This window comes from Corynebacterium jeddahense (assembly GCF_028609865.1).
Lineage (GTDB): Bacteria > Actinomycetota > Actinomycetes > Mycobacteriales > Mycobacteriaceae > Corynebacterium > Corynebacterium jeddahense.
This window is the reverse complement of sequence record NZ_CP063194.1, coordinates 341,213-398,095: the sequence shown is the minus strand read 5'-3', so window position 1 is coordinate 398,095 and position 56,883 is coordinate 341,213. Positions and strand designations below refer to the sequence as shown.

Here is a 56,883-nt window from a genome sequence, read left to right as displayed (position 1 = left end):
ATTGGCCCGACCACTACCGCGCACGGAGTGTGCAGGCTGCAATGGTTGAGGCCGCGAAGACGGTCACCGAACCCACACTAATCATCCTCGAAGCCGAGACAGGCGTAGGAAAAACGGAAGCCGCGCTCGCTGCGGCACATGTCATCGCGAACGCCACGGATGCACAGGGCATTTATTTCGCAGCACCGACGATGGCCACCGCTAACGGGTTGCTCGAGCGGACGATCGCATGGACGAAGAACACGACCGAGGCGGAAGCTGTGGCGTCTCTTTACCTCGCACATTCGAAGAACCAGCTCTCCCAGCCGTACCAACGACTGCGGTTCAAGGGTATTGGCGAGGACTACCCCACCGGCGACAATGTGGTGGCAAGCTCGTGGATGAGCGGGCGCCGCCGGGGGCTGCTTTCAAACGTGGTCGTGGGCACCGTCGACCAAGTGCTCATGATGGCGCTGCGGCAGCGGTATTCCATGCTGAGGCATGTCGCGCTTGCTGGAAAAATCATCATCTTCGATGAGGTGCACGCCTACGACACATACACCTCCGACTACCTCGAAACCACCCTCGAGTGGCTGGCGCATTACGGAGCGACCGTCATAATGATGTCAGCGACACTGCCCCCAGATCGCAGAAACGCTCTGGTAAAAGCGTACACCGGACAGGAAGTCGCGACCCCTTCCCACTCCTACCCACTCATCACTGTGGCCTCGGGGTCGAGTCAACACAGCATTGCGCCAGAGCCCAGTCCCACGAACCTAGAGGCCACGCTCGAGGTCATTGAAGATTCTGATGAAGTCCTCCTGCGTGAGATGGAAGCTTTGCTTAACGACGGCGGCGTGGCCCTCATCATCTGCAACACCATCGCCCGAGCACAAGAGGCCTACACGGCTCTCCTGCAGTCCTTCCCCGACGAGGTTGAACTCCACCACGCAGGATTCATGGCGTGGGAGCGTTCAGAGAAAGAGGACCGCTTACGCACCGAGCTCGGCCCCGGGGCACATCGGGGCGAAAGCAGGCCGCACCTCAAGATTGTGGTTGCCACCCAGGTCGCAGAGCAGAGCCTGGATATCGATGCTGATGTTCTCATCACCGACATTGCCCCGATGGATCTGCTGATTCAGCGCATCGGGCGCCTGCACCGCCACGACCGCCCGTTGACGGACAGGCCGGCGGCCCTGCGGGAGCCGCGAGTGTTTGTCCGAAGCATCGATTCCCTCACCCCGCACCCGGTACTGAATTCCGGCGCCGAAGCGATCTATGGGGCCAAGGTCCTGCTTTCAACCATTCTCCACCTACCGGATACGTTCAAGCGCCCCGACGATGTCGCCCCGCTTGTCCGAGCGGTCTACGCGCCTGAGCAAGAGGTGCCGGCCGAATGGGTCGAAGAATGGGAGAAAGCAGAAGTTCTGAATCAGGCGCGCCAAGAAGCGGCGCACAGCCGCTCTAAGAGCTTCCGAATCAAATCACCGAATGAGTGCTCGAGGTTGAGTGATCTCTTTGGGGATCTTCAGCGAGCCGCCGTTCGCCTGGGTGATGAAGAAATCGGTGCAGCACAAGTGCGCGATGCGGAACCGGCCGTGGAGGTTATCCCCATCCTCGGCAGCGAAGAGGAGTATGCACCTCTTGGAACCGATTGGGTGATTACCGGAAACCCCGAACTGAACTACCGCCAGGCGCTTCACCTCGCTTCGAGCACAGTGCGCCTTCCTGCGCGAATGACCAGGTACGACCATGATTTCAACGACGTGGTCGGGTCTCTCGAGCAGCTAACGCCAACGGCTTGGAACAAGCACTACCTCCTCAAAGGTCAGCTCGCGCTCCCACTCAACGAGGACGGCGAAGCAGAGCTAGGCCGGTTCAGGGTTCGTTACTCCTCGGAACTCGGAATCGAAATTCTTAGCGACGGGCAAGGGGACAATGTCAGCTAAACCCGTACCGTATTCCCCGACCCCACCTGCTACCCGTGACAGAAAGGAGAAAGCGAAGTGACAACGTCAGACAATCAGCCGTCGTTCGATCTCCTAGAGCAACCTTGGATCGTCTGCGAGACCACTGACGGCATTGAAACATTGAGTATCCGCCAAGTTTTCGACGGCACATCATCCCCCATTCGGATCCTCGGCGACTCCCCCACCCAGGACTATGCGGTACTCCGCGTACTGCTGGCCATTTTCTGGCGTGCCCACCTCGGCGAGCCCGCAAAAGCTCGGCGGTGGGAAGAATGGTTCATCAACACACGCAAGCAGCTTCTCGACGACGGCCGCGATGACGCCGTCCTGGAGTACCTCAACACGCACCGGGATCGATTCAATCTCTTCGACACCACTGCTCCCTTCATGCAGGTGGCGGCTCTGGACACGACCAAGTCCACGCGGCAACCCGTCTCACGCATCTTGCCTGATGCGGAGCAAGACTATTTCACGATGCGCACGCACGAAGGCCGCTCAAGTTTGACGTTTGCCGAAGCTGCGCGCTGGCTCATTCACACCCAAGCCTATGACTACTCCGGTATCAAATCCGGCGCAATCGGCGATCCTCGTGTGAAGGGTGGAAAAGGTTACCCGATCGGCACAGGCTGGGCCGGGATGACCGGCGGCACCGTCATCCAAGGCCGCACCCTGCTGGAGACGCTGCTACTGAACAGCACTGAGGACATCCTTTCTCCAAGCGCCGCTGACGATCTGCCGGCCTGGGAACGCGAACCTGATTCAGCAGCTCAGCGCAACGATCGCGCAGGCAAACTCGCCGATCCTCCAGCGCCGGCGCCTAAAGGTGCAGCCGATTTGGCAACTTGGCAGTGTAGGAGGATCCGCCTGTTCCCGGAGGGAGACCAGGTTGTCGCCGTGCTAGTGAGCAATGGTGACCGCATCCCCGATGCGGGGAAGAACGCGTTTGGGGATCCGATGACCCCATACCGCTTCAGCAAGAACCAATCCAAGAAGGGACAGTTGGCCTTCTATCCGAAACCGTACGATGCGGAGCGCACAATGTGGCGGTCACTGGACGCACTGATTGCTGCTCAGTCGGATCCCGGTTTTTCAGATACAGACCGAGCACCTCAGCGGCCAAGTAACTTGATCAATTTTGCCTCGATCGCCCGGCACCAGCGCTCCAACGAAGTCGCGGATGTCCACATCGTGTCGATGGGATACGGGCCACAGAGTTCGTCGATAGGCACTGTGGTGACGGGAAACATTGGATTGCCTCTTTCCCTGCTGCAGGATGACCGCCTGTCCCGAGTACACCGCCAATACGTCCGAGACGCCGCTGAAGCGACCAAGAATGCCGCCATCTCGCTCGGCTGGTTCGCAGGTCAACTCGAGGTTGCGGCAGGCGGCGAGTACGTCTTTGACGCTGACGCAGCCGACAGCCTGTACACCCTCTTGGAACCACTCTTCCTCGACTGGCTGCGGAACCTCAACCTGGAGGAAATTGAGGAAGAAGGTATCGGTTGGCAGCGCCGGATCCGCGAGCATCTCTTCCGCATTGCGGATGAGAAAGTGCGCGGAGCGGGACAAAAGGCGCTGGTCGGGCGAGTGGTCGATGCCGGAGAGGACGGCGAGGGGCGCGTGGTCAGCGCGGGGTCCCTATACCGCAGTCTGCAGTATCGAATCAGCAAAGACCTCCCCCTTTTGCGGGAGCACGAGAAAGAACAGCGCGAATTGCGCCAGAAAGGAGACCAAGCATGAGCAGTCCAAATCTGCGATTCAGTGTGGCCAACACCGCAGCCCGCCTGCAAACCAGTTACTTGGAACGACCCGACTCAATCGAAGGAACGGAAGCGCGCCGAATCCTCGCAGAGCTGCGCAAAAGTGCGGCGCGCGAATTCGGAACTGATCCCCTCGCACTTCAACTGGTGCTAAGTGTGCTCACCCCTACATTGAGCGAAGGTGAGATCGGGCGTGGGGACGCCCCTTCCCCGTCCGAATCCGCGGCATACTACGCCCTCACACTCTTTGCCGCACACATGCAAAGCGCAACCACCCCGGCGCACACCGAGGACCGTTCATTTGCACGAGCCTGTGGCCGCCTGCACAGCATCAGTGACTCGGCATCTCTCAAACCCCGATTCGACGCGATGCAAACCGCACGCGACGAAACGTCGCGGCTCCTTCACCTTCGCACTTTGGTTTCATTGCTGAGGAACAAAAAACTCGCTTTCGATTACGGCGCGTTTGCCCACGACTTGCGCAGCCTGCAAAACCCCACGCGTCGCGATGGCGTTCTCCTGCGCTGGGGCCGCGACTACGCGGTCGGCATGCTCCGCCCGTCCCAGCAGGACGAGCAACTCTCCGACAACGAACCCACTGACCTCCCCGCCGCTTCCTCCTAGAAAGGCATTCACCATGTCCCTCATCATCGACATCCACGCTCTACAGACCATTCCCCCGTCCCTGATCAACCGCGACGACACCGGAGCACCCAAGACCGCAGTCTTCGGCGGCGTACCGCGCCAGCGAGTTTCCTCCCAGTCTTGGAAGCGGGCGATTCGCCGTTACTTCGAGGACCAGTTTGATAGCGGTTTGGTCGGGGACCGCTCGAAGCGCCTTCCAGAAAAGATCGCCCGCCTTCTCGAAAAGGAGGGGCTCGATCAGGCCGAAGCGATCGCTCGGGCTGAAAAACTGTTCAAGGCAGCTGGAATCAAGACCGAGGTGGACAAGAAGCCAAAGAAGGCTGACCCCGAGGCTCCGGAGCCAAGCCCCTACCCCCGCACGAGCTACCTCATTTTCCTGAGCCAGCAGCAAGTGGATCGCGCGGTGCAGACGCTTCTTGAGCGCGGGGATGAGAAGATCTCCAGCGCTGACGCTAAAGCAATCCTGGACACCAACCATTCGGTGGATATGGCGATGTTCGGCCGCATGGTTGCAGATGATGCCGCGTACAACGTTGACGCAGCCGTGCAGGTTGCGCACGCCATCGGCATTCACGGATCCACCCCGGACTTCGATTACTTCACTGCGGTGGATGACCTCGCCGAGGAAGGCCAGGAGACCGGCGCGGGCATGATCGGCACCATTCAGATGATGTCCTCCACTTTGTACCGCTACGCGACAGTCAATCTCGATGGGCTGGAGAAGAACCTCGGCTCTGCTGAGGTCGCGCGCCAGGCAGCGGGACAATTCATCGAGGCGTTCATCGCGTCGATGCCCACGGGCAAAATCAACACTTTTGCCAACCAGACGCTTCCTGAGCTGGTGTACGTGGCCATTCGGGACACGCGACCTGTCTCCTTGGTTAACGCGTTTGAAACGCCCGTACTCGAGGAAACCCACGGCAGCTTCCAGTTCGAAACTGGGGCGAAGGGTGAATCCAAGTCGCGCCGAACCGTCGCAGCTGAGCGACTTGCGCAAGAGGCGCGGGTCGTCCAGGAGGTCTACGGTTTCGCACCGCGCGCAGCTTTCGTAATGGGCATGGGCGACCTCGCCGCTCCGTTCGAGGGGATTGCTGAAAGCACCACGCTCGCTGGTCTCACGGAACGTGTGGACGATGAGCTGAACCGTCTCGCAGGTGATAGCTAGTGTCCCACTCACTATTGCTCCTTTTGAAGGGGCCGATGCAATCATGGGGCGACGAGTCTCGGTTCAAGATTCGGGCTACGGCCACCACTCCAACCAAATCCGGCATCGTGGGTCTCATCGCTGCGGCGCAGGGACGACGGCGCACGGACGAGATCGAGGATCTCGCAGCACTGAACATGGCGGTTCGCGTTGACCAATCCGGCAGTCTATTGCGCGATTATCAGACAGCGCAGGAATGGCAGACCAAGCCGAATGAACCAGCTCAGTTGGTTACTCGCTACTTCCTGTCCGACGCGGCATTCCTCGCCGCAGTTGAGTCAGATGACCGGGCACTGCTCGAGAACATCGCCGAAGCACTAAGATCACCCGCGTTTCCGCTCTTCATGGGCCGCCGATCGTGCCCGGTGCACCCGGGGCTGGTCGTTGGCGTAACCGATAGTGGTGGTGAGCAGTCGTTGCGTGACCACCAACATTGGTACGCATCCGCGCAGCACAAGAGGCAGTCACCGCAACAGGTCTCGCTCGCGTTGTACCGCGACGCTTTAGCTGGCGAGTCGGGCGGCGTTCCGCGTCAGGATGTTCCTCTCTCCTTCGACCCGCAACATCGTCGCTACGGATGGCGTGACGTGATTCGGTGCGAGGACGTCGTGCTCCACAATCCTGAAGGAAAGGAACGATCGTCTTCGCGGGATATCTACTTTGAAACGGTGATGCAAGCATGAGCACACTGACAAGGATTTCCATCAATCCAGCTCGCAGAAACGGCCGCAAACTGCTCACTAACCCGCAGGCGATGCACGCTGCAGTTCGCGCTTCCTTCCCACCGGATATCTCTGAAGACGAAGCCCGTGTGCTCTGGCGAGTTGATCCGCACGACCACGAATCCGTCCTGTATGTCGTCGGGCCCGAGAAACCCACGGGCGCCGTGATCGTCGAGCAAGCTGGGTGGGAAAGCCGTCCGGCGCAAACCGCCGACTACGGCCGGTTCTTAGATTCCCTGATGAAGGGGCAGCGCTGGCACTTCGAGATCGTCGCCAACCCCACCTACTCCGAACCAAACGGAAAACGGGGAAAGGTCAAGGCACACGTGTCCGCGAGGCATCAGCTGGACTGGCTGTACAAACAGGCACCCAAGGCGGGTTTCGCGCTCGCTCCGCGTGACGACGACCCGTGCACCGATGAAGAGCGCTCCCGCTGGGCCGTCAGCGATGCTCCTATGGTGATGGAGCGGTGGACCGACACTTTCGGGAAGGGGAATGAATCTCGCGGGTCGCGCAATCAGGTGCGCATCGCGAAAGCGCGATTCTCCGGCACCCTTGAGATCACCGATGCGGACGCAATCCGTCATGCTCTCACCCACGGCATCGGCCGCGCACGCGCTTACGGTTGTGGCCTGCTCACTCTGGCACCGGTGAAGTAAGTTGGCAACACCCCAAGAGCTGCCGATCACCCGGCACGCTTTGGCGCAGATGGGAGACCGAATTTCTTTCCTCTACGTTGAGCGCGCAACGGTGAATCGAGACGGGAACGCGCTCACCATCACTGATCAGCGTGGCGTGGCACATGTCCCAGCCACTCAGCTGGCGGTACTCCTCCTTGGCCCTGGAACCCGAATCACGTATGCGGCAATGGCTTTACTTGGAGATGCTGGCACTTCTACGGTTTGGGTAGGTGAGCGTGGTGTTAGGTATTACGCCAGCGGCCGGCCACCTGCTAAGTCCTCGCGCATGGCTGAGCTTCAAGCTGAGATTGTTTCCCACCAGAGAAAGCGTTTGGACTGCGCAAAACGGATGTACGATCTCCGTTTTCCGGGCGAAGATCTCACCGGTCTCTCGATGGCCAAGCTTCGGGGCCGCGAAGGAGCTCGTATGAAGAAGGTGTACGCCGCCGAGGCTGCGCGCACCGGAGTGTACTGGGACCGCAGGAGCTACGACCCGAATGACTTTGACTCCTCCTCACCGATCAACCAGGCACTCACCGCAGCGAGCGCTGCCCTCTACGGCATAGCCCATGCCGTTGTTGCGGGGATGGGCTTCGTTCCGGCGCTTGGGATCATTCACACCGGCACTGACCGCTCATTCGTGTACGACATCGCGGATCTGTACAAGGCAGAAATCGCTATACCGGCTGCCTTCGATGCCGTCGCTCGTAATGAAGGTCAGCCCGCGATTGTTGTCCGAAGAATTATGCGAGACGCGGTTGTCGAAAGGCGACTCATGCAGCGCATGGTCCGCGACCTCAAATTTGTCATGAGCGTGCCTGAAGACGAACCCTTCAGCGACGCCGAGTTGATGCTGTGGAGCGAGCTCGAAGTCATCGCCTCAGGCGTGAACTGGGCAGACGACGAGGTCCGTACGTGATTGTCCTTGTGGTGACCGCGTGCCCCGCCGGTTTACGGGCTCTTCGTGTTTTAGAGTGCGTTGATCTTGGGTTGGAGGCCGCCGGAGTGAATCAGGCAACGCAAGATGTAGTGGTTGATGTTGCGGAACCCTAGCGCGATGCCGCGGAGGTGTTCGAGACGGCCGTTGATGGCTTCGACCGGCCCGTTGGAGGCGCCGATATCGAAGAACGCGAGGATGTCGGTGCGGCGTTTGTGCAGGCTTCGCCCGAGTTGGGTCAGCTCTTGAAGCCCGGCCTGACGAAGCCCGCGGAGCCGGTTGATCAGCCTGCGCATCTTCGTTTTCGCACGGCGCTTGTTGGGGTCTTCGTAGCAGTCGATGATCTCCTGGTACACCAGCCATGTCTCTTGCAGCACCGCGTAGTCATCGTCGTAGTTGAACAACACATCCAAGCGGTGCTGCTGCTCGCCATTAAGCAGACCGGTGCGGGTGAGCATGGTGCGACGGTTTTTATATAACGGGTCGTTGGTCCTGCCGCGCCTGCCGTAGGTTTCACGCTGCAGCCTCTGACGGCACGCGGTGACTTTGTCGGCTCTTCGTGTTTGGGAGTGCGTGGGTCGTTTTTCGGGGTGCTTGGGTGTGGCACAAGATGTGGGGGTCCTTGCTGGGTTAAGGATTTAGGTGTTCAAGCCAATCCGAACTCAACAAGGACCCTGTAATGCAGCCTAGTTCCAACATTGTCGCCGATACCATTTGCCGCACCGCGGAGCTTGGGTTGGCGATTACGAATGCCGCCCACAACGACACGCTCACCGTCATCGACTGTGAAGCGCTCGACCCGATCAACTCCTGCCCATCGTGTGGACAGCCAGGTGTGCTGCGTGACCACGTCTGCCGGGAGTTGGTGGATCTTCCTGTTGTCGGGTTTCCCACCCGGTTACGGGTGCGTCTGCCGCGCTTTCGGTGTGTGAACCGCCTCTGTTCGCAGAAGATCTTCCGGGCTGGCCTGGCATGTGCTGACGATCGCTCGAAGGTCACGCATCGGGTGGTGCGCTGGATCTTGCAGCGTTTAGCGATTGACCGGATGAGTATCGCCGCCACCGCCAAAGCACTCGGGATCAGCTGGCAGCTGACATGCGATCTCGCATTGTCCATGGCCAGGGAACTCGTCGCCGACCCCGACCACTTGGCCGGGGTGCGCATTATCGGGGTTGATGAGCACAAATGGGCCCACGATCGACGTGCGGCCGGCGGCGGGTTCGTCACCGTGATCGTGGATATGACCCGCCACCACACAGGCCAACCAGCGAGGTTGCTCGATGTCATTCCGGGAAGAAGCGCGAACGTGCTCACATGCTGGATCAACCAACAGCCGAAAGCATTTCGCGACGAGGTGGAAGTGGTCACCATGGATGGGTTCCAGGGCTACGCCACCGCAGCTGACGAGGCGCTTCCTCACGCAACCCGGGTGATGGACCCGTTTCACGTGGTGCGTCTTGCCGGCGACAAAGTCACCGCGTGCCGTCAGAGGCTGCAGCGTGAAACCTACGGCAGGCGCGGCAGGACCAACGACCCGTTATATAAAAACCGTCGCACCATGCTCACCCGCACCGGTCTGCTTAATGGCGAGCAGCAGCACCGCTTGGATGTGTTGTTCAACTACGACGATGACTACGCGGTGCTGCAAGAGACATGGCTGGTGTACCAGGAGATCATCGACTGCTACGAAGACCCCAACAAGCGCCGTGCGAAAACGAAGATGCGCAGGCTGATCAACCGGCTCCGCGGGCTTCGTCAGGCCGGGCTTCAAGAGCTGACCCAACTCGGGCGAAGCCTGCACAAACGCCGCACCGACATCCTCGCGTTCTTCGATATCGGCGCCTCCAACGGGCCGGTCGAAGCCATCAACGGCCGTCTCGAACACCTCCGCGGCATCGCGCTAGGGTTCCGCAACATCAACCACTACATCTTGCGTTGCCTGATTCACTCCGGCGGCCTCCAACCCAAGATCAACGCACTCTAAAACACGAAGAGCCGGTTTACGCGGCGACCTGACGAAATGGCTTACGGAACTTACACCGGGCACCTTCGTTGGCACGCCCTCTGCGCGTGTTCGGGATTTGCTTTGGGACAGGACCGTGGAACTGGTGAAGGACGGCCGGGCTCTGCTGGTGTATTCGTCGAACAACGAGCAGGGGATGGAGTTCCGGACGCACCGCCACGACTGGGCGCCAACGGACTTCGACGGTCTCACGCTTATGGTGAGACCCGAGTCGCCGAAATCACAAGCTCGCCGAACAGGCTGGAGCAGAGCACGCCAGCAACGGCGTCGTCGATACTAGGCGCCCAGCAGGGCCAAGGGCACGACGGCGACGCCGTCGGCTCGGCGGTAAGCCTGTGAGCCGGTGGTGAGGATGACGAGGTCGGAGACGTCGCCACGCATCTGCTCCTTGAGCCAGTGAAGGTGGCGGACATCCCGGTCGTCGATACCCGCAGCGAGCTTGACTTCGATAGCCAGCAACGCGCCGCCCTGCCCTTCGACTATGAGATCCACCTCATGATCACCACCGTGGGTGCGCAGGTGGAACGTTCGCGCTTGCGCGGCTTGCGCCAGGATCCTCACACCAAGCGCTGCAAGCGACTCGAGCAGCGGGCCGAACATATGCACCCCACGGCCATTCAGCAGGTCATTGGCGGTGAAATTCAGCAAACGAAGTGCGAGCGCGGGATCCGCGAGTTGATGTTTCGGAGCTTGGCTCACACGCTTGAGCGGGTTGTGGAATGATGTCCAGCCTGGAACCGGATCCAACAGCCAGAGTTGCTGCAGGTGGTCCCTATAACGCAATGTGGTGTCTTTCGACGGCTGGTAACCATCACCCCCTGTGGTGGCGTCCAAAATGCTGCTGTAGGTCGCAGTCGTAGAGGAGGCCGCGGCGTACGCAGCAAGCCAGCGCCGCAGGGTTTCGGGCCGGCGCACCTCGATGTCTCGGTCCGGCAGGTCCCGGTCAATGATTCTCAGTAGATAGGAGTCCAACTGGACCTGTTGCAACCTGGCCGGTAAAGATGCGATCCCGGGGAATCCGCTCGACGCGATCGCCTGCGCGTAGTCGACGATTGAAAAATCGCTGGTGCCGCCGATTTTCGCCTGCGGTCCAGCGTAACCGGTGTCTGGTCCGCCTTCACTGCCGTAGAGGAGTTCGCTAAAACTCACGGTTGGTTGCACCACGCCGCGCTCGTGCAGCCCCATCGGGCGCATGCGCAGCGACAGGATCCGGCCCGCTCCCGAGTGTGTCCCGGCAGCATCGACTGGTGTCGCGGAGCCTGTGAGAAGAAAGCGCCCGGGCGGTGCCCCCGCGTCAACCTGGCGGCGCACCGAGTCCCAGACCTGGGGAAGATGCTGCCATTCGTCGAAAAGCACGCCGCCCTCGGGGATGGACTGCAAGCCGAAATCAGCTGCGACGATCTTCCGCTGATCTGGGTCATCCAGGCTGTACGTATGGGCGACGCGCCGCCCCGCCGTCTCTGTTTTCCCTACGCCCTTGGGCCCGTCCAACGCCACCGCCGCCAGGAATGGCATCATCTCGTCGAGCTCTGCATCGATAGTCCTCACTAAGTACGACACATGTGGGACTCTAGCAGCAATTTTGCCGTGCTCGTCCATTTGCGGGTCTCCTACTCGTCCATTTGCGGGTCTCCTACTCGTCCATTTGCGGAAGAGTAGGAAGCACTAGAGCTCAACGAAAATCAGGGTGTCACGCGGGCGCGTTTCCCCACGCCGAATGTCTATACACCGAATTATGCTCTAGTTGCGGCGAGGAGAGGGCAGCGGTGGCGGGGAGAGGGCAGGGTGTGGGGAGTAAGGCGAGGCAGAGCAGCCCGGAGCGGGCATGAAAAGGGCCCGGCCCCGAAAAACGGGGCCGGGCCTGCTAGCAGACCGTGCTACGCCAGAAGCGCGGGCTGTTTAGAGCTCCTCGAAGCCGAACTCGTCCATCGGGACGGAGGCGCCGGTGAACTCGCCGTACCCCTCGTCGCCGTAGATGGAATCGCCGAACGTCGGGATGGCGTACGCCGCGGAGCGCGCCGCCTCGGTCGGCTTGACCTGGATGTTGCGGTAGCGGGAGATGCCGGTACCGGCCGGGATGAGCTTGCCGATGATCACGTTCTCCTTCAGACCGATGAGCTTGTCGGAGCGCTTGTTGATCGCGGCGTCGGTGAGCACGCGCGTCGTCTCCTGGAAGGAGGCGGCGGAGAGCCAGGACTCCGTGGCCAGCGAGGCCTTGGTGATGCCCATGATCTCCGAGCGCATCTCCGCCGGCTCGCCGCCGTCGGCAACCGCGGCCGCGTTGACCTGGCGCGCCTCGGAGAGGTCGACCAGCGTACCCGGCAGGAACTCCGTCGAGCCGGAGTCGATGACGGTGCCGCGGCGCAGCATCTGGCGGATGATGATCTCGATGTGCTTGTCGTGAATCGACACACCCTGGGTGCGGTAGACCGCCTGCACCTCGTCGATGAGGTGCTTCTCCACGCCACGGCGGCCGAGGACCTCGAGCACGTCGTGCGGGTCGGCCGCGCCGCGCAGCAGGCGCTCGCCCACCGACACGTGGTCGCCCTCGCGCAGGCCGCGCTCGATGAACGCGTCCGGGTTGGACTCCATCGGGCGGCGCACCTGAGCGAGACCCTGGCGCTTCGACAGCTTCTCGTAGACCACGTCGTCGGAGCCGTCGTCCGGGTGAATGGTCAGCGTCCAGAAGTTGCCCTCGTCCTCGAGCGTGATCGTGCCGGCCACCGACGCGATCGGGGCGCGGTTCTTCGGCACGCGGGCCTCGAACAGCTCCTGCACGCGCGGGAGGCCGCCGGTGATGTCGCCGCCGACGCCGCCCTGGTGGAACGTACGCATGGTCAGCTGCGTGCCCGGCTCGCCGATGGACTGGGCGGCCACGATGCCGACGGCCTCGCCGATGTCGACGAGCTGGCCCGACGCCATGGACTTGCCGTAGCACTTCGCGCAGACACCGGTCGGCGTCTGGCAGGTGAGCACGGAGCGGACCTTGACCTCGGTGACACCGGCGGCCACGAGGTCGTCGATACGCTCCTCGCTCAGCTCGGTGCCCGCCTCGAGGACGACGTTGCCCTCGGCGTCCTTCGCGTCGGCCGCGACGACGCGGCCCGACACGGAGGTCTCCACGAGGTCGTGGCGCACGAACTTGCCGCCGACCTCCTCGGCCACCGGCACCTTGACGCCCTGGTGGGTGCCGCAGTCCTCTTCACGGACGATGACGTCCTGCGCCACGTCCACGAGACGGCGGGTGAGGTAGCCGGAGTCCGCGGTACGCAGCGCGGTATCCGCTAGGCCCTTGCGGGAGCCGTGCGAGTTGTTGAAGTACTCCATCACGGAGAGGCCTTCGCGGAAGGACGTCTTGATCGGGCGGGTGATGTACTCGCCGCGCGAGTTCACGACCATGCCCTTCATGCCTGCCAGCGTCCAGATCTGGCGCATGTTACCGGCGGCGCCCGACTTCACGATCATCGGGATCGGGTTGTCGTCCGGGTAGAGATCCTCCACGGCCTGGCCGACCTTGTTCGTGGCGTCCTGCCACAGCTCGACGAGGCGGTCGTAGCGGTTCTCCTCGGTGAGCGCGCCCTTCTCCCAGAACTTGCGCTCGATGGCCTCGGCTTCCTTCTCGTACTGCTCGAGAACCTCGGTCTTGTTCGGGAGGATGAGCACGTCGGACATGGAGATGGTCACGCCGGAACGCGTTGCCCAGTAGAAGCCGGCGTCCTTCATCTTGTCCAGTACCTGGGCGACGGTGATCATCGGGTACTTCTCCACCATCGACTGGATGATGTCGCCGAGCAGCACCTTGCCGGAGCCGCCGCCCTTGCGCACCATCGCGCCTTCCTGGTACGGGAAGTTGAACGGCAGCAGCTCGTTGAACATGATGCGGCCGAGGGTCGTCTCGGTCATCCACGCCTGGCCCTTGGTCCAGCCGTCGGGGAACTGCTCTTGCTCGATCTCCGGGGTCGGGCGCAGGTGGTCGATGCGGACCTTGATCGGTGCCTGCAGGCCTAGCACGCCGCGGTCGTAGGCCATGATCGCCTCGCGGTACGACGAGTACACGCCGCGCTCCGGGCCGTTCTCGTCGGCAGGCTGGTACGCACCCTCGCCGCCGATCTCCTGCGGGCCCTTAAGCATGGTGAGGAAGTACAGGCCGGTGACCATGTCCAGGCGCGGCATCGCCAGCGGCTTGCCGGACGCCGGGGACAGAATGTTGTTCGAGGACAGCATGAGGATGCGGGCCTCGGCCTGCGCCTCAGCGGACAGCGGCAGGTGCACAGCCATCTGGTCGCCGTCGAAGTCGGCGTTGAACGCCTCGCAGGCGAGCGGGTGCAGCTGGATGGCCTTGCCCTCGACGAGCTTCGGCTCGAAGGCCTGGATGCCCAGGCGGTGCAGCGTCGGGGCGCGGTTAAGCAGCACCGGGTGCTCGGAGATGGCCTCCTCGAGCACGTCCCACACCTCGGGGCGCTGGCGCTCGACCATGCGCTTCGCGGACTTGATGTTCTGCGCATAGTCGTTGTCCACCAGGCGCTTCATCACGAACGGCTTGAACAGCTCGAGCGCCATGCGCTTCGGCAGGCCGCACTCGTGCAGCTTGAGCTGCGGGCCGACGATAATCACGGAACGGCCGGAGTAGTCCACGCGCTTGCCCAGCAGGTTCTGGCGGAAGCGGCCCTGCTTGCCCTTGAGCAGGTCGGACAGGGACTTCAGCGGGCGGGTGCCCGGGCCGGTGACGGGGCGGCCGCGGCGGCCGTTGTCGAACAGCGCGTCGACGGACTCCTGCAGCATGCGCTTCTCGTTGTTCACGATGATCTCGGGCGCGCCGAGGTCGATCATGCGCTTGAGGCGGTTGTTGCGGTTGATCACGCGGCGGTACAGATCGTTAAGGTCCGAGGTGGCGAAGCGGCCGCCGTCGAGCTGGACCATCGGCCGCAGCTCCGGCGGGATCACCGGGATCGCGTCGAGAATCATGCCGGCCGGATCGTTGCCGGAGCGCTGGAACGCCGCGACGACGCGCAGGCGCTTGAGCGCGCGGACCTTCTTCTGGCCCTTGCCCTCGGCGATGATGGTGCGCAGCTCCTCTGCCTCGGCGTCGAGGTCGAAGTTGCGGATGAGGGTCTGGATCGCCTCGGCGCCCATGCCGCCGGTGAAGTAGTCCTCGTAACGGTCGACGAGCTCCTCGTAGAGGTTCTCATCGATGATCATCTGCTTCGGCGCGAGCTTCTGGAACGTGGTCCAGATCTCGTCGAGGCGCTCCACCTCGCGCTCGCCCGCCTCGCGGATGTGCTGCATCTCCTTGTCGGCCGCGTTCTGCACCTTCTTGCGGGCAGCCGCGGTCGCGCCGGAAGCCTCGAGCTCGGCAAGGTCCTCCTCGAGCTTCTGCGCGCGGTCGGCGATCTCGGAGTTGGTGTCGTCCTCGACCTCCTTTTTCTCCATGAGCATCTCCGCCTCGAGGGTGGACATGTCGTTGTGGCGCGCCTCCTCGTCGACGGAGGTGATGATGTTCGCCGCGAAGTAGATGATGCGCTCGAGGTCCTTCGGCGCCAGGTCAAGCAGGTAGCCGAGGCGCGACGGGACGCCCTTGAAGTACCAGATGTGGGTGACCGGGGCGGCGAGCTCGATGTGGCCCATGCGCTCGCGGCGCACCTTGGACTTGGTCACCTCGACGCCGCAGCGCTCGCAGATGATGCCCTTGTAGCGCACGCGCTTGTACTTGCCGCAGGCGCACTCCCAGTCGCGGGTCGGGCCGAAGATGCGCTCGCAGAAGAGGCCGTCCTTCTCCGGCTTCAGGGTGCGGTAGTTGATGGTCTCGGGCTTCTTCACCTCGCCGTGGGACCAACGGCGGATGTCGTCGGCGGTGGCCAGGCCGATGCGAAGCTCGTCGAAGAGGTTTACGTCAAACACGTAAAAGTTCCTTTTCAGTAGTTTTTGCTAATGCGTTCGTTTGGTCGTCGATACGCAATTGCTTCTCGACGACCACCTGGCGCCTACGCCGTATCGGCAGCAGCACCCTCGTCGCGGGACAGGTTGATGCCAAGCGAGGAGCCGGCCTGATCGAACTCGTCGTCGTCGCCGTCGAGCTCCATCGGGGTGCCGTCGGTGGAGAGAACCTCCACGTTGAGGCACAGCGACTGCAGCTCCTTGAGCAGCACCTTGAAGGACTCCGGAATGCCCGGATCCGGGATGTTGTCGCCCTTGACAATCGCCTCGTAGACCTTCACGCGGCCCACGACGTCGTCCGACTTGATGGTGAGCAGCTCCTGCAGGGTGTAGGCGGCGCCGTACGCCTGCATCGCCCACACCTCCATCTCGCCGAAGCGCTGGCCACCGAACTGGGCCTTACCGCCGAGTGGCTGCTGCGTAATCATCGAGTACGGGCCGGTGGAGCGGGCGTGGATCTTCTCGTCCACGAGGTGGTGCAGCTTGAGCATGTACATGTAGCCGACCGAAACCGGGTACTTGTACGGCTCGCCGGAGCGGCCGTCGAAGAGGCGGGTCTTGCCAAACTCGTCGACCATGACGTCGCCGTCGCGGTTCGGCTTCGAGTTCGCGAGCAGGCCCGCGATCTCGTCGTTGGTCGCGCCGTCGAACACCGGGGTCGCGGTAAGCGAGTTGGCCGGCACGTCGTAGAGGTGCTCCGGCAGCGTCTCCAGCAGCTTCGCGTTCTTCGGGTCGTCCGGGTCCACGGTCCAGCCGGCCTTGGCCAGCCAGCCGAGGTGGATCTCCAGCACCTGGCCGATGTTCATACGGCGCGGCACGCCGTGGGTGTTCAGGATGATGTCCACCGGGGTGCCGTCCTCCATGAACGGCATGTCCTCCTGCGGCAGGATCTTGCCCACAACGCCCTTGTTGCCGTGGCGCCCGGCCATCTTGTCGCCGTCCTGGATCTTGCGCTTCTGCGCCACGTAGACGCGGATCATCTCGTTCACGCCCGGCGACAGATCGTCGTCGTCCTCACGAGAGAAGCGGCGCACGGCAATGACCTTGCCCTGCTCGCCGTGCGGCACCTTGAGGGAGGTGTCGCGCACCTCGCGAGCCTTCTCGCCGAAGATGGCGCGCAGCAGGCGCTCCTCCGGGGTGAGCTCGGTCTCGCCCTTCGGGGTGACCTTGCCCACGAGGATGTCGCCGTCGCGCACGTCCGCGCCGATGCGGATGATGCCGCGCTCGTCGAGGTCCTTGAGCACCTCCTCGGAGACGTTTGGGATCTCGCGGGTGATCTCCTCGGCGCCGAGCTTCGTATCGCGGGCGTCGATCTCGTGCTCCTCGATGTGCACGGAGGTGAGGATGTCCTCCTCCACCACGCGCTGGTTGAGGATGATGGCGTCCTCGTAGTTGTGGCCTTCCCACGGCATGAAGGCGACGAGCAGGTTGCGGCCGAGGGCCATCTCGCCGTTCTTCGTGCCCGGGCCGTCTGCGATGACCTCGCCGGCCTCGACGCGCTGCCCCGCGGACACGATCGGGGTCTGGTTGTAGCAGGTGCCCTGGTTCGTGCGCTCGAAGGTGCGCAGCATGTAGGTGTCGCGGCCGCCCTCGTCGTCCATGACGGTGATGAAGTCGCCGGTGACGTTCTCAATCACGCCGGCCTTCTTCGAGATGACCACGTCGCCCGCGTCGTACGCGGCGCGCTGCTCCATGCCGGTGGCCACGTAGGCCGCCTCGGAGCGCAGCAGCGGCACGGCCTGCTTCTGCATGTTCGCACCCATGAGCGCGCGGTTCGCGTCGTCGTGCTCGAGGAACGGAATCATCGCCGTGGCCACGGAGACCATCTGGCGCGGGGAGATGTCGAGGTAATCGACGCCCTTCGGGCCGACGACGCCGATGTCGCCGTCCTTGAGGCGGACCTCGATGCGCTCGCCGGTGAGGTTGCCGTCCTTATCCATCGGGGTGGCCGCCTGCGCGATGGCGTAGCGGTCCTCCTCGTCGGCGGTGAGGTAGTCGATCTGGTCGGTGAGCTTGCCGTCGTTGACCTTCTGGTACGGCGTCTCGATGAAGCCGAACGGGTTCACGCGCGCGTAGGACGCGAGCGCGCCGATGAGGCCGATGTTCGGGCCCTCAGGGGTCTCGATCGGGCACATGCGGCCGTAGTGGGACGGGTGCACGTCGCGCACCTCGATGCCGGCGCGCTCGCGCGACAGGCCACCCGGGCCGAGCGCGGAGAGGCGGCGCTTGTGGGTGAGGCCAGACAGCGAGTTGTTCTGGTCCATGAACTGCGACAGCTGCGAGGTGCCGAAGAACTCGCGGATCGCCGCGGAGACCGGGCGCACGTTGATCAGCGACGTCGGGGTGATGGACTCCGCGTCCTGGGTGGTCATGCGCTCGCGCACGACGCGCTCCATGCGGGAGAGGCCGACGCGAACCTGGTTCTGGATGAGCTCGCCCACGGTTCGCAGGCGGCGGTTGCCGAAGTGGTCGATGTCGTCGGTGTTGATCGGGACGACCTCGCCGTTCGGCGACGTCATCTCCGTCTCGCCGGCGTGCAGGCGCACGAGGTACTCGAGGGTGGTGGCGATGTCCTCTTCGGTGAGCGTCATCAGCCCGTCGTGGTCGCCGCCGAGGCCAAGCTTGCGGTTGACCTTGTAGCGGCCCACGCGGGCGAGGTCGTAGCGCTTCGCCTTGAAGAAGGAGTTCTCGAGCAGGGACTGCGCGAGGTCGCGCGTCGGCTGCTCGCCCGGGCGCTGCTTGCGGTAGATCTCCAGCAGCGCCTCGTCGGTGTTGGACACGCCGTCGGACTCGAGGGTGGACATCATGATCTCGGAGAAGCCGAAGCGCTCCGTGATCTGCTCGGTGGTCCAGCCGAGCGCCTTGAGCAGCACGGTGACCGGCTGGCGGCGCTTGCGGTCGATGCGCACGCCGACGGTGTCGCGCTTGTCCACATCGAACTCGAGCCACGCACCGCGCGACGGGATGACCTTCACGGAGTGCAGCGGGCGCTCCGTGGACTTGTCGATGGTCTCGTCGAAATACACGCCCGGGGAGCGCACGAGCTGGGAGACGACGACGCGTTCGGTGCCGTTGACGATGAAGGTGCCCTTGTCCGTCATCAGCGGGAAGTCGCCGATGAAGACGGTCTGGGACTTGATCTCCTGCGTATCGTTGTTAATGAACTCCGCGGTGACGTACAGCGGCGCGGAGTAGTTGATGTCCTTGTCCTTGCACTCGTCGATCGTGTACTTCACGTCTTCGAAGCGCGGCTCGGACAAGGTCAGGCTCATGTTGCCGGAGTAGTCCTCGATCGGGGAAATCTCCTCGAGGATGTCCTCCAGGCCGCTTGTCACGCGGGCGTCCGCCCCGCGGTTCGCCTGCTCGCGCTCGCGCCACTCAGGCGTACCGACGAGCCACGCGAAGGATTCGAGCTGCACATCTAACAGGCCCGGGACAGTGATCGGCTCATTAATCTTCGCGAACGAGTATCGTTCGGGAGCCCCGGGGATATCAGCCATATTCATGGTCTGGTCTGAGACTGCCAAGTTGGGTCCTTCCAGCACCTCTGGCGGAGGCCCGCCGGCCCGCGTCTGGCTTCGCGGCCCAGCGGCGTTTCCGCAGGATAAGTTAGCATTCGGTCTGCTTCAGAAGTCCCGCCCCCAGAGACAGCAAAATCACCTTGTCAAATCGGAAATTTCTTCCCGCTGCACAAGGCTCTGCGTACGCACCGGAGACGGCTTCCAGCGCAACGAATAACCTTATACAAACCCTCTCAGTTTGTAAAGGGATACCATCGCCGCCGCCCGCCCCCGCGTTACAGCTCCCGTCGCGCCCGGTGCCGTCTGGGCGCTGCTGCGGGGAAGCCTACCACCCCGCGCGGCGGCGGGGTCAAACGCGACGCGCCGAACGCACCAGCGGAATCAGCGCGATGGCGAGCCCCACCAGCGCGAGCAGCGCACCGGTCCACGCCACGCCGCGCCACAGCGCCCGCGAGGCGAGTCGCGGTTGCGCGTCCCCGATCCGGGACACCAGCGTCTCGACGTCCTCCCGGTCCGCCTTGCCGTCGTACGTCACCACGTTTCGCACTCCCCTGCCCGCGGCGTCGCCGTAGTAGTCGTCGACGCGTTCGTCGATGCCCACGACCAGGCCCGTCTCCCGGTCCACGAGCAGCTTCCGGTCCGCGGCGTGAAAGAGGAACGTGCGCGCGCCGTCGACCGTGAGCGTGTTGCGCGGGTCCGCGTAGCGCTGGGCGACGTTCGTCGACGCGATGTGCTGGGTGTAGCGGACCACCGTCCGCCCGGCGATCTCCTCCTCGCCTGCGTATTCCGCCGGCGCGGCGCCGCGCAGGACGGGGTCGAAGACGTCCACCGTCTGCTCCCCGGCGGGGGCGGGCAGCTTGAGCCAAGCGCCGTCGAGACGCACCTGCGTCGCCGGCATCGCCATCACCGCGGCGAGCTCCGCGTCCCCCACCGCAGCGCCGGAGACGCGGTCCATGACGTAGGCCCACGTGGACGCGGTGACGAGGTTGTCGAAGTCGGAGCCCGCCTCGCCCGCGCGCAGGGTGTCGCCGACGCGCACGCTCGCCGTGTCGTCGTCTGCGGGGTCGTTGATCTCCATGTGCAGCTGGCGCGTCACCGGCGCCGGGCGGCCGTCGCGGGTGCCGTCCGGGTCCTCGATCGTCCACGTCACGTCGCCGAGGGCGAGCGGCAGGCGCGCGCCCGTGAGCAGGACGTGCGGCGCGACGAGCCCGGCCACCGCAAGCGCCACGCCGAGACCGGCAAGCGGGGCGGCGACATTGCGGACAGACATGGTGGGCCAGTCTAGCCCAGCCGCCGCGCTGCCCGGCCGAGCAGGCCCGACATCGTCGTCCAGCGCATCTCGGTGACGTTGCGCGGCTCCGTGTACTTCGTGATGCCGTGCTCGCCATGGCGCCGCCCCATGCCCGAGCGCTTCCACCCGCCCATCGGCGCGCCGAGCGCCATCCACGCCGGGGCGTAGCCCTCGTTGATGTTCACGGTGCCGCTCTCGAGGGCGCCCGCTAATCGACGAGCTGTCGCCGGAGCCGCCCACACCGACGAGTTCAGCCCGTAGTCCGTGGCGTTCGCCCTGGCCACCGCCTCCTCGAGCGTGTCCACCACCTCGACGTAGACCACCGGGCCGAAGACCTCCTGGGAGTGCAGGTCGGCGTCCGGAGGGACGTCGATAAGCACGGTCGGCTCGAAGAAGGCCGGGCCGGTGCGGCGGCCCCCGGTGAGCGCGGTGGCCCCCTTCGCCAGCGCGTCGTTCACGAACGCCTCGATGCGGTCCGTGTGTTCCGGCGAGATCTGCGCGCCCATGTCCACGTCCCACCCGCGGCCCGGGCCGACGCGCATGGACGCGGCGTGCTCGACGAACGCGGGGATGAAGCGCTCGGCGGCGGGGCGCTCGACGTAGATGCGCTCGATGGAGATGCACAGCTGGCCGGAGTTGGCGAAACAGGCGTGCACCGCGGCCTCGGCGGCGCGGTCGAGATTGGCGTCGGCGGCGACGATCATCGCGTTCTTGCCGCCGAGCTCCATGGAGTAGTCGATGAGGCTCGCCGCCGCCTGCTGCGCCAACCGCGTGCCCGTCGCCGTCGAGCCGGTGAACATGAGGAAGTCGCACTCTTCGACGATGGCCTGGCCCACGTCCCCCCCCGTCGCCGGGCACGACGTTGAACACCCCGTCCGGCAGCCCCGCCTCGCGCAGGATCCCCGCCGCCTTGAGCGCCGAGAGCGGCGTGCGCAGGTCCGGCTTGAGCACGACCGCGTTGCCCGCCACCATCGCCGGGATCGCGTCGGAGACCGCGAGCGCGAGCGGGTAGTTGAACGGCGCGATCACGCCGACCACGCCCTTCGGCGGGCGCTGCTCGCGCGCGGTGGTGAGCAGCGGCGCCGGGGTGAACCGGCGGCGGGTCTTCAGTTGGCTCGGCCCGGTCTGGGCGTAGTACAGCGCCGTCGCGGCGACGTCGGCAACCTCCTCGAGCGCGCTTGCGCGGTTCTTGCCGTTCTCGTCCTGGATGGTGTCCAGCAGCTCGTCGCGGTGCTGCGCCACAAGGAGCGCGAACCGGCGGAACACGGCGGCCCGCTTCCGCGCGGGCGTGGCGGCCCACGCGGGCTGGGCGGCCCGGGCGCGCGCGAACGCCTCGCGCGCGTCATCCGCGGTGCACTTGCACACCCGCCCCACGGTCTGCCCGGTCGCCGGGTTGGTTACCTCGATCACCCGCCCGACGGTACGCGAAACCCCCCCGGCCGCGGTTGCGGCCGAAGGGGGCGTCGATAAGCAGCGAATGCTTACTTGAGGGTGACCTTCGCGCCAGCCTCTTCCAGCTTGGTCTTCGCAGCCTCGGCGTCGTCCTTGTTGGCGCCCTCGAGGATGGCCTTCGGGGCACCCTCGACCATCTCCTTGGCGTCCTTCAGGCCCAGGCCCGGAACGAGCTCGCGGACAACCTTGATCACGCCGATCTTCTTGTCGCCAGCGTCCTCGAGGACGACGTCGAACTCGTCCTTCTCCTCAGCGGCAGCCTCGCCGCCGGCGGCCGGAGCGCCCGCAGCTGCAACAGCAACCGGAGCGGCAGCGGTCACGTCGAAGACCTCCTCGAACTCCTTGAGGAACTCGGAGAGCTCGATGAGGGTCATTTCCTTGAACTGCTCGATGAGCTCGTCCTTGGAGAGCTTTGCCATGATGGCATCCTTTCTGTTGTGGGCCGATCCGGCCCGGGTTAAAGAGTGTGTTTACGCGGCTTCCTGCTTGTCCTGCAGCGCAGCGACAAGGCGAGCCGTCTTGGAGGCCGGGGCCTGGAAGAGGCCGGCAGCCTTGGCCAAGGAACCCTGGAACGCGCCAGCAAGCTTGGCAAGGGTGGTCTCGCGATTGTCCATCTCGGCGAGCGCGTCGACCTGGGAAGCGTCGAGGACGTTGCCGTCCATGTAGCCGCCCTTGATCACGAACGCGTCGTTATCCTTGTTGAACTTCTTCATCACCTTCGCAGCGTCGACGGCCGCGTCGCCCTTGATGAACGCGACGGCGGTCGGGCCGGTGAGAAGATCGTCGAGGCCCTCGATGCCCTGCTCGTTCGCAGCGATCTTGATGAGGGTGTTCTTGGCGACGTGGTACTCGACATCGAAGCCCAGCTCACCGCGCAGCTCCTGCAACTGACCCACGGTCAGGCCGCGGTACTCAGTGAGCACGACGGAGCTCGCCTCGGCGAACTTGCCACGGAGCGCTTCGAGCTCCGCAGTGTTCTTCGGGTTTGCCATGACACACGCCTCCTTCCGATACTTCATGTCCTTCAATCCGCCCGGGGCAAAGGAAAATGCCCCGTGCAGAAGCACGGGGCACGCGTGAAAGGCGCCTCGTTTCTCCTGCGTGGGCCGGCCCCTGGAGCGGGGCGCCTTCGACTCTGTTGCCAGAGTGACCGACGGTCTTCGGTGAAACTTGAGCTCGGCTCAAACTTCGGTTGAGGATGTTAGCCGGAAAGGGCGCCGGGATCAAAATCGCGCAGCGCCGCCTCCGCCGCCCACCACCCCGGCATCCCGTGCACGCCGGCGCCGGGGGCGGCGGCGCTCGAGGCGAGGTACTCCCCCGCGCCCAGGCGGTGCGGGAGGCGGATGAGCGGGTGCGCGCCGTTCGCGATGTCGCCGCCGACGAGGCACGGGTCCCAGCGCTCGAGGTCCGCGGGGCTCGCCTCCACGACCCGTTCGACGACGTCGCGGAAGCCGGGCGCAAACCGCTCGACCTGGCGGGTGATGAGCTCGCGCACCTCGCCCGGGTAGCGCTCGCGGTAGCCGGCGGGGACGTGGGCGTACGTCCACAGGCTCAGGCCCCGCTGCGGGTCGGCGACGAACTGCTGCGCGGCCATGACGAACGGGCGCTCGGGCAGCCGGCCGCGGCGGATGGCCCGCTCGGCGTGGTCGATCTCGCGAAGCGTGCCGCCGAGGTGCACCGTCGCGGCCTGCCCGACGCGCGGGTCGCGCCACGGCACGGGCTCGTTGAGCAGGAAGTCGACCTTGTGAACGCCGGGCCCGCGGCGCCGTTTCGGCGCGTTGTGCGGCACGTCGCGGTTGCAGTGGATTCGCCCGCCATGCTTCTCGACGAGCTCCGCCAACCCCCGCGCCACCGCCTCCGAACCACCCTTGGCCACCGGCCAGCCGCGCGTCATCCCGAGCGCGCCGAACAGCACGCCGAACGCGGCCGTGCCCGCGCGCGTCGGCGGGAGGATGGCGTGGGCCGCACTGCCGGCGAACAGCGCCCGGGCGCGCTCGGTGCGCAGCGGCACGGCGGCCGCGGGCCACGCGCCCCGGGCGCCGAACTGGGCGAGCCGCAGCGGGTGTGCCGGCCAGCGGTTCGGTGGGGCGAGGGCGTTAGCGAGGTGCGCGTCGATGTGATGGACGACCGGGGCGTGGATGCCGCGCCAGACGCGGGCGTCGGGGCCGAGCTCGGCGGCGGTCTGCGCGAGGCTGCGGTGGAGGAAGGCGGCGCCGTCGTCGAGCGGGTGGGCCATCTCGATCGGGGCGCGCAGCCACTCGACGTCGAGCCCGAGCTGCGCGAACGCCGGGGACGCGGCGCCGAACGGGTGGCAGGCCGCGCCACGGTCGATGAGGCGCCCGTCGATCACGTCGGTGCGCGCGGCGCCGCCGACCCTGTCCGCGCGCTCGAACACGTCGACGCGCCAGCCCGCCTTCGCCAGCCGCGCCGCCGCGGTGAGCGCGTTGACGCCGGCGCCGATGATGACCGCTTCCACGCGTGCGATTGTGCCAGCTGTGGATAACCGCGTGTTGGTTGCGGGAGTTATCCACAGGTTTCGGTGGGTGGTCTTGACACCGAATTGGTTTCCCCTAGTGTGACGGGCATGAACCCATTCGAAGCACTCGCACTCGCGGTTGGGGCCGGCGCCATCGACGCCCTCGCCCACTACGACCGCGACGCGCTCACCACCGCCGGCGTCAAACCCGACACGCTGCGCGAATGGGCACGCATCCACACCGTCTACTACGGGCCAACCCGCTACCGCGCCCAGCAACGCCGCGCGCTCACCCTCGCCCGCGACAACGGCACAAGCCTGGACAAACTCGTCTTCATCGAAAAACACCTCACCCGCTTCACCGGCACCGAGCAATGGAAACTACGCCACGCCCTGCTTTGCGTACGCGGCACCTACGAAACCCTGCGCCGCCGCGCCAACGACATCCTCCCCACCGCCGAACCTCAACCGGCGAAAAAACAAATGACGTTTTCCGCCCCCAAACACGGACGCACCCGCATCACCATCACCGCCGACGACCGCCGCGCCGCCGACCTCGAACACGCCCTCCGCCACCACATCGACCCCACCCAACCCGCAGCACCCCAAATGGAAGCCGCGTTCTGGAACCTCCTCGACGCCGGCGAAACCGTCCCCGCCGCCGCACCCCGCCCCATGATCCTCCTGCCCCTACCCGAATACACCCGCATCACCGCAGGATTGGGCGACGACGTCATCCTCACGCTCACCGACGGCACCACCATGACCGGGGCCGAATTCCTCTCGTTAGAGTTCGGCGACACGCTCGACGTCGCCGCGTTCCACCCCGAAGCAGGTGCCGTCAACCTCTACCGCACCCAACGCCTCGCCAACACGAAACAACGCGACCTCGCCCGGCTCGTCATGCCGGTATGCGCGTTCCCCGGCTGCCGCCACGGGGCGCAAGCCTGCGAGATCCACCACGTCACCGCCTGGAAACACGGCGGGGAAACCAACCTGGACAACCTCGCCCCGTTGTGTCGCTACCACAACCGCGTCAACGACGACGACCCATCGCGCAACAAACGCGGCCACATCGCCATGATCCGCGGCGCACCATGGTGGATCAGCCCCCACGGAACCCCAGTGAAAAACTCCAACCGCGGGGCCATAGACCAACTCTTCGGGCACGAAAAAGCGCCCCGGTAGCAACCGAGGCGCTGGATCGTGGGTGAACTATGCCTTGGTGGCGTAGTTCTTCTCCACGGAGGTGTCCACCGGCACGCCCGGGCCCTGGGTCGCGGAGACGGTGACCTTCTTCAGGTACACGCCCTTCGCGGACGCCGGCTTGAGGCGGTTGACCTCGTCGAGGAGCGCGCCGTAGTTCTCGGCGAGCTGCTCCGGGGTGAACGACGCCTTGCCGATGATGGCGTGCAGGTTCGACGCCTTGTCAACGCGGAAGGCGATCTTGCCGCCCTTGGAGTCCTGGATCGCCTTCGCGACGTCCGGGGTCACCGTGCCCGTCTTCGGGTTCGGCATGAGGCCGCGCGGGCCGAGGACGCGGGCGACGCGGCCGACCTTGGCCATCTGGTCCGGCGTCGCGATGGCGACGTCGAAGTCGAGCTGGCCGTTGTTGATCTGCTCGATGAGCTCGTCGGTACCCACGATGTCGGCGCCGGCTTCCTTCGCCTTGGTGGCGTTCTCGCCCTCGGCGAAGACGGCGACGCGCACGGACTTACCGGTGCCGTGCGGCAGGTTCACGGTGCCGCGCACGAGCTGGTCGGCCTTGCGCGGGTCGACGGAGAGGCGCATTGCGACGTCGATAGTGGCGTCGTACTTGTCCGAGGCGGTCTCCTTCGCGAGGGTGACGGCGTCGAGCGGGTGGTACAGGTTGTCGCGGTCGACCTTGGCGAGCTGCTCAAGGTAGCGCTTGGACTTCTTAGCCATGTTGGATTTCCTTCCGGAAGTTGTGGTGCGGGCCTGGCTCGGCCCTGCCACATGGGGTTGTTACTTCTCGACCTCGATGCCCATGGAGCGGGCGGTGCCAGCGATGATCGCGGCGCCAGCCTCGATGTCGCGGGCGTTGAGGTCGTTCTTCTTGGTCTCGGCGATCTCCTTGCACTGCTCCCAGGTGACCTTACCGACCTTCTGGGTGTGCGGGACGCCGGAGCCCTTCTGCAGACCGGCGGCCTTGAGCAGCAGGGACGCGGCCGGCGGGGACTTCAGGACGAAGTCGAAGGAGCGGTCCTCGTAGACCGTGATCTCCACCGGGACGATGTTGCCGCGCATGGACTCGGTCGCGGCGTTGTACGCCTTGGTGAACTCGACGATGTTCACGCCGTGAGCACCGAGCGCCGGGCCGACCGGCGGGGCCGGGTTTGCCATGCCAGCTTCGATCTGAAGCTTGATCAGGCCAGTGACCTTCTTCTTAGCCATCGAATTACCTCCTAGGTACAGCGCCCGCGGCCACGATGAGCTGCCGCGGGGCTTCCGGATGCCGGGGGTGAACCCAGCCACCGGGGATATGAAAAACGAACACGTCGCGTGCGCTCGCAAGCACACGCGACGTGACAGAGTACGCCGGAGGGGCGTCGAGAAGCAAAATGCTCCTACATGATCCGCTCGATCTGGTCGGCGGTGAGCTCGACCGGGGTCTCGCGGCCGAAGATGGACACGAGCGCCTCGATCTTGCCGGTCTCCGGGTCGATGGCGTTGATCGTCGCGGACACGCTCGCGAGCGCACCGGAGAGGATGGTGACGGCCTCGCCGACCTGGTAGTCGTGGGCGACCTGCTTCGGGGCCTCGTCGTCCGGCATGGCGACAACGGTCTCGCCCTCCGCATTGACCTCGGGCTTCGCCCCGGTTGCGGCGGACTTCGGCAGGAGGAACTTGGCCACGTCGCGGTGCTTCACCGGCGTCGCGTTGCCCTCGTTGCCCACGAACGACGTCACGCCGGGCGTCTCGCGGACCACGGACCAGGCGGCGTCGTTCATGTCCATGCGCACGAGCACGTAGCCGGGCAGCAGCTTGCGCTTGACCAGCTTGTTCTTGCCGTCCTTGTTCTTCTCCAGCACCTGTTCGACGGGCACGACGACCTCGTAGATGGAGTCTTCGACCTCGAGGGTCTGGCTGCGCATCTCGAGGTTGGTCTTCACCTTGTTCTCGTAGCCGGAGTAGCTCTGGATGATGTACCAGTCGCCGGGCTGCTTCTTCAGCTCGCGGGTGTACTCGCGCAGGCGGCGCTTGTACTCGCTGTCGTCGGCGTCCTCAGCCTCAGCGCCGGACTCGGCCTCGGCCTCGGCCTCGGCCTCGGCGTGACTCTCACCCTCCTCGTCGGAGGAGTCACCGCCCTCGGTGCCGGCCGGGTCGTCGTCGCCCTCGCGGACGGGGTCGGTGCCCGGCTGCACGGGAGCGCCCTCGTCGATCATCTCTTGCTCGTTGTTCTCGAGCGCGCCGTTGACGTCGTTGTTCGCCTCAGTCATTGTCATCTCCTCGTCTGTGGTCGTGTGCACCCCAGGGTACCGGGGCAAAAAGTATCCCGCCTTCCTCGGCGTCCGAGGGGCGGGAAACGTTTGTGCCAGCGATTGTACCTAGCGGATGAAGATCCAACGAATCACCCAGGCGGAGAGGGCGTCGATGCCCCACACGAAGATGGTGAGCACCACCAGGAACGCGAAGACGATAAGCGTGTAGTTGAGCATCTGGCGCCCGGTCGGCCAGATGACCTTGCGCATCTCGGAGGCGACCTCGCCCGGGAACGCCGCGACGCCCTTGCCGGTCTTCTCGCCGTCCGCGTCGACGAGCGCAGGCGCGCGCTTCGCCTCGTAGGAATCCGAGGACACCGGAGCGGCGCCGCGCAGCTGACGCTTACCGGTCGGCTGCGCCGCGTTCTGACCGTTGGGGTTAGTCACGAAAACTCCTCCACGTTGTTTTGGCAGGGGCGACAGGACTCGAACCTGCAACCTACGGTTTTGGAGACCGTTGCGCTACCAATTGCGCCACGCCCCTAGGGCACCGCATTCACAGTGCGCCTAACCCTACCACGGGGGCCACGAGGCTCCCGCACAAGGTGCGTAGCGATGGAGAGAATTGAACTCTCGACACAGCGATTATGAGTCGCTTGCTCTACCACTGAGCTACACCGCCATGTGCCCGCCCGCCCGAGGGCGGACAAACAACAGAGCCCCCTGACAGAATCGAACTGTCGACCTTTTCCTTACCATGGAAACGCTCTGCCGACTGAGCTAAGGGGGCACAGCCTCTATGTTGTGGGTCTTGCTCGACCCGCTCCGTTGAAGCCTTGAAGAGATTAACCCGATCGTTTCCACAAACACAAATCGCCAGCCCACCCCCGCTTTTTCGCACTTGCTTAGCGACGCCCCTCCGGCCCCCAACGGGGTTAAACGACAAAATGTGTGTCCGGATTCGTCGATTTGTTTGGGATGACCAGGGGTAATCCGGAAAGTATATGCTCCTGGAGCTTATATCCGCCCCGGGGCGGCGAAATACTGGGGTGTGACAGCAGCATGTGGTAGTAGCCGGTGTTGGCTTGATCAATGCCGAAGAACCAACCCCGCTGCCAGGTGTGCGGCGGCGAGATGAAACGCAATGGAAAGACTTCTGCCAACCGCACCCGGTGGCGGTGCAAGAACTGCGGCGCTTCCACCACCAAGCAGCGCCCCGATATCACCAACTCCGCAGCCTTCGCAGCATTTATCGCCCACCTCACGACCGGTGCAAGCTTGAACACCGCTGCCGCCGAAGCAGGGTGTCATCCTCGTACCCTGCAACGCCGGTTTGAACACTTCTGGCTAGTTGATATCCCCGATCCCACAATCGGGCACGAAGGCCGGGTTTACGACCAGGTCTTTCTTGACGGCACCTACACCGCCGGTGGGTGTCTCATCGTGGCCGCCACCTTGGATCACGTCATCGCCTGGCACTGGTGCACACGTGAAACCACCCGCGACTACCAAAGACTTCTCGAACGTATCCCCGCACCCCTGATCGCTGTCATCGACGGCGGCCAAGGTGCTGCCAGCGCGATCAAGACATGCTGGCCCACAACGAAAGTGCAGCGCTGCCTCGTCCACGCCCAACGCGTGGTACGCCGGCACACCACCGCACGCCCACGCACCGATGCAGGACGAGCGATCTACCAGCTTGCGCTCAACCTCACGAAAATCACCGATCTTGACGAAGCCGCCGCGTGGGGTGCGCAGCTGCACGAATACGGCACTATCTACCGCGACTGGATGAACCAGAAAACGTGGACAACCGACCCGGCGACACGGCAACGCACCTGGTCATGGACACATGAACGCACCCGCAAGGCCTACAACAGCCTCAACCACCTATGGCGCAACCAGCTGTTATTTGTCTATCTCGACCCACCCGACGGTGTCCTCGATGCCAGCCGGATCAAATCCACCACCAACAGCCTAGAAGGCGGCATCAACGCCCAACTGAAACTGCTGGCCCGCACCCACCGCGGCAGATCCGGGGAGCATCAACGCCGGATGCTGGAGTGGTGGCTGTATCTGCAAACGGAACTGCCTGACGATCCGGTAGAGATCGCCAGGCAGTCCAACTGGGGCCAGGACCAACTCGCCAAAGTATCCACCCTGACCCACAACGAGAACCAAGCCGACCACGAAACCGGACGACCAGCCCTCTACGACAACGCTATCGACACCAACTACACACACTCAATCGGCATCCAAAAAGGCCACATCTAACCCCGCGACACGCCGGAGCCAGACACACATTTTGTCGTTTAACCCCCCCAACGCCCCCTCCCCCGGCAACCCAAAACCCCGCCGGTACGAAACCGACGGGGTGAATGTTGGTGCCAGGTAGAAGATTCGAACTTCTGAAGGCAATGCCGGCGGATTTACAGTCCGCTCCCTTTGGCCGCTCGGGCAACCTGGCAAGCACCGAAGTGCGGGGTTTACTCTACACAACGCCCCGCACGGGAGGAAATTGCCTGCTTATCCCACCCGCTCGACGGTCATGCGGGTCATGTTACGCAGCGCCTCGCGCGCCGGAATGTCGGGCAGGCCCTCGAGTTCCTCCTCCACCACGGCGAGGTACTCGCGCGCCTTGTCTAACGCGCGCTCCCGCCCGCCGGTCTGCGCGAGGAGGTCGAGGGCATGGGCGACGTCGGCGTCGTCGGTAAGCGGGCCCGTGAGCAGGCCGCGCAGCTCCTCCCCGGCCGGGGAGTCCTCCTCGAGCGCGTAGAGCACGGGCAGGGTGAACACGCCCTCGCGCAGGTCGGTGCCGGGGGTCTTGCCGGACTGTTCGGGGTCGGAGAAGATGTCGATGATGTCGTCGACGATCTGGAAGACCATCCCCACCGCGTCGCCGATGCGCGCGCACCGGTCCACGACGTCCGCCTCCGCACCCGCGTGCCGCGCGCCGAGGTACGCCGCCGAGGAGATGAGCACACCCGTCTTCTCCTCGATCACCGTGAGGTAGTGCTCCACCGGGTCGCCGCCCTGCGCGCCGACGGTCTCGCGCATCTGTCCGGTGACCAGCTTCTCGAAGGTGTCGGCGAAGTGGCCGACGGTGTCCAGGTCCATTGCGCTCATGAGCCGCGACGCGTGCGCGAAGAGGATGTCGCCGGCGAGGATGGCCACGGTGTTCGTCCAGCGCGCGTTGGCGGACTCGACGCCGCGGCGGCGCTCGGCCTCGTCCATAACGTCGTCGTGGTAGAGCGTGGCCAGGTGCACCACCTCCACGACGGTGGCGCCGCGGACGACGTTCTCGCTGCGTGGGTCGGGCCCGAACTCCGCGCACAGCAGCGCCATCATGGGCCGGAAGCGCTTGCCGCCGGCGGCGGCGAGGTGCGTGACCTTGTCGGTGAGGAAGCTTTCCACGCGGGACAGCTCGGCCCGCAGCCTGTCCTCCACCGCCTCCAGCCCGGAGTTCAGCCGCGCGTTGAGCGCCTCGTCGCCTAGGTCCAGGTTGAAGCCGTGGCGCGGTGACGGAGTGGTGCCGTGCGTCATCGAAAACGTCCTTGCAGGTTGGAGGGGCACATGGATAACACGCTAACCGTAGCCCAACCCACCCCGCCCGCGCACGAGCGGGTGGCGCTGGCACAATGTGGCGGGTGAGTGAGTACTTCGACCTCGTCGTCGTCGGCGCGGGCCCGGCCGGGTCCGCCGCAGCGATCGCCGGGCAGCGCGCCGGCATGGGCACATTGCTTCTCGACGCCCTGCCGGCCCACCGCGACAAAACCTGCGGGGACGGGTTGACCCCTCGGGCCGTCGATACGCTAGAGCTCCTCGGCCTCCCCGTCCCGGCGTACCGCAACCGGGGCCTGAAGCTGCACGGCTACGGCGGCGACGTCGAGGCGCCGTGGCCGCGCGGCGAGGGGTCCGCCTCCCCGCGTGCCACGTTCGACGCCATGCTTGTCGGCGAAGCTGCGCGCGCCGGCGCGACCATCCGCCAGGGCTGTCCCGCCACCGGCGTGCAGCTCGAGCGCGGGGCGATCCGCGCCGTGGAGACGCCGCGCGGCGAGGTGCGGGCCCGGCGGGTGATCGTCGCGGACGGGGTGCGCTCCCCCTTTGGCAAACTCCTCGGGCGCGCCTGGCACAAGGAGCACGTCTACGGCATCGCGGCGCGCTCCTACTGCGCCTCGCCGTTTTCGAGCGAGCCGTGGATGCACTCCCACGTCGAACTGCGCGACGCCGGCGGCGCGATCCAGCCCGGCTACGGCTGGATCTTCCCGCTCGGCGACGGGCACGTCAACCTCGGCTGCGGCGCGCTGTCCACCGACGCGCGCCCGGCGAAGGTGAACACGAAGAAGCTGCTTGCGCAGTACGCCGCGCAGCAGCGCGAGGCGTGGCAGCTCGGCGAGCCGGAACGCGTGGCGTCGGCGCTGCTGCCGATGGGCGGGGCGGTGTCGAACGTGGCGGGGCCGAACTGGGCGCTCGTGGGCGACGCGGCGGCGTGCGTGAACCCGCTCAACGGCGAGGGCATCGACTACGGGCTGGAGACGGCGGTGCTCGCCGTCGGGCTCATGGGGCAGGTCGACGACCTCACGCTCGCGTGGCCGGCGCTGCTGCGCGAAACGTACGGCGACGCGTTCGCGCTCGCGCGCACCCTCGCCCGGCTGCTCACCTACCCGCAGTTCCTGCCGCTCGCGGGGCCGGTGGCGCTGCGCGGGCTGGGCGGGCGCACCCTCATGCCGGCGGCGGCGCGGCTCATGGGCAACCTCGTCGCGGACGAGGACCGGGACCTCGTCGCCCGGGCGTGGCGCCTGGCAGGGCGGGCGGCGCGGGGCGCGCAGCCGGGCGAGCCGCTGTGGGACGCGCGCTAGGCCGGCTTCACCGCGCCGGCTTCACCGCGCTGGCTTCACCGCGCTGTGCAGCGCGACGATGCCGCCGGAGAGGTTGAGCCAGCTCGCGTCCGTCCATCCGTTGTCGTTGATGGCGGCGGCGAGCTCCTCCTGGCCGGGCCAGGCGCGGATGGACTCGGCGAGGTACTCGTAGGCCTCCGCGTTCGAGGAGAACACCTTCGCCACCGCCGGCAGCGCGAGCGGCAGGTACTCCTTGTACAGCGTGCGGAAGCCGGGCACGACGGGCGTGGAGAACTCGTTGACGGCGAGGCGCCCGCCCGGCTTGGTCACGCGCGCCATCTCGCGCAGGCCCGCCTCGAAGTCGTGGACGTTGCGCAGCCCGTAGGAGATGGTCACCGCGTCGAAGGTGTCATCCGCAAACGGCAGGTGCATCGCGTCGCCGACGACCTTGGGCACGTCGCGGTCCTTGCCGGCGGCGAGCATGCCCTGGGAAAAGTCGCAGGCCACCACCCACGCGCCGGACTTGCCCAGCTCCACGGTGGACACGGCGGTGCCGGCGGCCAGATCGAGCACGAGCTCGCCGGGCTTTAAGTCCAGGCGCTCGCGGGTGCGACGTCGCCAGTACTTGTCCAAGCCGAACGACAGCACGGTGTTGGTGATGTCGTAGTTTTTGCCCACGTCGTCGAACATACCGGCAACGTCGAAGGGCTTTTTGTCCAGATCCGCCTTGGCCATGGTGCGCAAGTCTACTTTGCCACCCACAAACGGAGGCCGTACGACAACACAACACTTGCAAGTTCGGCGTGCCGAACTTTATTATTCGCCGGTATGGGACTTGATGACTCCAACATGGGCGCATGGCTCGAAGCCATCGCATTGTTCGAGACCGCCCGCGAAGGCGACTACCTCGCGTCCGCGCGGCTCGTGCGCTCCAGCGCCAACCCGGAAGACGTCACGCTCAACCTGATGCGGCTGCTCGCCGTCTACCTGCACGACGAATCCCCGGAAAAGCTCGACCGATTCATTGCCACGTCCCACCGCGTCGGCCCGCCGCCGCTTCTCTAACCGCACGGAAAAGTACACAGAAAGAAAAGGACCAACATGTTGAAATCCAAGGTGCTCGCGCTCGCCGCCACGGCTGCGCTAACTGCCGGCCTGGCAGGCTGTTCGCAGGACAGCGCCGACGCCGCAGGCGGCAAAGACACCCCCGTGGTACTCACCACGTTCACGGTGATCCAGGACATCGCTTCGAACGTCGCCGGCGACCACCTGCGGGTGGAGTCCATCACCAAACCCGGCGCGGAAATCCACGGCTACGAGCCCACCCCGGGCGACATCTCGCGCGCCTCCGACGCCGACCTGATCCTGGACAACGGCATGAATCTGGAAAGCTGGTTCTCCCAGTTCGTCTCCGACCTGGACGTGCCCCACGCCGTGGTCAGCGAAGGTGTCGACCCGATCGACATCGCGGAGGACGCCTACGCCGGCAAGCCCAACCCGCACGCCTGGATGAGTCCGGTGAACGTGCAGAAGTACGTGGACAACATCGTCGACGCGTTCAGCGAACTCGACCCGGAGCACGCCGATGATTTCAAGGCCAACGGCGAAACATACAAGCAGGAACTGCAGGCTGTGCAAGACGAGCTGGAGACCAAGCTCGCCGCTGTCCCCGACAAGCAGCGCGCCTTGGTCACCTGCGAAGGTGCGTTCTCCTATCTGGCTCGCGACGCGAAGCTCAAGGAGCGCTACATCTGGCCGGTCAACTCGGAGCAGCAAGCCACCCCGCAGCAGATCGCCGGCGCGATCGAGTTTGTGAAGGAAAACAACGTCCCGTCTGTGTTCTGTGAATCCACGGTCTCTAACGCGCCGATGATGCAGGTCGTGAAGGCCACCGGCGCGGAGTACGGCGGCACCCTCTACGTCGATTCGCTTTCTGAGGAAAACGGTCCGGTGCCGACCTACCTGGATCTGATTCGCCACGACACGAAGGTGATCATCGACGGTTTGAACGGGGGCAAGCAGTGATCCCCGCAATCGCGGTTGACGATGTTGCGGTGCGCTACGGCGACGTCGTCGCGCTCGACGGCGCAACTTTGAGCGTCCAACCAGGCCGTATCTGTGGGCTGATCGGGATGAACGGCGCGGGCAAATCCACGCTACTCAAGGCGATCATGGGGTTGGTCAAGCCGGATCGCGGCACGGTTCGTATCAACGGCATCGACCCCATGCGCGCCCGCAAGACGCAGGTGCTGGGCTACGTCCCGCAGAGCGAGGACGTGGACTGGCAGTTCCCGGTCACAGTGCGTGATGTGGTCATGATGGGCCGCTACGGCCACATGGGCTTTACCCGCCACGCGCGTGCGGAGGACATTGCGGCTGTGGATCGCGCGCTTGAGCGCACCCACCTTGAGTCGTTCGCAGACCGCCAGATCGGTCAGCTTTCGGGTGGCCAGAAGAAGCGTGCCTTCATCGCCCGCGGTATCGCTCAGGGTGCGAGCATCATGCTTCTCGACGAACCCTTCGCCGGCGTGGACAAACATTCCGAGGCCACCATCACTGAGCTGCTGCGTGACCTCGCGGCAGAAGGCACCACTATTTTTGTGGTGACGCACGACCTGGTTGCCTTGCCCCAGCTCGCGCCGGAGACAGTGCTGTTGAACCGCCGGGTGTTGATGCACGCCCCGACTGAAGTGGTGTTAGAGCCGGACAATTTGGTACAGGGCTTCGGTATGGGGGTGTCAGCATGATTGCGCTGCTTACGGAGCCGTTTGGGTACGAGTTCATGATGCGTGCGCTTGCGACCTCGCTGGTGGCGTCGATTGTCTGCGCGCTGTTGTCGTGCTGGCTGGTGTTGGTTGGCTGGTCGCTGATGGGCGATGCGGTAAGCCACGCTGTCCTGCCCGGCGTGGTGCTGGCCTACATTCTGGGCGTGCCGTTTGCCGTCGGCGCGGTGGTGTTCGGGTTCCTTGCGGTGGCACTGATCGGGCTGGTGCGCGATACGTCCCGGGTGAAGGAGGATGCGGCCATTGGCATTGTGTTCACCACCATGTTCGCGCTGGGGCTCGTGCTCATTTCGGTAACCCCTTCGCAAACGGATCTGAACCACATCATCTTCGGCAATCTGCTTGGTGTGTCCCGTGGGGACCTGCTGCAGGTGGCCATCCTGGGAGCGATCGTGTTGAGCGTGCTGGTGCTCAAGCGGCGCGACTTCACCCTCTACGCGTTCGATCCCACCCATGCACACGCGATTGGGTTGAATCCGCGCCTGCTCGGTGCGGCCCTGCTGGCACTGCTGGCGCTGACGTCAGTGGTGGCACTCCAGGCCGTTGGCGTGATCCTGGTGGTGGCGATGCTGATCATCCCGGGTGCGACCGCCTACCTGCTCACCAACAAATTCGGCACGATGCTGATCATCGCCCCGACCATGTCGGCGGCGTGTGCGATTGTGGGCCTGTACTGCTCCTACTACCTGGACACGGCCTCTGGCGGCATGATCGTGCTCGCCCAAGGTGTGGTGTTTGGTGTGGTGTACCTGTTCGGCCCGCATGGGGTGCTGCGGGGTCGTCGTTACGCATCCACGCGCACGAAGACGGAATCCGTGGCTTCCTCGCCGAGCGGCACCGCCTCCGCCGCGCCGGCAAGCCGGACCGCGACCGCGCCGGAGTAAGGGGCACCCTCTCCCACCTCGAGGGTTGCGCCGACGACGAGCCCGTGACTGTCGAAGAATTGCAGCAGTTTCGGGTCGTCGTCCGCGATGCGCTCGATCGTGGCCGTGCGCCCGGGTTGCACACCGGTCAGCGGTACCGCCGCGGGGGTGTCGACGCGGCCGCTGGCTGAGGGGATGGGGTCGCCGTGGGGGTCGCGGCTGGGGTAGTCCAAAAACGCGTCGATGCGGTCGACCATGAAGTCGCTCACCGAGTGTTCGAGGTTTTCGGCCTCGTCGTGCACCTGGTCCCAGGTGTAGCCCAACGCCTCCACCAAAAACGTTTCAATCAGGCGGTGGCGGCGGATCATCGCCACCGCGTACGTGCGGCCTGTGTCGGTCAGCTCGACGGCGCCGTAGGGCTTGTGCTCCACCAGGCCCTGCTCGCCGAGCTTGCGCACCCCGTCGGAGACGGTGGATTTGCGCAGTCCAAGGTGCTTGGCCACTGACGACGGTGTCACCGGCGTATCTGACCACTCCGAAAGCGCCCAGATGCCTTTGAGGTAGTTCTGGGTGCTGGTGGACAGGTCGCCGACGGACATGCTCGCCACTCTACTTGGCGGCGCGCTTGCGCTTACGCGGTGTCGTCGCGCCGCGCTTGCCTGCGGGGTTGGCCCAGGCGTGCCGGCGCCCAGCGCGGCAGGGCCACGTCGCGGCCGAACAGGTGCACCACGTTGCGCTCGTAGGCGTCCAGCACCTCGGAGTAGTAACCCAGCAGCTGGTCGCCGAGCGCGGCCCACGTCTTGTTCTCCACGGACGCGCGGGCGGCGCGCTGCAGGTCGGCGTGGCGGGCGTCGTCGAGCACCCAGCGCGCGGCGTCGGGCAGCTCGGCCTCGAACGTGGGCACCTCGAGCAGCAGGCCGTTCTCGCCGTGCTTGATCAGGTCAATCGGGCCGCCGGCGCGCGGGCCGATCGTGGGCACACCGGATGCCTGGGCCTCCTGGATGGCCTGGCAGAACGTCTCAAACTCGCCGGTGTGCACGAACAGGTCCAGCGACGCGTAGGCGCGCGCCAGCTCCTCCCCGCCGAGCGGGCCGGTGAACACGGCGGTGGGCAGAAGCGCCTCGAGCTCGTCACGCTCCGGGCCGCCGCCGACGATGACGAGTTGGACCGAAGGATCGTCGACAAGCGGGGCGAGGCGATGGACACTCTTCTCCGCCGCCAGCCGCCCGATGAAGCCGACGATCTTCTTCTCCCCCGTCGGGTCCCACGCGCGGCGCAGCACCTCCGAGCGCTTCGCCGGGTTGAACAGCTCGGTGTCCACCCCGCGGCCCCAGTGGCGCACGTTCTTGATGCCGTGCGCCTCAAGCTCGCGGATATAGCTTGACGACGGCGCCAGCGTCATCTCACTCATATTGTGGATCGTGCGCGTCCACTCCCACGCGAGGTTGGCCACCATGGGCAGGTGGTACTTCGTGGCGAAGCCGGCGACGTCGGTCTGGTACAGCGCCACCGCCGGCACCCCGATCTGACGCGCGGCGAACGCGCCCGCCCCGCCGAGGACGAAGGGGCTAGCCAGGTGGATGATGTCCGGCTTGAACCCGGCGAGCGCCGCGGCGACGGTGGTGGTGGGCACGCCGATCGGCAGCGAGTCCACGAGCGGCACCATCACCGTGGGTACGCGCACGATCTCGAAGCCGAGGTAGTCCGGGATCTCGTCTTGGAAGTCGCGCGCGCCCGGCGCGACCACCATCGCCTCATGGCCCTCGCGCTTGAGGTGCTCGAGCACCCGCAGCACCGAGTTGGTCACACCGTTGACGTTCGGCAGAAACGATTCCGCGACGATTCCCACACGCATGTCTGCTTACTTTTCCACACTCAGGCGAACCACGGCCCAACCGGAGTTAAACGCCGCGTGAATTTTCCCCGCTACCCTGGCCCGCATGCACGAGAACGACATGGAACGCATCCGCTCCGGCGAGTGGTACCTGCCCGGCGGGGACGAGCCGAACGCTGCCAGCTCATCACCGTCGAGCGCCGGCGCGATGGTCATGCCGGGGGTGACGGTCGGGGATACCCTCGTCGCCGGGGTGCCGGCGACGGTGAAGCGTTCGCTTCTCGACGCCCCTCCGGCACCCACCGACTGACCCCCGCCCACGCGCCGGCCGCGATGAGCGTGGCCACCGCGAGCACCGACAGCGCCGGGCGCAGCGCGAGCGCCCAGCCGCGGCCTTCCACCTTGACCAGGTCCGTGTTCGACTTCGCGTACGTCACCCACACCTGCTGGCCCTCCCCCAACCCCGTCGGGTAGAGCACGCCCCCGGGCGGGGAGACGAGCTGGCCGTCCTCCGTCTGGTACTCGATGTAGGTGCGCCAGCGCCCCACCTCGGTGACGGTGGCGGAGCCGCGGCCGGGGTCGGCGTGGATGCGCGCGTCGTTGATCGCGGGGCCACCGACCATGGCGACGCACCCGAGCAGCGCGAACGCGTACAGCGCCAGCACGAGCTGGTGCCCCCGGCGCCGCCACCTCACCGGTTCAGCCGCTCCGCGAGCGCGCGCCGCGTGGCGCGAGTTGTGGCGGCCTCGACGACGGCGATCGGCTGCGGCTCCGCCTCGAGCTCGAGCAGTACCTCGCCCAGCTCGGCGAGGGTGTCCGCGCGCCGGTACGCCGCGCCGTACGCCTCGGCGAGCTTGGCCACGTCGGTGCCGTGGGGCGTGCCGAACGCTCGCTCGAACGCGCCGCGCACGCCCGCGCCGCCGGGCTCGAGGCCCTCGAAGATGCCGCCGCCGTCGTCGTTGGCCACGACGATGGTGAGGTTGCCCGGGCGCGGCTCGTCGGGGCCGATGAGCAGGCCGTTGACGTCGTGGAGGAACGTCAGGTCCCCCATGAGCGCGACGGTGCGCGGCGCGCGGATCTCGTCGGGACGCAACGCCTGGGTGGCCAGCGCGACGCCGACGGCCTGGGAGACGGTGCCGTCGATGCCGGCCGCGCCCCGGGCCGCGTACGCGTCGACGCCGTCGAAGGGCATGCCCACGAACGAGGCGTCGCGCACCGGGTTCGAGGACCCGAGCATGAGCGTGTCGCCCACGGCGAGGGTGTCGCACACCGCGGCGGCGACGTGGAGGCCGGTGAAGCCGAACTCCTCCTCGGCGAGCGCGGTGCGCACGGTCTCCGCGCCGACCTCGCCGGCGGCCTCGCAGATCTTGATCCACGTGTCCGTCGGCTGCCCGGTGGCGTTAACGCGCGAGCCGCGCCGATCCGGGTGCCCGGTGAACGTGTCCGTGCGCGAGAGGCCGATCACCTCGATGTCTGGGTCGGCGAGCAGCGCCATGACGTCGCGGTGCAGCGTCGGGTGGCCCACGACGACGACCTGCTCCGGCTTCGTGTTCGCGGCGAAGTCGCCCCCGTCGTGGGAGATGGCCACCTGCGACTGCGCGAAGAACCGCGCGGCCAGCGGGTGCACCTGGTGGAACGGCGCCGGCGCGGTCGGCTCGGCGATGGTGGGCACGTGCTCGAGGCCGGGCACCTCCCAGGCCTCGTCGCCGGCGATGACCAGCGTGTCGCGGGTGAGGTCCACGTCTACCGCGCCGTGATCGACGAGCCCGCGCGCCCCCTCCAGGGCGCCGGGGCCGACGCGGCGTGGCTGCCCCACTTCCTCGGGCAGGGCCTCGGGCACGAGCGGGGTGTCTAGGGCGACGTTGATGTGCACCTGCCCCGCGGCGAAGGTTGCCGCGTGGACGTCGTCAAGCGATGCCACCTGCTGCGTCGCGGCGTAGCGGCCGAAGATGCCCTGCTGCCAGATCGTCTGGCTCGCGCCGGTGCCCACGAGGCGCTCCGGGCGGTCAGCGCTGACCACAGCGAGCGGGGTGTGGGACATGTGTGCCTCAATGACGGCCGGGTACGCGTTGGCCACGGCGGTGCCGGACGTCATCACCACCGCCACGTGGCGGCGCTGCACGCGCGCGAGGCCGAGTGCGGTGAAGGCGGCGGAACGTTCGTCGATACGCATGTGCACCGTGACGTCCCGGCGCGCGAGCAGCGCGTACGCAAGCGGCGAGTTGCGCGAGCCCGGGCTCATGACCACATCGGTGCAATGCGTGGCGACGAGCTCCGCCACCGCCGACGCCACCTCCATCGCCGTCACTGCTGCTGCTCCTGGAGGAACTCGTCCGCGCCGCCGCGGATCTGGTCGATGATGTCGCGCACCTCGCGCTGGATGTCGGTCTCGCGCGGCTGCGGCTCCTCCGGCGGCAGCGTGGCGGTCGGGTCCTCGCGGTCGCGGAAGATCGACGGGAACTTCGTGGTCGTCTGCGTCTTCGTCTGCACCTCGGTGGTGGTCTGCGTGACCGTCTTCGTCTCCGTCACCGCGGGCTTGTCCGCCTCCTCGGCCGCGCCGCGCCAGAGGAAGAAGAGGACGACGGCGGCGATGAAGCTCAGCGCCGCGATGATGCCGAGCGCGATCGAGCCCGCGCTGGTGCCCTTCTCGGGCTCCGGCTCGTAGTAGGGCTGCTCGTACTGGGGTGCGTAGGCCGGCTGCTCGTAGGCCGGCTGTTGGTAGCCCTGCTCGTAGTAGGCCGCGGACTGGTCCGGGAAGTACTGCTTCGGGCGCTCGCGCCGCGGCGGCTCGCCCTGGGGGCTGTACTGTCTCGTCTCGTTATCCATGCGCAACAGACTAGCGCGCGCGGTTGCGCTAGAGCACGAGCCCGAAGACCGGCACCGCGATGAAGTACGTGGCCAGCGCGATGAGCACAAGCGCAATGACGTTGAGCCAGATGCCGCCCTTGATCATCTCGCCCATGGTGACGTAGCCCGAGGAGTACGCGATCGCGTTCGGCGGGGTGGCCACCGGGAGCATGAACGCGCACGTGGCGGACAGCGCGACCGGGATGGCGAGGAGCAGGACGTTCATCTCCGTGGCGTCGGTCAGCCCGATGCCCACGGCGACGCCGCCCATGATGGGCAGGAACGTCGCGGCGGTGGCGGTGTTCGACGTCAGCTCCGTTAGCGCGAGCACGAGCGCGGCGACGGCGAGGATGAGCAGGAACATCGGCAGGCTGGACAGGCCCTTCGCCTTCTCGCCGATCCACAGCGACAGGCCCGTCGCGGTGAACATGGCGGACAGGGAGAGGCCGCCGCCGAAGAGGAGGAGCACGTCCCACGGCATCTCGTTCGCGGTCTCCCAGTCGAGCAGGCGCTTGCCGTTCGCCGTACCCGGGACGATGAACATGGCCAGGCCGGCGATGATGCCGACGATGGCGTCGTCGTACGGGAAGTCCCAGCCGAACGCGTTGATGCCCAGGGGGATGAAGATCCAGGCGAGCGCGGCGACGAGGAAGATCAGCCCGACGGTGATCTGCGGGAAGGTCCAGGGGCCGAGCTTCTTGAGCTCGTCGTCAATGAGTTCCTTGCCGCCCGGGATATGGTCGATCTCCGGCTTGAACACGGTAACGAGCACCCACCACGCGACGAACGTGAACACGATGGCCACCGGCATGCCCACGAGCATCCATTGCCCGAAGCCGATGGAGATGCCGTGCGCCTCCTCCATGTAGCCCTTGAGCAGCGCGTTCGGCGGGGTGCCAATGAGCGTGCCCAGCGAGCCGATCGACGCCGCATACGCGATCGCCAACATCAGCGCGGTAGCGAACCTCTTCTGTTTGTCCATGCCTCCGACGGTGTCCGCGGTGAGCATGAGCACCGACGTGCCGATGGGCAGCATGACCACGGCGGTGGCAGTGTTGGAGACCCACATGGACATAAAGCCCGTGGCGATCATGAACCCCAAGATGATGCGCTTCGGCGAGGTGCCCACCACCTTGACCACCATGAGCGCGAGGCGGCGGTGCAGGTTCCAGCGCTGCAGGCCGAGTGCCATGAGGAAGCCGCCCATGAACAGGAAGATCGTCGCCGACGCGTACGGCGATGAGACCTCCTTGAACGGGGCGACGCCCGCGAGCGGGAACACGGCGATGGGGATGAGTGCGGTGGCGGCGAGCGGGATCGCCTCCGTCATCCACCACACGGCCATGAGCACGGTGGTCGCGGCGACGACGCGCATCGACGTCGCCGAGTAGTCCACCCCCTCCTTCGCGCCGGAGGACTGGCTGACCACGTCCGCGGCGCCGGACGGGAAGATGAAGTACACAAGCGCGGCGAGGGCCACACCGAGGAGGAGGCCGATGAGCTGGCGACGCCACTCGCCGGGCGTGGGGGCCTTGGCGAGGTCACCGTCGGACAGTGCGGCGGAATCGTGGATCACGGGAGTCGACATGTCGCAAAGATTAGCCCACTCCCCCCGTTTCCCACACGGATGTCCGGAATTACATCCGGATTTGGGGGTTGCGCCCCAGCACCTCCACGCAGGCGCGGACGCGTTCGAACCACCAGTCCCGGCGCTTCCCCGGCGCGCGCAGCCCGTGAAGACGGTCCGGATCGGGGGTGGTGCGGGTGACCGTGAGGTGGCCGTCGATAAGCTTCCGCGGCGCGGCGACATCCTCCACGAACAGCCGTTGCGTGGCCAGCCCGGCCGCGCGCGAGCTGGTGAGCTTGGCGGCCACCAGGCCCGCGTCCATGCCCACGGCGGTGTCCAGGGCGCTGGCCACCGTGACGTCGAGTGCGAGGTCGCGCGCGATGCGCACAAGCCTATCGACGCCACCTAACGGCGCCACCTTGCACACCGCCACATCCGCCGCCTCGAGCTCGGCCACGCGGTAGGGGTCGGCGGCCCGGCGGATGGACTCGTCCGCCGCGATCGCCGTCCTGGTGCGCTTTCTCACCTCCGCGAGCTCCTCCACGGTGGGGCAGGGCTGCTCGATGTACTCCAGCTCCCCGAGCTTCTCGGCGGCCTCGACAGCCTCGTCCACACTCCAGCCGCGGTTGGCGTCCACGCGCAGTTTCGCGTCGGGGCGCAGCCGGCGAACGGCGTTGACGCGCCGGAGGTCGTCGTCAAGCGACTGCCCCTTCTCCGCGACCTTGATCTTGAACGTGCTCACGCCGGGGTAGCGCGCAAGGACGGGCTCGACGTCGTCGACGGCGGGGATGGTGCCGTTGACCTCGACGGTGCCTTCGGCCTTTGGCAGGCCGGTGAACGCGGACTCGATGCCCGCGCGCAGCCAGGCGGCCGATTCTTGCGGGCCGTACTCCGTGAACGGGGAGAACTCGCCCCAGCCGGCGGGGCCGTCGATGAGCAGGGCCTCGCGGGTGGTGATGCCGCGGAATGTCACGGCCATGGGAAGCGCCACGACGTGAGCGCGCTCGAGGATTGCGTCGGCGGAAGGCAGCATGGGTTGCTTTATACCTCTTTATAGGTCGGGGGAGTTATAAAGAGATATAAAGCGGGTACAGCTGCCAGCGAGTTATTGTGGCCGCTTTGTCAGCACGAGCGCGACCGGGCCCTTCGGCCGATCCGCGCACGTCATGCCGCTCGCCGCGGCGGCAATGCAGGAGCTGCAGTTCCCGCCGGCGCACGACGAGCCAAGCTCCTCCAACGTGAGGTGCCCGGTGCGCTCGAGGTGGTGGACCACGGCGTCCACGGTGGAATCGGTCAGCCCCGTCACGCGGCGGATGTCCGCGCGGGAGCGGGCGCCGTCCTTGATGGCGGCGACCACGGCCTGCATCGGGCGCATCAGAAGAACACCTTCAGCAGCTGGAACGTGCCCACGGCCAACGCCCACGCGAGCGCGAGCTGGCCCACCAGTCCGAGCAGCGTCCACTTCCAGCCGATCTCGCGCCGTTGGGCCGCAAGCGTGGCCACGCACGGGGTGTACGCCATAAGGAAGATCATGTAGGCCCACACCGCGGCGAGCATGTGCCCGCCGGATGCTTGGTCAAAGTCCGCGCGCACCGCGGTGGCCAGGTCGGAGGTGCCCTGTTCCTCGGGGGTGAGGTCCGACGGGTCCTCCAGCGCGTAGGTCTGTGCCCAGGTGGAAATCACCGCCTCCTTGGCCAGAAAGCCGGTGACCAACGGGCCGGTGAGCGACCAGGAGCCAAAGCCCGCGGGCTCGAACACCGGGGCCACCGCGCCGGAGGCCACGCCGTAGACGGAGTCCGCCGGCGCCAGGTCCTCGTCGCCCCAGCTGTACCCGCCCACCGCCGGGGTGGACTGCAGCGCCCAAATGACCACCACGGTGGCCACGATGATGCCGCCTGCGGTGTTGAGAAAGCCCTTCAGGCGCGACCACATCACCGACAGGGACAGGCGCGCGGTGGGCAGCTGGTAGGTGGGCAGGTCGATCACCAGCGGGTCCGAGCCCATCGTGCGCCACAGGGTGCCCCGCAGCAGTAGCCCGGCCAACACCACCAGCGCGATGGAGACCACGTACATGGCAAACACCACCGTGCCGGCGTGCTCCGGGAAGAACGTCTGCGCGAGCATCACGTACACCGTCAACCGGGCCGAGCACGAGGTGAACGGCACCAAAAGCGCGGTCAGCCGGCGCTGCTCCGGGGTGGCCAGCACGCGCGTGGCGGAGATTGCCGGCACGTTGCAGCCGAAGCCCACGATCAGCGGGATGAACGCCTTGCCCGGCAGCCCGATCGCGCGCATCAGCCGGTCCGCCACCACGGCGGCGCGGGCCATGTACCCGGAATCCTCCAGCACCGCCAAGCACAAAAACATCAGCGCCATCAGCGGCACGAACGTGAGCACCATGCCCACGCCGCCGATTAGCCCGTTGACAATGAGCCCCTGCACAAATGGGTAATCCAGGCCGATGCGCTCCAGGCCGGCGCTCGCCCAGTCCGACAGCGGGCCGGTGAAGAACGCGTCCAGCGCGTCCTGCAGGGGTGCGGCGACGGTGGTGGTGATCTGGAAGACCACAAACATCGCGGCGAGGAAGATCAGCGGGCCGGCCACCGGGTGCAGCACAACACGGTCCACGGCCTCGGTGACGGTGTCGCGGTGCTCGTCGCGCACGGTCGCGGCGGCCACCGCGTTGTCGATCCACTCGAAGCGCTCGTCGGCCTGCGCGAACTCGTCGCCGGCCGCCGCCTCACGCGCCGCTACGCCAGGTAGATGCAATTGCCTATCGACGAGCTCCGCCACCCCACCAACATCCCTGCGCCGCGGATCCAGCACCACCACCGGCACGCCGAGCTCGCGCTCGAGCACCACCGGGTCCACCTCCAGGCCCTGCTTGGCCGCCACGTCGCTCTTGGTCAGCACCACCACGAGCCGGTAGGGGAGCTCCGCCAGCTGCGCCACCAAGTACAGGCCGCGGGCCAGGTTGGAGGTGTCCACCGCCGCCAGGACGAGGTCGGGGCGGTCACGTGTGTCGTCGATAAGCAGCTCGCGCGTGAGCGCCTCGTCGGGGCTGACGGGGTCCAGCGAGTACGCGCCGGGGAAGTCGATGATGTTGTAGGTGGCGCCGGCGGGGCGCCAGACGCCGCGGGCGACCTCGACGGTGGTGCCCGGGTAATTGCCCATGGTCGCGCTCGCGCCGGTCAACGCGTTGAACAGCGTGGACTTGCCCGCGTTCGGCGCACCGACCAGCGCGATGGTGGGCGTGCCCACCGGCGCAAACTCGGCGACCGGGGCTCCGTGGCAGTCGGCCATTATGCGGCCTGCCCGTCCGGGGCGACGGTGATGCCGCGCAGGGTTTCCTTGCCCAGGGCGTAGTGGGAGCCGCGGACCTTGACCACACGGCCGCCGCCTGCGGTTGTCTGCAGCACGGTGATCGTCGCACCGGTGCGCAGCCCCAGCTCACGCAGCCGCCGCGCGGTCGGGCAGCTGATGCTCTTGATGGTGGCGTTGTGGCCGACGGGGACGTCGATAAGCACATGCTCCTGCATGCCGTTGATGTTAAAGCAAGGCTGCCCTAACTAAAAGGGGTGTATGGGTACGATTACCCCCATGCAGTACTCCACCGCCCAGCCCTTCGACCCCACCCAGTGGCGCGAGGTCGAGGGCTTCGATTTCACCGACATCACCTACCACCGCCACGTGGGTAAGGAGCGTGCCGACGGCACCGTGCGCATCGCGTTTGACCGCCCCGAGGTGCGCAACGCGTTTCGCCCCCACACCGTGGACGAGCTGTACACCGCGCTCGACCACGCGCGGCGCGACCCGTCGGTGGGCGTGGTGCTGCTCACCGGCAACGGGCCATCTGAAAAGGACGGCGGCTGGGCGTTTTGCTCCGGCGGCGACCAACGCATCCGCGGCCGCTCCGGCTACCAGTACGCGGGCGGCGAGACCGCCGAGACCGTGGACGAGGCCCGTGCGAAGACCGAGGGCGGACGCCTGCACATCCTGGAGGTGCAGCGCCTGATCCGCACGATGCCAAAGGTGGTCATCGCGGTGGTGAACGGCTGGGCGGCCGGCGGCGGGCACTCGCTGCACGTGGTGTGCGATATGACGATCGCATCGAAGGAGGAAGCGCGGTTCAAGCAGACCGACGCGGACGTCGGCTCATTCGACGCCGGCTACGGGTCGGCGTACCTGGCCAAGATGGTGGGACAGAAGTTCGCGCGCGAGATCTTCTTCCTGGGCCGCACCTACACGGCGGAAGAGATGCAGCGCATGGGCGCGGTGAACATCGTGGCCGACCACGCTTCGCTGGAAGACGAGGCGATCCAGGTCGCGCGCGAAATCAACGGCAAGTCCCCCACAGCTCAACGGATGCTCAAGTTCGCGTTCAACCTCGTCGACGACGGCCTGATGGGCCAGCAGGTCTTCGCCGGCGAGGCCACCCGCCTGGCGTACATGACCGACGAGGCGGTCGAAGGGCGCGACTCCTTTTTGGAGAAGCGTCCGCCGAACTGGGAGGAATTCCCTTTCTATTACTAGTGCTGGTCGGTCTCGCGGGCGAGCAGCTCCTCGACGGAGATCGCGCCGCCGGCGGCGTCGAACTCCTTTTTCGCATCCGCGAGCAGCTGCGGGTCGTTGAGGATGTCCGCGACAGTTTGCGCCAGCCCGACCGCGGCGTCGAACGCGCCCTCAAACGCCTGATCCGAGATCGCCGCCGCGGCGAAATCGGTGGTGTGCAACGCGGTGCCCTCCGGCGCGATCTTCACCAGCGGATGGATGCCCGGAACCAGGTGGGACACGTTGCCGAAGTCGGTCGACGCGGCCTGCGAATCCGGCAGGGTTCCCGCCGGAAGCACGTCTCGGCCGCGTGACGCTTGCGTCGCACCCCACCGCCGGGCAAGCGTCGCGTTGTTGCGGACAGGCAGCGACATCGGATGTTCGTCCCACTGCGCATCCACTGCCGTGCCCGTCATCAAGGCCGCGCCTTGAAAGATGTCCTCCACGCGCTGGCTCAAATCCATCAGCGTTTCCGTGTACAGCGAGCGGACATACAGCTGCAGCGTGGCGGTCTCGGGGATGATCGAGGCGCGGGCTCCGCCGTCGGAAAGCACCGCATGCAACCTGTCCGAAGGCGGCATCTGCTGGCGCAGCAACCCGCACCCTTGGTAGGCGAGCGTGGCCGCGTCGAGGGCGTTTCGCCCCATGTACGGCTGCATCGAGGCGTGCGCTGGCACGCCGGTAAACGTCGCGGTCAGTGTGCGGCGCCCCACCCAGACGTGGGACACAAGGTCGTAGGAAAACGGGTGGATCATCACCGCGCAATCAACGCCGTCGAGCATCCCGCCGCGGATCATGTACTCCTTGCCGGTGTGCCCCTCCTCCGCCGGGGTGCCCAGGAACACGATCCTGCCGCTGCCGCTTCCGACGGCGCCGAGGAACGCGCCGACACCGGCCGCTGCGATGACGTTGTGTCCGCAGGCGTGGCCGATGCCGGGAAGCGCGTCGTACTCGGCCAGCACGGCAACCGCGGGATGCACCGCCGGGTTGTAGTCGGCGCTGTGCCATTCGGCCCGCAGTGCCGTCGATACGCCATGCGCACCGCGTTCCACCTGGAACCCATGGCGCTCAAGAACCCCGGCGATCACCGCCTGCGCGTGGTGTTCCTCAAACGCCTCCTCTGGGTGGGCGTGCAGGTCGCGGACGATGTGGTTGAGGTCAGCGCGGATTTTCTCGACGCGCGCCTCGGCGTCTTTCCAGGACTGCAGGTGCTCAGGGCTTCTCGCGCCTAGGTCAAAGTCCGGCTCCGCCTCCGCGAGTCGATCCTGGACGGCTTCATCCATGCGCTTCAAGAACGCGCTGGAGGGAGTGGTCGGTCGGGCGGGTGGGTCGAAAGTAGCCATTGGTGCTGAGTGTTCATTGCGCGGACATTTTGATCGACGGTAACAAAAAAGCCCGCCCAACCCGTCGGAGCCAACTCCCCCGCTACTCCTAAACACCTGTACGGAAATTTCAGGGCCCTTCAAGGTCCCAGCGTTACGCTCCGGGCATGTTGAGACGAACGATGACAGCCACAATCGTCGCCGCCTCGCTGACTATGGCCGCGTGCGACGGAAACCTTCCAGACACCCCGACCACCGCTGACGCCGCCGACGCTTCCAACGCGGAGGCGGCCCCGCCCGCGGGCGACGCTCCCGAGGAGGCACCGCCCGCCGACGCTCCCGCCGCTGACCCTGTCGCGCCGGTGGCGGACGAGAACGACCTCCCCGCGCCCCCGCCTTCCTCGGCGGTACCCAATAAGCACGACGCCTACGCCGCGGCACTCGCGGACCCCGCGCAATACTTCGCCGACCAGGACGACCTCGACGGCACGTTCACCTACGACCTCATCGACGTCGACGGCGACGCCGAGCTCGAACTACTCCTGCGCGCCGGCAAGGAAGGCCCGGCACCGGTGCGGGTACTGCAGCTTCTCGACGGCACACTCACGGCCACCACCGACTACCTGGTTGACGCCGCCGGCACCTACCCCACCGTGTTCACCGCCGGTGTGCAGCCGGGACTGACGCAATACGAGACGGACGGCACGACGCTGACCGCGACCCAGTTCGAACTGCACGGCAACCGCCTGGTCAAGGCGTTCGGCCCGGAGGAGACCGTCGTGGGCAACCCGCTGGACGACGTGACCCTGATCCACTGGACGCCCACCACGGACACCGCGCAGCTGGCGGAGATGGACCAACCCGACCCATTCAACGTGCCGCGCGAGGGCACCATGAAGCAGGTCTCGGATATCCCGGAGCTCAACGACCAGTCCTACCGCGTGCAGTTCGGCACTCGCGACCGCGGCGGCCGCATCCCGGTGACCTACCCGGACCTCGGCTGCGCAGGTCTCCTCGAGCCGGTGCACGCCTCCGCCGGCGAGGATGCCCAGGACGGTTTCCGCGAGAACATCACGGAAGGCACCTGCGACAACGGCGGCACCTGGCACTTCTCCATCAACGAGTCCCGCGAGCGCGCCACCTACAACGCCCCCACCGGGCGCTACCACGCGGAGGGCCCGCTCAACCGCGCGGGCTAAGCGCGGCTCAGCGCCGAACCGGGCGCATCCCGCGCAGTACCCGGAGCAGCACAACCACCACCGCGGCCAGCAGGATTGCGCCAACCGCGAGCGCAACCCACACCCGCGGGCCGGTGGCGGTCACGGGCCAGGCGGGCACCGCGGCGATCCACAGGAAGGACTCCGCCAGCACGTCGCCGCCGATAGTGACTGAGACAATCGTGACCAGGATTGTCGCCGCCAGCGTCCACATCACGCCGAAGCGCACGGTCACAGCGAGCGCAGCGAGGGTGAGGACGGTGCCAGCAATTACGGCGAGCACACCAAAACGCGCGCTCCCAGCCACCACACCCGCGAGCAGGCACACAAGCGCAACGATGCTGGTAAACCAGCTCATCAACGCGACGCCGACTCGCGGGTGCTCCACTTGCATCAGCGCCCATGCCGGGCGGATCCGCGGCCACACAAGCGTGGGCAATACGCCCGCGCCAACCGGGAGGATCGCGTACGCGAACAGCGCCTGGCGCACGTCCGCCGGATAGCGGGTGGCACACAAAAGTTCCAGTGCGGTCAGCACAAGCACCATGCTTAACGACGGCATCCGCCCCGCCCTCGCAACCCCCTTCCACGCGGACACAAACCCGGTGCGCGCGGGCCTCGGCTTGGCCGGCCCATCAAGCGCGGGCGCAACGACTTCGTGGGTGGTGCGGCGTCTAAGAATGGGTCGCGTGCGGCGCGGGGTGAGCACGGCAGCAGCGAATCCGGCCGCGGCTAGAAGCAAGGTGAGCGCGAGCGCAGGAAACGGCGACTCGCCGGCCATGGGTGAGGTGTCCTCCAGCGGCAACAGGTTGAAGTGCATCTCCATCGTGGGTAACGCCAAGCGCGCGGGCCAGGCACCGGGGTTAAGCCACCACCAGCTTCGCTCCACGAAGTACCCGAGCTCGATCGTGAACACGAATGCGGCTACGAGCGTCGGCAACAGCCCAACACGGCGTGTGGCCGCGGCTGCCAGGCCCGCGGGGCCCAGCATGCCGAGCCACACAAACGCACCGACGAGCGCGACTTGCGCAGCGCCATCCAGGCCGAACACCAGCGCCGCCGCAACGGGCACCACGAAGTCCAGAACGGCGAACACGGCCAGGGCCAGCCACACCACTGTGATGCGGGCGGCGCGGGTGCCCGTGGAGGAGACGGGCCGCCAGAGTGTGCCCCCGGCGCGGGAGTCGCGCTCGCGGTTTTCAGCCAGTCCCGCAAACAGCGCCGCAACGGGAGCGGCCATACCGGTGACCAAAAGCCCCTGGGGATAGAGCAGGGACTTCGCGGAGCCGACATCGCCGACCAACGAAAAAGCAGTCAGCAGCAGGCCAAGAAGCAGCCCCGCTCCTGCGAGCCACCACAGCGTTGAGCCTTTGGCGCGGATCCATTCGGCGCGAAGCAGACTCATTGCCCGCCCCCTGCGGTCAAGCGGAAGAAGGATTCCTCCAAGTTCGGCCCGAGCTCCGCAAGTTCCCCGGCGAAGCGGACGTCGCCGCCGGCGATGACGGTGGCGTCGTCCGCCATGTGCAGCACCTCGCCCAACTGGTGGGAGCTGACCAGCACAGTGCGCCCGGCGCGGGCGTAGTCCCTCAGGTAGGCGCGCAGGTGGGCGATGCCCTCGGGGTCGAGGCCGTTTTGGGGCTCGTCCAAAATGAGCACCTCCGGCTCACCGATGAGCGCCTGCGCCAGCGCCAACCTGCCCTTCATTCCGGTGGAGAAGGTGCCCGCCTTCTTCTTGCCTGCACCCTGCAGGCCGACGAGTTGGAGCACCCGGTCAGCCTCCGTGTCGGGCAGGCCGAGCAACGCAGTGTGCACGCGCAGGTTGTTGCGCGCGCTCAGGTGGCTGTAGAAGGCGGGGTCATTGATCGAGGCGCCCACGTGCCGCAGCGCCTCGCGGGTGAACGGCTGGCCCACTAGTGTCACCTCGCCCGCGTCCGGCTGGATCAGGCCGAGCAGCACCGACATCAGCGTCGATTTCCCCGCGCCGTTGGGCCCCAACAGCGCGTGGACGCGGCCCGGGGTGGTTGTCAGTGAAATATCGCGCAGCACCTGGTGCCCGCCGAACGAAACTGCGACACCGCGGCAGGCGAGTTGTGTATCGGTCATGCCCCTATCGTCCGCGGCGAGCGAGCCTCACACATCGGTCGGCGGGACCACAACGCCTCCTTCTCTAGGAGGAGATGCCGGCGCGTTGCGCGATCAGCGCCAACGCCACCCGGTCGCGTGCGCCGAGTTTGGCCAGCAGGCTGGAGACGTGCGTTTTCACTGTGGTTTCCGCGATGTACAGCGCGGCGGCGATCTCTGCGTTAGTCGCTCCGCGGCCGATCTCGGCGAGCACCTCACGCTCGCGGGTAGTCAGCCCCTCCAGCGCAGTGGCCGACGCCGGACTACCTGGACCTTCGCGGACCCACTCCATCACCCTGCCGGTCACGCCGGGCGCGAGGACGGATTCGCCGCCGGCCACCGCGCGCACCGCTCCCGCGAGCACGTCCGGCTCTGCGTCCTTGAGCAGGAATCCGTGGACGCCGTCGGCGATGGCTGCGTGGATGAGCGTGTCGTCGTCGAACGTGGTCAGCATGATCACCCGCGGGCCCAGCTCCATGATGGTGCGGGCGGCGGCGATGCCGTCCAGCACAGGCATGCGGATATCGAGCACGGCGACGTCGATGCGGTGCGCCCGCGCCTTCTCCACCGCCTCCGCCCCATCGGCGGCTGTGGCCGCGACGGTGATGTCGTCTTGCGCGCCCAGGATGGTTTCGAGCGCACTGAGCAGCAACGGTTGGTCGTCCGCAAGCAAAATCCGGATCATGCCGCCAACTCCGCCCGCACGGTGAATGCCTCGCCTGCCTGCCATGCTTCGAGCGTGCCGCCGGCGCTCGCGGCGCGCTCGCGCAGGCCTTCCAAGCCGACGCCGGTGCCCGGCTGCGGGCGCACCCGCCCGGTAGAGACCACTTCCACCACAACGGTCTGCCCCGGTGTCACGCGCACGGAGACAACTGGGTCCACCTGGTGGCGGGCCGCGTTGGTCAGCGCTTCGGCCACGATGCGGTGGATGGCGAGGGAGGTCACCGGAGGGACGTCGATAGGCGGGGCGTCGAGTGTGACCTGCACGCCGGCGTCGCGGAAGCGCTGCACCAGCGCGGGCAGCTCCGCGATCCCCACCACCGGCGCGAACCCGCGATCACTTTCGCGCAGGCCGCGCACGAGCAGGCGGATCTCCGCCAGCGACTCACCTGCGGCGGCGTTGATTTGCTGCAGCGCCTCCCGCTCGCGCCCGGACGCGAGCCCCGCGTTGGCCTGCGCCTTGATCAGGGTCAACGAGTGCCCCAGCACGTCGTGGATGTCCCGCGCGATGGCCTGGCGCTCGTCCACCCGCGCCGCCGCCAGGCGTTGCTCCTTCGCTTCCGCGGCCCTGCGGCGGGCAGCCTCTTCCCCCGCCAGATTCGCACCCAGCAGGTACGCCACCGCGCACGCTGCCCAATGCAGCGCCAGCGTGAGCGCACCGTCTGCCCCGCGGCGGTAGAACAACACGAGTTGCTCGTCCCACGTCCACATAAATGGGGACAGCAACGCCCACGCGCACGCCGCCGCCAGCACCCCAAGCGCGAAGCGTTTACCGGCGTACCTGCCGGCGACGAACGTCGCCACCGGCACCGCCAGCACCCACAGCGAATAGCCCAGGTTCACCGGCGCGGCCAGCCACACCAGCGCCCAGGCGGTGTTGAGCGCCACCAACGCGGCCGACGCGGCCCGCGGCTTGCCGGTGAGCATCGCGAACGCAGCGACGAACCCCCACGACAGCAGCGCCTGCGCCCAGACGGCGGCGCCCGGGTCGCTGATCGCACTCACGGTGTAGACGGCGGCAAGCACCGCCGCCGCCACCGCGAGCACCGCGTCGCCCGTTTTCACATGCACGGGCGTCTAGCTTATCGACGGCTCCGCGCCCCCACCTCCTCCCCAAGGAGGAGACCTACTTGGTCAACCCCGGAATCTGCGGAATGGTGGGCAGGCCCTTGACGCCCGCGTTCTGCAGCAGGGCGAACAGCGCGCCCAGGGCGGCGAGCACTGCGGCGACGATGCCGATGATCTGCGCCAGCTTGGCGTCGAAGGTCTCCGGCGCCTTTTCGTCCGGTGTCTCCTCCGGGTCCTTCGGTGCCGGGTCCGGCTCAGGCACGGTGTCGCCCAGGTTGGCGTTTTCCAGCGTCGGCGCCTCCGGCAGCTTCAAATCCTGCGTGGGAAAGATGACGTGGCTGGTGCCGTCGTGGCAGGTCTTGGCCTCCTCCAGCGCGTAGTAGTACGAGCTTTCCAGTGTGTCCAGCACTTGGGCGAAGTAGGTTTTCTTGATGTTCGCAGCGAATGCCTCGCGCTGCCAGCCTTCCACGTGGCGCAGCCACCGTGCGGTGTTGTCGCCGGTGCGGCCGAACGCGTACTCGTCGCCGAGCGGCTGCACCTTCGGCACCCCGCCGTCGATGCCCACGAACCAGTCGGCGGTGCCCTTCAGCGCACGACCGGCAGGTGACAGCGGGACCTGGGCGCTTTCCTTCATATCCAGGTAGAAATCGGCGTCGGTGGTGTGCAGGCCGAGCGGCGCCAGCTCCTCCTTCGCGGCGGCGCGGGCGTCGGCGCGGACGTCGCCCTCGGGCGTTGTGTCGTCCCGCAGCAGGCGCAAATGCTTGACGACGTCCGGCTCGGCCACGTAATCGTCGCCAAGCTTTTTAAGCTCCGGGAATGTTGCCTCGAATGCCTCGACGACCGAGGTGGCGTACATGCCGTGCGTGAGTGTTTTCGCGGCGCGTTCGGCTTGGTTCGCGGGGCCGCGCTCGACGTCGTTGAGCGTGACGCGGCAGTAGTTGGTGCCGTCCTTGGTAAACGGGGTCAAGGTGGCGGCGGTAGCAGTGGCAGGGACGGTGAGTGTTAGGGCGGTCGCCGCAGCGACGGCCGGTGCGATGATCTTCCTCATGCCTGTTTTATCGGTGGGCGGTGAGATCTGCGTTACAGGTGACTAGGAGCGGGGTTTATGAATCGTCGATTCATAAAGAGTCATAAACGACCCGCCACGACCGCAGCGGTATCGTTTCTGCCATGACGTTGGGCCTTCTCATTCTGCAGTTCGTGGGCTTGGTCGCCCTCGTGCTGGCCGCGTGGTTTGTGGCAAAACGCAGGCTCGGCTTCAGGTGGGCGTCGCTCGGCTGGGGCGCGCTGGCGTTCCCGCTGTCGCAGTTGGCCAGGTTTGCATTGGTGATCCCGCTGCAGTTCCTGTTCAGCAAGACATTCGATCCAGCGACGGCCACCGCCCTGACCACGGCACTGTTCCTGGTCACCTCCGGTTTGTTCGAGGAGACCGCTCGCTGGATCGTGCTGCGATTCTGGGACAAGAACACCCGCGAGTGGAACGACGGCGTCGGCTTCGGCCTGGGCCACGGCGGCATAGAGGCGCTGCTGCTCTTCACCAACCTGTTTGCCGGCAACATCATGCTGCTGACCACCGGCGACGCAATCAAGGCGCAGGCCACCGGAAACGACGACCCTGCCACCGCGCAGGCCATTGCAGAGCAGATTGAGGCGCTGCAGAACATCGGCTTGGGAATGATCGCCGCAAGCTGGTACGAGCGTGCGCTCGCGATCGCCGCACACGTGGTGTTTACCCTGATCGTGCTGCGCGCGGTGCGCGAGCGCCGCTGGCAGCTCTGGGCGCTGGCTGTGGTGTGCCACATCGGGTTCAACGCCGTCGCCGTGCTCGTCGCACCCCACAGCGTGCCGGTGATGTACGTGCTACTCACCGCACTCACAGCCGCGGGACTTTGGGCAATTATCGACGGCCCGTTGTCGCGCAAGGCCTTCGCCCGCACCGCTCCCACGAACCCCCTCGAGAACGAAACGCCCGCCAAGTGACCCACCTGCTGGAACTTCTCCCCGTCGACCCCGCCAACCCGCTGGCGATTATCCCCGCGCTGGAAGAGGCCCTGACCGGCCAGCGCACGCTGCTGCCTGTGCCTGCCAACGACCCGGCGCGCACGAACCTGCTGCGCAACACGCTGAAACCCGGCGCGCCCGTCGACGACGACATCGCCCTCGTCGTGGCCACCTCCGGCTCCACGGGCACTCCGAAGGGCGCGCTGCTCACGCCCGCGAACCTCATCGCCAGCGCGGACGCCACCCACCAGGCGCTCGGCGGCGCGGGCCAGTGGCTGCTGGCCATGCCGGCGGCCTACATCGCGGGGATCCAGGTGCTCGTGCGCAGCATGGTCGCCGGCGTCGAGCCCGCGTTCGTGGACCTCTCGCGCGGCTTCAGCGTCGCCGAGTTCGCCGCCCGCGCCACGGAGCTCGCCCGCACCGGCGAGCGCACCTACACCGCGCTCACCCCTATGCAGCTGGCGAAGGCGACCTCCACGCTCCAAGGCATCGACGCGCTGCGCACCTTCGACGCCGTGCTCGTCGGCGGCGCGGCCACGAACCCGCGGCTGCTCGATTCGGCCCGCAAGCTGCGCATCAACGCCGTGACCACGTACGGGTCGAGCGAGACCTCCGGCGGCTGCGTTTACGACGGCCGCCCCATCGCCGGCGCGCGCGTCAAGGTCAGCGGCGGGCGCATCCACCTCGGCGGCCCCATGGTCGCGCGCGGCTACCGCAACCTCGACTCGCCGGACCTCGCCGACGGCTGGTTCCGCACCTCCGACGCGGGTTCGCTCCACAGCGGCCACCTCACGGTCCTCGGCCGCGTCGATCATGTCATCGACTCCGGCGGGCTCAAGCTGCACCCGGAGGTGCTCGAGAACGCGCTGCTACGTATCGACGGCGTGACCGCCGCTTGCGTCGTCGGCAAGCAAGATGCCCGACTCGGCGAGCGGATCTGCGCCGCGTACACCGGGTCTGCAAGCGTGCCCGACATCCTCGACGCCCTCGCGGAGGCGGAGGACGCGGGCGAGATCGCGCACTGGCAGGTGCCGAAGGAGCTCAAGGTCGTGCCGGCGCTGCCGCAGCTCGGGCCGGGGAAGGTGGATCGCGCGGCGGTGCGGGAACTGTTCTA

51 protein-coding genes, 4 tRNA genes and 2 pseudogenes (2 of these 57 only partly in view) are annotated in these 56,883 nt (G+C 66.4%); 20 read left to right on the top strand and 37 right to left on the bottom strand.

What is annotated here, in order from left to right:
* The 7 genes in view from CJEDD_RS01925 to cas1e are tightly spaced (at most 57 nt apart) and all read left to right on the top strand, a layout consistent with a single transcriptional unit that may run on beyond the window.
* On the top strand, positions 1-1,928 hold the 3' portion of the coding sequence (locus CJEDD_RS01925; RefSeq protein ID WP_042406228.1) for a CRISPR-associated helicase/endonuclease Cas3. The gene continues 790 nt to the left of window position 1, outside the view; 1,928 of the gene's 2,718 nt are visible here — the last part of the coding sequence; its start codon lies beyond the left edge, outside the window; it ends in the stop codon at positions 1,926-1,928.
* A gap of 57 nt (positions 1,929-1,985) precedes the next feature.
* Positions 1,986-3,689, top strand: a complete 1,704-nt coding sequence (gene casA / locus CJEDD_RS01920; RefSeq protein ID WP_042406226.1) for a type I-E CRISPR-associated protein Cse1/CasA — start codon at positions 1,986-1,988, stop codon at positions 3,687-3,689.
* The gene (gene casB, locus CJEDD_RS01915; RefSeq protein ID WP_273657588.1) at positions 3,686-4,333 is read left to right on the top strand and encodes a type I-E CRISPR-associated protein Cse2/CasB; all 648 of its coding nucleotides are present in this window, start codon (positions 3,686-3,688) and stop codon (positions 4,331-4,333) included. The genes casA and casB overlap by 4 nt, the downstream gene beginning before the upstream one ends.
* A gap of 13 nt (positions 4,334-4,346) precedes the next feature.
* A complete protein-coding gene (gene cas7e / locus CJEDD_RS01910; RefSeq protein ID WP_042410215.1) occupies positions 4,347-5,519 on the top strand; it encodes a type I-E CRISPR-associated protein Cas7/Cse4/CasC in 1,173 nt (390 codons plus the stop codon).
* The gene (gene cas5e / locus CJEDD_RS01905) at positions 5,519-6,241 is read left to right on the top strand and encodes a type I-E CRISPR-associated protein Cas5/CasD (RefSeq protein ID WP_042410212.1); all 723 of its coding nucleotides are present in this window, start codon (positions 5,519-5,521) and stop codon (positions 6,239-6,241) included. The genes cas7e and cas5e overlap by 1 nt, the downstream gene beginning before the upstream one ends.
* Complete coding sequence (gene cas6e, locus CJEDD_RS01900) at positions 6,238-6,939, top strand: type I-E CRISPR-associated protein Cas6/Cse3/CasE (RefSeq protein ID WP_042410210.1); 702 nt, start codon at positions 6,238-6,240, stop codon at positions 6,937-6,939. Before cas5e ends, cas6e begins: the two co-directional genes overlap by 4 nt.
* Positions 6,940-6,988: 49 nt before the next feature.
* Positions 6,989-7,879: a type I-E CRISPR-associated endonuclease Cas1e gene (gene cas1e, locus CJEDD_RS01895; protein WP_198133029.1), complete on the top strand. Its 891-nt coding sequence runs from the start codon at positions 6,989-6,991 to the stop codon at positions 7,877-7,879.
* A gap of 50 nt (positions 7,880-7,929) precedes the next feature.
* On the opposite strand, the pseudogene CJEDD_RS01890 reads toward cas1e, so the two are convergent.
* Positions 7,930-8,475: pseudogene (locus CJEDD_RS01890) on the bottom strand (transposase); the annotation flags it as partial.
* A gap of 101 nt (positions 8,476-8,576) precedes the next feature.
* On the opposite strand from CJEDD_RS01890, the gene CJEDD_RS01885 reads away from it, so the two are divergent.
* Together CJEDD_RS01885 and cas2e are read left to right on the top strand one after the other, a co-directional pair.
* Positions 8,577-9,881, top strand: coding sequence for an ISL3 family transposase (locus tag CJEDD_RS01885; RefSeq protein ID WP_273657482.1), 1,305 nt, complete (start codon positions 8,577-8,579; stop codon positions 9,879-9,881).
* 28 nt (positions 9,882-9,909) lie between these two features.
* Positions 9,910-10,200, top strand: coding sequence for a type I-E CRISPR-associated endoribonuclease Cas2e (gene cas2e / locus CJEDD_RS01880; protein WP_081764543.1), 291 nt, complete (start codon positions 9,910-9,912; stop codon positions 10,198-10,200).
* Here the strand turns inward: cas2e and CJEDD_RS01875 are convergent.
* The 9 genes and pseudogenes from CJEDD_RS01875 to CJEDD_RS01835 form a co-directional block, all read right to left on the bottom strand.
* Positions 10,197-11,480, bottom strand: a complete 1,284-nt coding sequence (locus tag CJEDD_RS01875; protein ID WP_042407623.1) for an ATP-binding protein — start codon at positions 11,478-11,480, stop codon at positions 10,197-10,199. The two genes, cas2e and CJEDD_RS01875, sit on opposite strands and share 4 nt — an antisense overlap.
* Positions 11,481-11,819: 339 nt before the next feature.
* Positions 11,820-15,818: a DNA-directed RNA polymerase subunit beta' gene (locus CJEDD_RS01870; RefSeq protein ID WP_042407611.1), complete on the bottom strand. Its 3,999-nt coding sequence runs from the start codon at positions 15,816-15,818 to the stop codon at positions 11,820-11,822.
* Positions 15,819-15,901: 83 nt separating this feature from the next.
* On the bottom strand, positions 15,902-19,399 hold the full coding sequence (rpoB, locus tag CJEDD_RS01865) for a DNA-directed RNA polymerase subunit beta (RefSeq protein ID WP_042407614.1): 3,498 nt from the start codon (positions 19,397-19,399) through the stop codon (positions 15,902-15,904).
* A gap of 325 nt (positions 19,400-19,724) precedes the next feature.
* Positions 19,725-20,645, bottom strand: a complete 921-nt coding sequence (gene pgfA / locus CJEDD_RS01860; RefSeq protein WP_042407616.1) for a cell envelope lipid trafficking protein PgfA — start codon at positions 20,643-20,645, stop codon at positions 19,725-19,727.
* An 11-nt stretch (positions 20,646-20,656) separates the two neighbouring features.
* Entirely contained in the window at positions 20,657-21,502 is an 846-nt protein-coding gene (locus tag CJEDD_RS01855) for an aldehyde dehydrogenase family protein (protein ID WP_052333811.1), read from the bottom strand.
* Positions 21,503-21,587: 85 nt separating this feature from the next.
* A pseudogene (locus CJEDD_RS01850) lies at positions 21,588-22,031 on the bottom strand (aldehyde dehydrogenase family protein); the annotation flags it as partial.
* A gap of 116 nt (positions 22,032-22,147) precedes the next feature.
* The gene (gene rplL, locus CJEDD_RS01845; protein WP_042407618.1) at positions 22,148-22,537 is read right to left on the bottom strand and encodes a 50S ribosomal protein L7/L12; all 390 of its coding nucleotides are present in this window, start codon (positions 22,535-22,537) and stop codon (positions 22,148-22,150) included.
* Positions 22,538-22,588: 51 nt separating this feature from the next.
* On the bottom strand, positions 22,589-23,110 hold the full coding sequence (gene rplJ, locus CJEDD_RS01840; protein WP_042407619.1) for a 50S ribosomal protein L10: 522 nt from the start codon (positions 23,108-23,110) through the stop codon (positions 22,589-22,591).
* Positions 23,111-23,319: 209 nt separating this feature from the next.
* The gene (locus tag CJEDD_RS01835; RefSeq protein WP_232297717.1) at positions 23,320-24,594 is read right to left on the bottom strand and encodes a phytoene desaturase family protein; all 1,275 of its coding nucleotides are present in this window, start codon (positions 24,592-24,594) and stop codon (positions 23,320-23,322) included.
* Positions 24,595-24,702: 108 nt separating this feature from the next.
* Here CJEDD_RS01835 and CJEDD_RS01830 point away from each other — a divergent pair, with 108 nt between their 5' ends.
* Positions 24,703-25,782 (top strand): HNH endonuclease signature motif containing protein, encoded by a 1,080-nt coding sequence (locus CJEDD_RS01830; protein ID WP_273657587.1) that lies wholly within the window; start codon positions 24,703-24,705, stop codon positions 25,780-25,782.
* A gap of 27 nt (positions 25,783-25,809) precedes the next feature.
* Here CJEDD_RS01830 and rplA read toward each other — a convergent pair whose 3' ends face one another.
* The 7 genes from rplA to CJEDD_RS01795 form a co-directional block, all read right to left on the bottom strand.
* Positions 25,810-26,520 (bottom strand): 50S ribosomal protein L1, encoded by a 711-nt coding sequence (gene rplA / locus CJEDD_RS01825; protein ID WP_042410290.1) that lies wholly within the window; start codon positions 26,518-26,520, stop codon positions 25,810-25,812.
* A 60-nt stretch (positions 26,521-26,580) separates the two neighbouring features.
* Entirely contained in the window at positions 26,581-27,009 is a 429-nt protein-coding gene (gene rplK / locus CJEDD_RS01820) for a 50S ribosomal protein L11 (RefSeq protein WP_042410287.1), read from the bottom strand.
* A gap of 173 nt (positions 27,010-27,182) precedes the next feature.
* Entirely contained in the window at positions 27,183-28,055 is an 873-nt protein-coding gene (gene nusG, locus CJEDD_RS01815) for a transcription termination/antitermination protein NusG (RefSeq protein ID WP_042410291.1), read from the bottom strand.
* Positions 28,056-28,163: 108 nt separating this feature from the next.
* Entirely contained in the window at positions 28,164-28,484 is a 321-nt protein-coding gene (gene secE, locus CJEDD_RS01810) for a preprotein translocase subunit SecE (protein ID WP_042410284.1), read from the bottom strand.
* A gap of 21 nt (positions 28,485-28,505) precedes the next feature.
* A tRNA-Trp gene (locus CJEDD_RS01805) sits at positions 28,506-28,581 on the bottom strand.
* Positions 28,582-28,647: 66 nt separating this feature from the next.
* Positions 28,648-28,719, bottom strand: a tRNA-Met gene (locus CJEDD_RS01800).
* Between the two features lie 35 nt (positions 28,720-28,754).
* Positions 28,755-28,827 (bottom strand) — tRNA-Thr (locus tag CJEDD_RS01795).
* Between the two features lie 302 nt (positions 28,828-29,129).
* Here CJEDD_RS01795 and CJEDD_RS01790 point away from each other — a divergent pair.
* Complete coding sequence (locus tag CJEDD_RS01790) at positions 29,130-30,311, top strand: IS1249 family transposase (protein ID WP_273657494.1); 1,182 nt, start codon at positions 29,130-29,132, stop codon at positions 30,309-30,311.
* Positions 30,312-30,419: 108 nt separating this feature from the next.
* Here CJEDD_RS01790 and CJEDD_RS01785 read toward each other — a convergent pair.
* Both CJEDD_RS01785 and CJEDD_RS01780 read right to left on the bottom strand, forming a co-directional pair.
* Positions 30,420-30,504 (bottom strand) — tRNA-Tyr (locus CJEDD_RS01785).
* Between the two features lie 59 nt (positions 30,505-30,563).
* The gene (locus tag CJEDD_RS01780; protein WP_042405773.1) at positions 30,564-31,580 is read right to left on the bottom strand and encodes a polyprenyl synthetase family protein; all 1,017 of its coding nucleotides are present in this window, start codon (positions 31,578-31,580) and stop codon (positions 30,564-30,566) included.
* A gap of 95 nt (positions 31,581-31,675) precedes the next feature.
* Between CJEDD_RS01780 and CJEDD_RS01775 the strand changes: the two genes are divergently transcribed.
* The gene (locus CJEDD_RS01775; RefSeq protein WP_042405775.1) at positions 31,676-32,896 is read left to right on the top strand and encodes a geranylgeranyl reductase family protein; all 1,221 of its coding nucleotides are present in this window, start codon (positions 31,676-31,678) and stop codon (positions 32,894-32,896) included.
* Positions 32,897-32,917: 21 nt separating this feature from the next.
* On the opposite strand, the gene CJEDD_RS01770 is transcribed toward CJEDD_RS01775, so the two are convergent.
* On the bottom strand, positions 32,918-33,610 hold the full coding sequence (locus CJEDD_RS01770; protein WP_042405777.1) for a demethylmenaquinone methyltransferase: 693 nt from the start codon (positions 33,608-33,610) through the stop codon (positions 32,918-32,920).
* A 93-nt stretch (positions 33,611-33,703) separates the two neighbouring features.
* On the opposite strand from CJEDD_RS01770, the gene CJEDD_RS01765 reads away from it, so the two are divergent.
* Genes CJEDD_RS01765 through CJEDD_RS01750 form a run of 4 tightly spaced genes read left to right on the top strand, consistent with a single transcriptional unit; the run spans position 33,704 to position 36,542 of the window.
* On the top strand, positions 33,704-33,940 hold the full coding sequence (locus tag CJEDD_RS01765; RefSeq protein ID WP_038609556.1) for a tudor domain-containing protein: 237 nt from the start codon (positions 33,704-33,706) through the stop codon (positions 33,938-33,940).
* 36 nt (positions 33,941-33,976) lie between these two features.
* Positions 33,977-34,900, top strand: a complete 924-nt coding sequence (locus tag CJEDD_RS01760; RefSeq protein WP_042405779.1) for a metal ABC transporter substrate-binding protein — start codon at positions 33,977-33,979, stop codon at positions 34,898-34,900.
* A complete protein-coding gene (locus CJEDD_RS01755) occupies positions 34,897-35,622 on the top strand; it encodes a metal ABC transporter ATP-binding protein (protein ID WP_034997179.1) in 726 nt (241 codons plus the stop codon). Before CJEDD_RS01760 ends, CJEDD_RS01755 begins: the two co-directional genes overlap by 4 nt.
* A complete protein-coding gene (locus tag CJEDD_RS01750; RefSeq protein ID WP_042405781.1) occupies positions 35,619-36,542 on the top strand; it encodes a metal ABC transporter permease in 924 nt (307 codons plus the stop codon). Before CJEDD_RS01755 ends, CJEDD_RS01750 begins: the two co-directional genes overlap by 4 nt.
* Here the strand turns inward: CJEDD_RS01750 and CJEDD_RS01745 are convergent.
* The 11 genes from CJEDD_RS01745 to CJEDD_RS01695 all read right to left on the bottom strand — a co-directional run bounded on the left by CJEDD_RS01745 (position 36,443) and on the right by CJEDD_RS01695 (position 46,308).
* A complete protein-coding gene (locus CJEDD_RS01745; protein ID WP_042405783.1) occupies positions 36,443-37,120 on the bottom strand; it encodes a metal-dependent transcriptional regulator in 678 nt (225 codons plus the stop codon). The genes CJEDD_RS01750 and CJEDD_RS01745 overlap by 100 nt on opposite strands.
* Positions 37,121-37,152: 32 nt before the next feature.
* Positions 37,153-38,376, bottom strand: coding sequence for a glycosyltransferase family 4 protein (locus CJEDD_RS01740; RefSeq protein WP_042405785.1), 1,224 nt, complete (start codon positions 38,374-38,376; stop codon positions 37,153-37,155).
* A 6-nt stretch (positions 38,377-38,382) separates the two neighbouring features.
* Complete coding sequence (locus tag CJEDD_RS01735; RefSeq protein WP_042405786.1) at positions 38,383-38,571, bottom strand: hypothetical protein; 189 nt, start codon at positions 38,569-38,571, stop codon at positions 38,383-38,385.
* Complete coding sequence (locus CJEDD_RS01730) at positions 38,568-39,050, bottom strand: DUF3592 domain-containing protein (protein ID WP_042405788.1); 483 nt, start codon at positions 39,048-39,050, stop codon at positions 38,568-38,570. The genes CJEDD_RS01735 and CJEDD_RS01730 overlap by 4 nt, the downstream gene beginning before the upstream one ends.
* The gene (gene menD, locus CJEDD_RS01725) at positions 39,047-40,654 is read right to left on the bottom strand and encodes a 2-succinyl-5-enolpyruvyl-6-hydroxy-3-cyclohexene-1-carboxylic-acid synthase (protein ID WP_042405809.1); all 1,608 of its coding nucleotides are present in this window, start codon (positions 40,652-40,654) and stop codon (positions 39,047-39,049) included. Before menD ends, CJEDD_RS01730 begins: the two co-directional genes overlap by 4 nt.
* Before the next feature lie 5 nt (positions 40,655-40,659).
* A complete protein-coding gene (locus CJEDD_RS01720; protein ID WP_052333732.1) occupies positions 40,660-41,181 on the bottom strand; it encodes a hypothetical protein in 522 nt (173 codons plus the stop codon).
* A gap of 28 nt (positions 41,182-41,209) precedes the next feature.
* Positions 41,210-42,790, bottom strand: coding sequence for an SLC13 family permease (locus CJEDD_RS01715; RefSeq protein ID WP_042405791.1), 1,581 nt, complete (start codon positions 42,788-42,790; stop codon positions 41,210-41,212).
* A gap of 49 nt (positions 42,791-42,839) precedes the next feature.
* Positions 42,840-43,802 (bottom strand): o-succinylbenzoate synthase, encoded by a 963-nt coding sequence (locus tag CJEDD_RS01710; RefSeq protein WP_042405793.1) that lies wholly within the window; start codon positions 43,800-43,802, stop codon positions 42,840-42,842.
* Between the two features lie 72 nt (positions 43,803-43,874).
* A complete protein-coding gene (locus CJEDD_RS01705; protein ID WP_042405795.1) occupies positions 43,875-44,144 on the bottom strand; it encodes a hypothetical protein in 270 nt (89 codons plus the stop codon).
* Positions 44,144-46,072 (bottom strand): ferrous iron transport protein B, encoded by a 1,929-nt coding sequence (feoB, locus tag CJEDD_RS01700; RefSeq protein ID WP_042405796.1) that lies wholly within the window; start codon positions 46,070-46,072, stop codon positions 44,144-44,146. The genes CJEDD_RS01705 and feoB overlap by 1 nt, the downstream gene beginning before the upstream one ends.
* Positions 46,072-46,308 (bottom strand): FeoA family protein, encoded by a 237-nt coding sequence (locus CJEDD_RS01695; RefSeq protein ID WP_042405797.1) that lies wholly within the window; start codon positions 46,306-46,308, stop codon positions 46,072-46,074. Before CJEDD_RS01695 ends, feoB begins: the two co-directional genes overlap by 1 nt.
* 61 nt (positions 46,309-46,369) lie before the next feature.
* Between CJEDD_RS01695 and CJEDD_RS01690 the strand changes: the two genes are divergently transcribed.
* Entirely contained in the window at positions 46,370-47,302 is a 933-nt protein-coding gene (locus CJEDD_RS01690; protein WP_042405798.1) for a 1,4-dihydroxy-2-naphthoyl-CoA synthase, read from the top strand.
* On the opposite strand, the gene CJEDD_RS01685 is transcribed toward CJEDD_RS01690, so the two are convergent.
* Positions 47,299-48,663, bottom strand: a complete 1,365-nt coding sequence (locus CJEDD_RS01685; RefSeq protein WP_042405800.1) for a M20 family metallopeptidase — start codon at positions 48,661-48,663, stop codon at positions 47,299-47,301. The two genes, CJEDD_RS01690 and CJEDD_RS01685, sit on opposite strands and share 4 nt — an antisense overlap.
* Before the next feature lie 146 nt (positions 48,664-48,809).
* Here CJEDD_RS01685 and CJEDD_RS01680 point away from each other — a divergent pair, with 146 nt between their 5' ends.
* A complete protein-coding gene (locus tag CJEDD_RS01680) occupies positions 48,810-49,841 on the top strand; it encodes a hypothetical protein (RefSeq protein WP_157034412.1) in 1,032 nt (343 codons plus the stop codon).
* Between the two features lie 7 nt (positions 49,842-49,848).
* Here the strand turns inward: CJEDD_RS01680 and CJEDD_RS01675 are convergent, their stop codons facing one another.
* The 5 genes from CJEDD_RS01675 to CJEDD_RS01655 form a co-directional block, all read right to left on the bottom strand.
* On the bottom strand, positions 49,849-51,264 hold the full coding sequence (locus CJEDD_RS01675; protein ID WP_042405805.1) for an ABC transporter permease: 1,416 nt from the start codon (positions 51,262-51,264) through the stop codon (positions 49,849-49,851).
* Positions 51,261-51,962 (bottom strand): ATP-binding cassette domain-containing protein, encoded by a 702-nt coding sequence (locus tag CJEDD_RS01670; RefSeq protein WP_042405806.1) that lies wholly within the window; start codon positions 51,960-51,962, stop codon positions 51,261-51,263. The genes CJEDD_RS01675 and CJEDD_RS01670 overlap by 4 nt, the downstream gene beginning before the upstream one ends.
* Positions 51,963-52,026: 64 nt before the next feature.
* Positions 52,027-52,665 (bottom strand): response regulator, encoded by a 639-nt coding sequence (locus CJEDD_RS01665; RefSeq protein WP_042405807.1) that lies wholly within the window; start codon positions 52,663-52,665, stop codon positions 52,027-52,029.
* Positions 52,662-53,771 (bottom strand): sensor histidine kinase, encoded by a 1,110-nt coding sequence (locus CJEDD_RS01660; protein ID WP_157034413.1) that lies wholly within the window; start codon positions 53,769-53,771, stop codon positions 52,662-52,664. Before CJEDD_RS01660 ends, CJEDD_RS01665 begins: the two co-directional genes overlap by 4 nt.
* A 55-nt stretch (positions 53,772-53,826) precedes the next feature.
* Positions 53,827-54,816 carry a hypothetical protein gene (locus tag CJEDD_RS01655; RefSeq protein ID WP_042405808.1) on the bottom strand — a complete coding sequence of 330 codons (990 nt, stop codon included), beginning with the start codon at positions 54,814-54,816 and terminating at the stop codon, positions 53,827-53,829.
* Positions 54,817-54,938: 122 nt separating this feature from the next.
* Between CJEDD_RS01655 and CJEDD_RS01650 the strand changes: the two genes are divergently transcribed.
* Both CJEDD_RS01650 and menE read left to right on the top strand, forming a co-directional pair.
* Positions 54,939-55,748, top strand: coding sequence for a YhfC family glutamic-type intramembrane protease (locus CJEDD_RS01650; RefSeq protein ID WP_042410409.1), 810 nt, complete (start codon positions 54,939-54,941; stop codon positions 55,746-55,748).
* On the top strand, positions 55,745-56,883 hold the 5' portion of the coding sequence (menE, locus tag CJEDD_RS01645) for an o-succinylbenzoate--CoA ligase (RefSeq protein ID WP_042410407.1). Its footprint extends 1 nt past the window's final position; only the first 1,139 of its 1,140 coding nucleotides appear in the window; its start codon is at positions 55,745-55,747; its stop codon straddles the right edge of the window (only 2 of its three bases are visible, at positions 56,882-56,883). The genes CJEDD_RS01650 and menE overlap by 4 nt, the downstream gene beginning before the upstream one ends.

Bases quoted from the DNA above. Each gene is read 5' to 3' on its own strand.
- casB (WP_273657588.1), top strand. From the start codon at position 3,686: ATGAGCAGTCCAAATCTGCGATTCAGTGTGGCCAACACCGCAGCCCGC.
- cas7e (WP_042410215.1), top strand. From the start codon at position 4,347: ATGTCCCTCATCATCGACATCCACGCTCTACAGACCATTCCCCCGTCC.
- cas6e (WP_042410210.1), top strand. From the start codon at position 6,238: ATGAGCACACTGACAAGGATTTCCATCAATCCAGCTCGCAGAAACGGC.
- cas1e (WP_198133029.1), top strand. From the start codon at position 6,989: ATGGGAGACCGAATTTCTTTCCTCTACGTTGAGCGCGCAACGGTGAAT.
- CJEDD_RS01885 (WP_273657482.1), top strand. From the start codon at position 8,577: ATGCAGCCTAGTTCCAACATTGTCGCCGATACCATTTGCCGCACCGCG.
- pgfA (WP_042407616.1), bottom strand. From the start codon at position 20,645: ATGTCTGTCCGCAATGTCGCCGCCCCGCTTGCCGGTCTCGGCGTGGCG.
- rplL (WP_042407618.1), bottom strand. From the start codon at position 22,537: ATGGCAAAGCTCTCCAAGGACGAGCTCATCGAGCAGTTCAAGGAAATG.
- rplJ (WP_042407619.1), bottom strand. From the start codon at position 23,110: ATGGCAAACCCGAAGAACACTGCGGAGCTCGAAGCGCTCCGTGGCAAG.
- CJEDD_RS01830 (WP_273657587.1), top strand. From the start codon at position 24,703: ATGAACCCATTCGAAGCACTCGCACTCGCGGTTGGGGCCGGCGCCATC.
- rplA (WP_042410290.1), bottom strand. From the start codon at position 26,520: ATGGCTAAGAAGTCCAAGCGCTACCTTGAGCAGCTCGCCAAGGTCGAC.
- rplK (WP_042410287.1), bottom strand. From the start codon at position 27,009: ATGGCTAAGAAGAAGGTCACTGGCCTGATCAAGCTTCAGATCGAAGCT.
- nusG (WP_042410291.1), bottom strand. From the start codon at position 28,055: ATGACTGAGGCGAACAACGACGTCAACGGCGCGCTCGAGAACAACGAG.
- CJEDD_RS01790 (WP_273657494.1), top strand. From the start codon at position 29,130: ATGCCGAAGAACCAACCCCGCTGCCAGGTGTGCGGCGGCGAGATGAAA.
- CJEDD_RS01780 (WP_042405773.1), bottom strand. From the start codon at position 31,580: ATGACGCACGGCACCACTCCGTCACCGCGCCACGGCTTCAACCTGGAC.
- CJEDD_RS01775 (WP_042405775.1), top strand. From the start codon at position 31,676: ATGTGGCGGGTGAGTGAGTACTTCGACCTCGTCGTCGTCGGCGCGGGC.
- CJEDD_RS01770 (WP_042405777.1), bottom strand. From the start codon at position 33,610: ATGGCCAAGGCGGATCTGGACAAAAAGCCCTTCGACGTTGCCGGTATG.
- CJEDD_RS01765 (WP_038609556.1), top strand. From the start codon at position 33,704: ATGGGACTTGATGACTCCAACATGGGCGCATGGCTCGAAGCCATCGCA.
- CJEDD_RS01760 (WP_042405779.1), top strand. From the start codon at position 33,977: ATGTTGAAATCCAAGGTGCTCGCGCTCGCCGCCACGGCTGCGCTAACT.
- CJEDD_RS01750 (WP_042405781.1), top strand. From the start codon at position 35,619: ATGATTGCGCTGCTTACGGAGCCGTTTGGGTACGAGTTCATGATGCGT.
- CJEDD_RS01745 (WP_042405783.1), bottom strand. From the start codon at position 37,120: ATGTCCGTCGGCGACCTGTCCACCAGCACCCAGAACTACCTCAAAGGC.
- CJEDD_RS01740 (WP_042405785.1), bottom strand. From the start codon at position 38,376: ATGCGTGTGGGAATCGTCGCGGAATCGTTTCTGCCGAACGTCAACGGT.
- CJEDD_RS01735 (WP_042405786.1), bottom strand. From the start codon at position 38,571: ATGACCATCGCGCCGGCGCTCGACGGTGATGAGCTGGCAGCGTTCGGC.
- menD (WP_042405809.1), bottom strand. From the start codon at position 40,654: ATGGAGGTGGCGTCGGCGGTGGCGGAGCTCGTCGCCACGCATTGCACC.
- CJEDD_RS01720 (WP_052333732.1), bottom strand. From the start codon at position 41,181: ATGGATAACGAGACGAGACAGTACAGCCCCCAGGGCGAGCCGCCGCGG.
- CJEDD_RS01715 (WP_042405791.1), bottom strand. From the start codon at position 42,790: ATGTCGACTCCCGTGATCCACGATTCCGCCGCACTGTCCGACGGTGAC.
- CJEDD_RS01710 (WP_042405793.1), bottom strand. From the start codon at position 43,802: ATGCTGCCTTCCGCCGACGCAATCCTCGAGCGCGCTCACGTCGTGGCG.
- CJEDD_RS01705 (WP_042405795.1), bottom strand. From the start codon at position 44,144: ATGCGCCCGATGCAGGCCGTGGTCGCCGCCATCAAGGACGGCGCCCGC.
- feoB (WP_042405796.1), bottom strand. From the start codon at position 46,072: ATGGCCGACTGCCACGGAGCCCCGGTCGCCGAGTTTGCGCCGGTGGGC.
- CJEDD_RS01695 (WP_042405797.1), bottom strand. From the start codon at position 46,308: ATGCAGGAGCATGTGCTTATCGACGTCCCCGTCGGCCACAACGCCACC.
- CJEDD_RS01690 (WP_042405798.1), top strand. From the start codon at position 46,370: ATGCAGTACTCCACCGCCCAGCCCTTCGACCCCACCCAGTGGCGCGAG.
- CJEDD_RS01685 (WP_042405800.1), bottom strand. From the start codon at position 48,663: ATGGCTACTTTCGACCCACCCGCCCGACCGACCACTCCCTCCAGCGCG.
- CJEDD_RS01680 (WP_157034412.1), top strand. From the start codon at position 48,810: ATGTTGAGACGAACGATGACAGCCACAATCGTCGCCGCCTCGCTGACT.
- CJEDD_RS01675 (WP_042405805.1), bottom strand. From the start codon at position 51,264: ATGAGTCTGCTTCGCGCCGAATGGATCCGCGCCAAAGGCTCAACGCTG.
- CJEDD_RS01670 (WP_042405806.1), bottom strand. From the start codon at position 51,962: ATGACCGATACACAACTCGCCTGCCGCGGTGTCGCAGTTTCGTTCGGC.
- CJEDD_RS01665 (WP_042405807.1), bottom strand. From the start codon at position 52,665: ATGATCCGGATTTTGCTTGCGGACGACCAACCGTTGCTGCTCAGTGCG.
- CJEDD_RS01655 (WP_042405808.1), bottom strand. From the start codon at position 54,816: ATGAGGAAGATCATCGCACCGGCCGTCGCTGCGGCGACCGCCCTAACA.
- CJEDD_RS01650 (WP_042410409.1), top strand. From the start codon at position 54,939: ATGACGTTGGGCCTTCTCATTCTGCAGTTCGTGGGCTTGGTCGCCCTC.